44 protein-coding genes (2 of these 44 only partly in view) are annotated in these 57,671 nt (G+C 59.1%); 26 read left to right on the forward strand and 18 right to left on the reverse strand.

What is annotated here, in order from left to right:
- The 9 genes from B8783_RS17490 to B8783_RS17530 all read left to right on the forward strand — a co-directional run.
- A protein-coding gene (locus B8783_RS17490; RefSeq protein ID WP_169711845.1) for a TonB-dependent receptor crosses the window boundary here: on the forward strand, positions 1-543 show its final stretch. It extends 1,638 nt beyond the left edge of the window; only the last 543 of its 2,181 coding nucleotides appear in the window; the start codon falls outside the window, past its left edge; its stop codon occupies positions 541-543.
- A 15-nt stretch (positions 544-558) separates the two neighbouring features.
- A complete protein-coding gene (locus tag B8783_RS17495) occupies positions 559-1,836 on the forward strand; it encodes a TRAP transporter large permease (protein WP_084421591.1) in 1,278 nt (425 codons plus the stop codon).
- Entirely contained in the window at positions 1,833-2,834 is a 1,002-nt protein-coding gene (locus tag B8783_RS17500) for a TRAP transporter substrate-binding protein (protein ID WP_084421592.1), read from the forward strand. The genes B8783_RS17495 and B8783_RS17500 overlap by 4 nt, the downstream gene beginning before the upstream one ends.
- Entirely contained in the window at positions 2,831-3,346 is a 516-nt protein-coding gene (locus B8783_RS17505) for a TRAP transporter small permease (RefSeq protein ID WP_084421594.1), read from the forward strand. The genes B8783_RS17500 and B8783_RS17505 overlap by 4 nt, the downstream gene beginning before the upstream one ends.
- Positions 3,346-4,224: a bile acid:sodium symporter family protein gene (locus tag B8783_RS17510; protein WP_084421596.1), complete on the forward strand. Its 879-nt coding sequence runs from the start codon at positions 3,346-3,348 to the stop codon at positions 4,222-4,224. Before B8783_RS17505 ends, B8783_RS17510 begins: the two co-directional genes overlap by 1 nt.
- On the forward strand, positions 4,208-5,797 hold the full coding sequence (locus B8783_RS17515) for a class I adenylate-forming enzyme family protein (RefSeq protein ID WP_084421598.1): 1,590 nt from the start codon (positions 4,208-4,210) through the stop codon (positions 5,795-5,797). Before B8783_RS17510 ends, B8783_RS17515 begins: the two co-directional genes overlap by 17 nt.
- Positions 5,794-6,543 (forward strand): enoyl-CoA hydratase/isomerase family protein, encoded by a 750-nt coding sequence (locus tag B8783_RS17520; protein ID WP_084421600.1) that lies wholly within the window; start codon positions 5,794-5,796, stop codon positions 6,541-6,543. Before B8783_RS17515 ends, B8783_RS17520 begins: the two co-directional genes overlap by 4 nt.
- A 13-nt stretch (positions 6,544-6,556) precedes the next feature.
- The gene (locus B8783_RS17525) at positions 6,557-7,741 is read left to right on the forward strand and encodes a glycine C-acetyltransferase (RefSeq protein ID WP_084421602.1); all 1,185 of its coding nucleotides are present in this window, start codon (positions 6,557-6,559) and stop codon (positions 7,739-7,741) included.
- Between the two features lie 558 nt (positions 7,742-8,299).
- Positions 8,300-10,015 (forward strand): thiamine pyrophosphate-dependent enzyme, encoded by a 1,716-nt coding sequence (locus B8783_RS17530; RefSeq protein ID WP_084421604.1) that lies wholly within the window; start codon positions 8,300-8,302, stop codon positions 10,013-10,015.
- Positions 10,016-10,023: 8 nt separating this feature from the next.
- Here B8783_RS17530 and B8783_RS17535 read toward each other — a convergent pair whose 3' ends face one another.
- From B8783_RS17535 to B8783_RS17545, 3 genes are read right to left on the reverse strand one after another with little or no spacing between them, the layout of a single operon-like run.
- Complete coding sequence (locus B8783_RS17535) at positions 10,024-11,772, reverse strand: CocE/NonD family hydrolase (protein WP_084421606.1); 1,749 nt, start codon at positions 11,770-11,772, stop codon at positions 10,024-10,026.
- An 8-nt stretch (positions 11,773-11,780) separates the two neighbouring features.
- Positions 11,781-14,897 (reverse strand): glycosyl hydrolase, encoded by a 3,117-nt coding sequence (locus B8783_RS17540; RefSeq protein ID WP_169711846.1) that lies wholly within the window; start codon positions 14,895-14,897, stop codon positions 11,781-11,783.
- A gap of 31 nt (positions 14,898-14,928) precedes the next feature.
- On the reverse strand, positions 14,929-16,719 hold the full coding sequence (locus B8783_RS17545) for a long-chain-acyl-CoA synthetase (RefSeq protein WP_084421609.1): 1,791 nt from the start codon (positions 16,717-16,719) through the stop codon (positions 14,929-14,931).
- 312 nt (positions 16,720-17,031) lie between these two features.
- Here B8783_RS17545 and B8783_RS17550 point away from each other — a divergent pair, with 312 nt between their 5' ends.
- The 3 genes from B8783_RS17550 (at position 17,032) to B8783_RS17560 (ending at position 21,263) form a co-directional block, all read left to right on the forward strand.
- Positions 17,032-18,429 carry an MFS transporter gene (locus B8783_RS17550; RefSeq protein WP_084421611.1) on the forward strand — a complete coding sequence of 466 codons (1,398 nt, stop codon included), beginning with the start codon at positions 17,032-17,034 and terminating at the stop codon, positions 18,427-18,429.
- An 11-nt stretch (positions 18,430-18,440) separates the two neighbouring features.
- A complete protein-coding gene (locus B8783_RS17555) occupies positions 18,441-20,537 on the forward strand; it encodes a beta-glucosidase (RefSeq protein ID WP_084421613.1) in 2,097 nt (698 codons plus the stop codon).
- An 84-nt stretch (positions 20,538-20,621) separates the two neighbouring features.
- Complete coding sequence (locus B8783_RS17560; protein WP_084421615.1) at positions 20,622-21,263, forward strand: TetR/AcrR family transcriptional regulator; 642 nt, start codon at positions 20,622-20,624, stop codon at positions 21,261-21,263.
- A gap of 43 nt (positions 21,264-21,306) precedes the next feature.
- Here the strand turns inward: B8783_RS17560 and B8783_RS17565 are convergent, their stop codons facing one another.
- The gene (locus B8783_RS17565) at positions 21,307-21,576 is read right to left on the reverse strand and encodes a hypothetical protein (protein WP_139792412.1); all 270 of its coding nucleotides are present in this window, start codon (positions 21,574-21,576) and stop codon (positions 21,307-21,309) included.
- Positions 21,577-21,666: 90 nt separating this feature from the next.
- Positions 21,667-23,382: a glycoside hydrolase family 43 protein gene (locus B8783_RS17570; RefSeq protein WP_199288167.1), complete on the reverse strand. Its 1,716-nt coding sequence runs from the start codon at positions 23,380-23,382 to the stop codon at positions 21,667-21,669.
- A 302-nt stretch (positions 23,383-23,684) separates the two neighbouring features.
- Here B8783_RS17570 and B8783_RS17575 point away from each other — a divergent pair, with 302 nt between their 5' ends.
- From B8783_RS17575 to B8783_RS17590, 4 genes are all read left to right on the forward strand, one after another.
- Positions 23,685-25,496, forward strand: a complete 1,812-nt coding sequence (locus B8783_RS17575) for a carboxylesterase/lipase family protein (protein ID WP_084421619.1) — start codon at positions 23,685-23,687, stop codon at positions 25,494-25,496.
- A 12-nt stretch (positions 25,497-25,508) separates the two neighbouring features.
- A complete protein-coding gene (locus B8783_RS17580) occupies positions 25,509-28,169 on the forward strand; it encodes a TonB-dependent receptor plug domain-containing protein (protein WP_084421621.1) in 2,661 nt (886 codons plus the stop codon).
- Between the two features lie 66 nt (positions 28,170-28,235).
- Positions 28,236-29,738 carry a flavin-containing monooxygenase gene (locus B8783_RS17585; protein ID WP_084421623.1) on the forward strand — a complete coding sequence of 501 codons (1,503 nt, stop codon included), beginning with the start codon at positions 28,236-28,238 and terminating at the stop codon, positions 29,736-29,738.
- Positions 29,735-30,583, forward strand: a complete 849-nt coding sequence (locus B8783_RS17590) for an SDR family NAD(P)-dependent oxidoreductase (RefSeq protein WP_084421625.1) — start codon at positions 29,735-29,737, stop codon at positions 30,581-30,583. Before B8783_RS17585 ends, B8783_RS17590 begins: the two co-directional genes overlap by 4 nt.
- Before the next feature lie 407 nt (positions 30,584-30,990).
- Here the strand turns inward: B8783_RS17590 and B8783_RS17595 are convergent, their stop codons facing one another.
- The 3 genes from B8783_RS17595 to B8783_RS17605 are packed head-to-tail and all read right to left on the reverse strand — an operon-like array spanning position 30,991 to position 34,307.
- Positions 30,991-32,226 (reverse strand): acetyl-CoA hydrolase/transferase family protein, encoded by a 1,236-nt coding sequence (locus B8783_RS17595; protein ID WP_084421626.1) that lies wholly within the window; start codon positions 32,224-32,226, stop codon positions 30,991-30,993.
- A gap of 5 nt (positions 32,227-32,231) precedes the next feature.
- Positions 32,232-33,428, reverse strand: a complete 1,197-nt coding sequence (locus B8783_RS17600) for an acetyl-CoA C-acetyltransferase (RefSeq protein WP_084421628.1) — start codon at positions 33,426-33,428, stop codon at positions 32,232-32,234.
- A 39-nt stretch (positions 33,429-33,467) separates the two neighbouring features.
- The gene (locus B8783_RS17605; RefSeq protein ID WP_169711847.1) at positions 33,468-34,307 is read right to left on the reverse strand and encodes an IclR family transcriptional regulator; all 840 of its coding nucleotides are present in this window, start codon (positions 34,305-34,307) and stop codon (positions 33,468-33,470) included.
- Positions 34,308-34,482: 175 nt separating this feature from the next.
- Here B8783_RS17605 and B8783_RS17610 point away from each other — a divergent pair, with 175 nt between their 5' ends.
- From B8783_RS17610 to B8783_RS17625, 4 genes are all read left to right on the forward strand, one after another.
- Positions 34,483-35,637: an acyl-CoA dehydrogenase family protein gene (locus B8783_RS17610; RefSeq protein ID WP_084421632.1), complete on the forward strand. Its 1,155-nt coding sequence runs from the start codon at positions 34,483-34,485 to the stop codon at positions 35,635-35,637.
- Between the two features lie 95 nt (positions 35,638-35,732).
- Complete coding sequence (locus tag B8783_RS17615) at positions 35,733-36,896, forward strand: acyl-CoA dehydrogenase family protein (protein ID WP_084421634.1); 1,164 nt, start codon at positions 35,733-35,735, stop codon at positions 36,894-36,896.
- Positions 36,897-36,906: 10 nt separating this feature from the next.
- A complete protein-coding gene (locus tag B8783_RS17620) occupies positions 36,907-37,713 on the forward strand; it encodes an HpcH/HpaI aldolase/citrate lyase family protein (protein ID WP_084422178.1) in 807 nt (268 codons plus the stop codon).
- Positions 37,710-38,546, forward strand: coding sequence for an FAS1-like dehydratase domain-containing protein (locus B8783_RS17625; RefSeq protein WP_084421636.1), 837 nt, complete (start codon positions 37,710-37,712; stop codon positions 38,544-38,546). Before B8783_RS17620 ends, B8783_RS17625 begins: the two co-directional genes overlap by 4 nt.
- Before the next feature lie 33 nt (positions 38,547-38,579).
- Here B8783_RS17625 and B8783_RS17630 read toward each other — a convergent pair whose 3' ends face one another.
- Entirely contained in the window at positions 38,580-39,308 is a 729-nt protein-coding gene (locus tag B8783_RS17630; RefSeq protein WP_084421638.1) for an SDR family NAD(P)-dependent oxidoreductase, read from the reverse strand.
- Positions 39,309-39,377: 69 nt separating this feature from the next.
- On the reverse strand, positions 39,378-40,082 hold the full coding sequence (locus tag B8783_RS17635; protein WP_084421640.1) for an SDR family NAD(P)-dependent oxidoreductase: 705 nt from the start codon (positions 40,080-40,082) through the stop codon (positions 39,378-39,380).
- A 346-nt stretch (positions 40,083-40,428) separates the two neighbouring features.
- On the opposite strand from B8783_RS17635, the gene B8783_RS17640 reads away from it, so the two are divergent.
- The 5 genes from B8783_RS17640 to B8783_RS17660 all read left to right on the forward strand — a co-directional run bounded on the left by B8783_RS17640 (position 40,429) and on the right by B8783_RS17660 (position 46,412).
- The gene (locus B8783_RS17640; RefSeq protein ID WP_084421642.1) at positions 40,429-41,661 is read left to right on the forward strand and encodes a cytochrome P450; all 1,233 of its coding nucleotides are present in this window, start codon (positions 40,429-40,431) and stop codon (positions 41,659-41,661) included.
- Positions 41,662-41,748: 87 nt separating this feature from the next.
- Complete coding sequence (locus B8783_RS17645) at positions 41,749-42,765, forward strand: NADP-dependent oxidoreductase (RefSeq protein WP_084421644.1); 1,017 nt, start codon at positions 41,749-41,751, stop codon at positions 42,763-42,765.
- Positions 42,762-44,762 carry an oxidoreductase gene (locus B8783_RS17650; protein WP_084421646.1) on the forward strand — a complete coding sequence of 667 codons (2,001 nt, stop codon included), beginning with the start codon at positions 42,762-42,764 and terminating at the stop codon, positions 44,760-44,762. Before B8783_RS17645 ends, B8783_RS17650 begins: the two co-directional genes overlap by 4 nt.
- Before the next feature lie 56 nt (positions 44,763-44,818).
- Positions 44,819-45,196 carry a limonene-1,2-epoxide hydrolase family protein gene (locus B8783_RS17655; protein ID WP_084421648.1) on the forward strand — a complete coding sequence of 126 codons (378 nt, stop codon included), beginning with the start codon at positions 44,819-44,821 and terminating at the stop codon, positions 45,194-45,196.
- Positions 45,197-45,209: 13 nt separating this feature from the next.
- Positions 45,210-46,412 carry an oxidoreductase gene (locus B8783_RS17660; protein ID WP_407646328.1) on the forward strand — a complete coding sequence of 401 codons (1,203 nt, stop codon included), beginning with the start codon at positions 45,210-45,212 and terminating at the stop codon, positions 46,410-46,412.
- Between the two features lie 9 nt (positions 46,413-46,421).
- On the opposite strand, the gene B8783_RS17665 is transcribed toward B8783_RS17660, so the two are convergent.
- The 6 genes from B8783_RS17665 to B8783_RS17690 all read right to left on the reverse strand — a co-directional run bounded on the left by B8783_RS17665 (position 46,422) and on the right by B8783_RS17690 (position 55,148).
- Entirely contained in the window at positions 46,422-47,684 is a 1,263-nt protein-coding gene (locus B8783_RS17665) for an MFS transporter (RefSeq protein WP_169711848.1), read from the reverse strand.
- Positions 47,677-49,134, reverse strand: a complete 1,458-nt coding sequence (locus B8783_RS17670; protein ID WP_084421654.1) for a phosphotransferase family protein — start codon at positions 49,132-49,134, stop codon at positions 47,677-47,679. The genes B8783_RS17665 and B8783_RS17670 overlap by 8 nt, the downstream gene beginning before the upstream one ends.
- Before the next feature lie 74 nt (positions 49,135-49,208).
- Complete coding sequence (locus tag B8783_RS17675; protein WP_169711849.1) at positions 49,209-49,934, reverse strand: SDR family NAD(P)-dependent oxidoreductase; 726 nt, start codon at positions 49,932-49,934, stop codon at positions 49,209-49,211.
- Positions 49,935-49,991: 57 nt separating this feature from the next.
- A complete protein-coding gene (locus B8783_RS17680; RefSeq protein WP_084421659.1) occupies positions 49,992-51,053 on the reverse strand; it encodes a DUF7064 domain-containing protein in 1,062 nt (353 codons plus the stop codon).
- A 128-nt stretch (positions 51,054-51,181) separates the two neighbouring features.
- Entirely contained in the window at positions 51,182-53,626 is a 2,445-nt protein-coding gene (locus B8783_RS17685) for a TonB-dependent receptor (protein WP_084421661.1), read from the reverse strand.
- 238 nt (positions 53,627-53,864) lie between these two features.
- Positions 53,865-55,148, reverse strand: a complete 1,284-nt coding sequence (locus B8783_RS17690; protein ID WP_084421663.1) for a cytochrome P450 — start codon at positions 55,146-55,148, stop codon at positions 53,865-53,867.
- Between the two features lie 305 nt (positions 55,149-55,453).
- Here B8783_RS17690 and B8783_RS17695 point away from each other — a divergent pair, with 305 nt between their 5' ends.
- Positions 55,454-56,188 (forward strand): helix-turn-helix transcriptional regulator, encoded by a 735-nt coding sequence (locus B8783_RS17695; protein ID WP_084421664.1) that lies wholly within the window; start codon positions 55,454-55,456, stop codon positions 56,186-56,188.
- A 53-nt stretch (positions 56,189-56,241) separates the two neighbouring features.
- Here the strand turns inward: B8783_RS17695 and B8783_RS17700 are convergent, their stop codons facing one another.
- The gene (locus B8783_RS17700) at positions 56,242-57,147 is read right to left on the reverse strand and encodes a thioesterase family protein (RefSeq protein WP_084421666.1); all 906 of its coding nucleotides are present in this window, start codon (positions 57,145-57,147) and stop codon (positions 56,242-56,244) included.
- Between the two features lie 9 nt (positions 57,148-57,156).
- Positions 57,157-57,671, reverse strand: partial view of a hypothetical protein gene (locus B8783_RS17705; RefSeq protein ID WP_084421668.1) — the 3' end only. Its footprint extends 796 nt past the window's final position; the window shows 515 of its 1,311 coding nt (coding positions 797-1,311); its start codon lies beyond the right edge, outside the window; it ends in the stop codon at positions 57,157-57,159.

The following is a 57,671-nucleotide window of genomic DNA, read 5'->3' on the forward strand; positions in this document are numbered from 1 at the left end:
CAGCTTATCAATGTCGGAGGTGTCCCGACCTTCACAACGTCGAACGCCGCTGAAGCCGAGAGCTGGGGAATTGAGCTGGAGGGCAACTGGATGCCGATCGAGGACCTCGTCCTGACGGCGTCCTACGGCTATCTGAACGGCGAATATTCCGATTTCGAGAACGCCACATCCGCCGGCGCGGACTATAGCGGCAATACACTGCCGGAGGCACCGGAGCATTCGGCCTCTCTGGCTGGTAACTATCGCCATCCGCTGACATCGGCGCTCGATTTCACCCTGCACGGTGACGCCAATTATCGCAGCGAAGTCTTCTTCAGTGCGTCAAACGAGCCGGACTACACGCAGGATGCCGTCACGCTGGTGAATGCGCGAATCGGTGTGGCGGCAGCCGACGACAGTTGGAGCGTCACACTCTGGGGGCGGAACCTCACGGATGAAACATATGCGGTCGGCCGCAGCGCCGGCGTTATCATTCCAGGCCAGCAGATCCAGTCGCTCGGTGCGCCTCGCACGGTTGGTATCGAGCTTCGCGGCAAGTTCTAGGCCGTCGATATCAAGATGAACCGCCTGTCCGCCCTTGCTGCCTTAATTGCCACGTCCTGTCTGGCAGTCGGGCTGGCCTATATCATGGGGGCGGCAGGCATTATCAGCTTTTACGCCATGGGTATGGGGGAGTTCCTGCAGGCTTTGCCGCGCAGGGCCTTCTCCCAGCTCGACGTCTTCGCATTGATGGCTATGCCGCTCTTTATCCTGGTCGGTGAGCTGATGAACCGGGGTGGCATCACGCGGTCGCTGATCAGTCTTGCTTCGCTCTTTGTCGGGTCGGCGCGCGGCGGTCTCGGGCATGTTAACGTTGCCAGCAGTGTCTTCTTCGCCGGGGTTTCCGGCTCTGCCATGGCGGATGCAGCTGCCCTGTCCTCGACCCTGGTTCCGGCGATGAAGGAAGAGGGATACTCCGGCGTTTATGCTGGGGCGATCACGGCCGCATCCTCGATCATCGGGCCGCTGATTCCGCCCAGCATCATCATGATCTTCTATGGTGCGATCATGAATGTGGACATCGCCGCGCTGTTTGCTGCGGCCATTGTGCCGGGCTTGCTGCTGAGCGTGGCCTTGCTGGTCGCCAACGGCATCTTTGCGCACATTCATAACCACCCGGCCATGGGAAGCCGCCCGCCTGTCGCCAGCACCTTGCTGAAAGCCGGCCCGGCTTTGGCCCTGCCGGTCGTCATTCTTTGCGGAATTGTCTTTGGTATCGTCACGCCGACAGAGGCCGCCGCAATCGCCGTGGTCGTTTCTCTCGGTGTCATCGGTCTGGCGCGGGCCCTTAGCTGGTCCATGTTGAGATCTTCGGTAGAGAGCGCCGCTATTTTTACGGGCGCTATTTTCGCGATCATGTTCGCCGCAGCGAGCCTCAACTATCTGGCCGGCGTGATCGGTGCGCCCGAGACAATCTCGACCTGGCTTATCGACAGCAATTTCGGGCTTGTTCAATATCTCGGCGTATTGACTGGGATCTTCATTCTCGTCGGCATGCTGCTCGACACACAGATCGCTTTGGTTCTGCTGGCGCCCATTCTCGTGCCTGCGGCTTATCCGCTAGGCGCCGACCCGGTGCACCTGGGTGTTGTGGTGTGCTTCACCATCACGCTTGGCCTGATCACCCCGCCTCTCGGGGGTGTCGTACTTGTCGTGTCAGCCGCCACCCGCGAATCCTACTGGCAGCTGATGCGGGCGCTGCTGCCCTTCATCCTGATCGAGTTCGCGGTGCTTGGGCTGTTGCTTTACGTCCCGGAGCTGACTTTGGCTCTGCCACAGGCGCTGGGGCTATTATGATGCTAGGGATCGATCGACGCATGTTCCTGATGGGGGCGGGCGGTAGTTTTCTGGCGGCCTGTTCTGGAGAACAATCGGCTGGGCGCCTGCGCACCTGCCTTGCCGGCGGCGCCAATCCTGATGCGAATGGCGTATGGATCTGGATGGAGGCTTGCCTCAACCTGCTGCGCCAGAACGGAATGGACTTTCTTCTCAGCACGAACGCGGCGCTTGGGCGCGAGGAAGACCGGAGTGAGCTGGTGGGGCTCGGTCTGTTGCACCTCAATGATGCTGGCATTTCCGAGGTGACGGCCTTCAGTGACATCTATTTGACGGCGCAGCTCCCCTTTCTCTTTGACGACCTCGCCCATTTCGACCGCCTCATATCTGATCCTGAGTTCCTGCAGGACGTGAACGAAGAATTGGGGCGCGCTGGCCTTGTGCTGATCGATGCGGCCTTCCTGGGCGGAATGAGCGGAATTTTTACGACCCGCCAACCGGTCCACAGCCTGGAAGATATGCGGCGCCTTCGCCTCCGCGCCATGGATCGCCGCGACCTCGTGCTGATCCGGGCCTTTGGGGCCGAAGGGGTACAAGTCGCTTGGGAGGAAACGGCCCAGGCTCTTCAAACCGGTATAGCAGACGGGTATCTGAACCCGCCGCTCGCCCCGGTTCTGTTCGGTCATGGCACGTATCTGCGATACTTCACCGACCTCCGGATTGCCCCCGCGCACCGTCTAATCGTGGCCTCTGCGCGCTGGCTTGAGCGCCTGACATCGAACGAACGTGCTCTGCTTGAAAAAGCCTTCCGGGCCGGGCACCGGGCGAACCGGGCGTGGACAGTTGAGCGGCAGTCGAATGATCTTGAATCGCTGGCCAGCATGGGCATCGAGGCGATCGTGCCGGGCGCGGAAGATCGGGAGCAATTCAAGACCCGTGCCCGTGCGGCCTATCCGGAATATGCGCCTGCTGGCCTGATCCGCAAGGCGGAAGCGCTTGCAGGAAAGGTCGCGGAATGAGTGAGACCATCCCCGTTTTTAGCCACCGTCTGCAACGTGTAAGCGCATGGGTGAACACTGCTGCGCTCGTGCTGGCCTCCGTTCTGCTTTGCCTGATGGTCGGACTGGTCGTCGTGCAGGTTGTTGCCCGATACATTTTTCAGGATGCCCCGGCCTGGACAGAGGAAGCGGCCCGCTACTGCATGGTCTGGAGCGCGCTTCTCGCCGCGAGCTGCGCCTTCTACCAGGGCGTTGATCCTGCACTGATCAAGGTCGGGCAGAACGCGTCAATGGCGCAAAAGCGCGGAGCGCGAATTGCACGTTTCTTGTTTGTCAGCATGTTTGCAGGCACGCTTCTTTTTCATTCGGCAGGTATGCTTCAGCGGGCCTCGCTGCGTCATACCGAGGCGCTGGGGCTCAATCTCGCTCTGGTCATGATGGTCGTGCCGGTGTTTTGCTTGCTGATCCTGTTTCATGCCGCGGTCCAGCTCGTGTCCGGCGCCGTTATCGGAGAGGAGGCTTCGCCAATCTGATGGCCATTATATCCGACTTCATCCTTCCGGGGGCCCTTGCCCTGATCATGCTCGGCATGGGGCTTTCCCTTAAAACAGAAGACTTCGTGCGGTTTATCTCGCGGCCCGCGCCGGTCCTGGGCGGCCTCATCAGCCTGCTTCTGCTGTTGCCGGGAATAGCTTATGTGATTGCATATCTGTTTGGCATGCCACCGGTTCTGGCGGTCGGTCTCGTTCTGGTCGGCGCCTGCCCTGGCGGAACATTTTCCAACCTGCTCACCTATTATGCGCGCGGAAACCTTGCGCTCTCGGTAAGCCTGACAGCGCTGGCAAGCTTCTTCGTGATCTTCACCATGCCTGTGATCGTCGAGTTCGCCCTGTCGCGTTTTCTGGGCGAGGCTCGCACCATTGTCCTGCCTGTCGGCGAGACGATGCTGCGCATTATGCTTCTGACCATTTTACCTGTCGTGATTGGCATGGGTATCAGCCGGATCAGGCCTCGTCTCGCGCAGCGTTTTGCTGACCCGGTCAAGAATTTCGCCGGCGTCCTGATCGTGGCGGTGTTCGTGTCCATCATCGTCTCGGAACGCGAGACGTTCTTTGCCGCCCTGAAGGTGACTGCGGTGCCTGTCATCCTGCTCAACCTGGTTTCCGTTCTACTGGGGACGGTGATTGGTTTTGTGGCGCGCGCCCGCGCGCCCGAACGCCGGGCTGTGACCCTCGAACACGCCATCAAGCAGGAAGGGCTTGGCATCTTTATCGCCCTTACCCTGCTGAACACGCCGGAAATGGTGCTGCCGCTGATGTTGAACTCCCTCGTGGGACTGTTCGTCGGCAGCACGATTGTCGGCTTTGCCCGATTCCAAGGAAGTGAACCAAGTAATGAATCCTCCACCTAAGCTCCCGCCGCGGCTGAGCCGTATCAGTGATTACCCTGCCCACTATGCAGCTCAGACGCCGCATGCTGAGGCCCTCTCCGGGACTGGCGGCGAATATACCTATGCGTCTTTTGCCGAACAGGTGGATGCGATCGCGGCCGCGCTACTGGCTCGTGGGATAAGACCGGGTGATGTCGTCGCAACTCTTTCCCCGCCGCGGGCCGAGTTCTTCATTCTCTTCCTGGCGACGGCAAGGATTGGGGCGATCTGGCTCGGTCTGAACCCTCGCGCGACCCAGCGTGAACTTGCTCATATTCTGGACGACTCTGATCCGAAACTTGTCTTCAGTATTGAAGGTATGGGCGAACGCGATTTCTGCGCAGACCTGTCCGATCTGGGAATCGGTCAGGAAAGCCTCGTTATTATTGACCAGGCTGAAGCCTTCGGCCGCTTCCTCGCGCAAGGCCGCGCGACCAGCAGCGACACACTGTCCGAGGCCATCGATGCCGTCACGCCAGAGAGCCCAGCTCTGATCGTGTACACGTCCGGCAGCACCGGCAAGCCAAAGGGGGCGATGCTGTCCCAAGGCGGCATGGTCGGCAGTTTTTTCACGCAGTACCTCGTGGCAGGCGTCGAAAATGTCCGGATACTGAACAATCTTCCGATCAACCATATTGGGAGTGTCGGCGATGTGTCGTCTCACGCCTTGATCGCTGGTGGCTTGATCCATTTCATGGACCGGTTCGATCCGGCGGGATCGCTTGAGGCGATTGAGAGCAGGAAGCTGACCGTCTGGGGGCAGGTGCCTGTCCAGCTCCAGCAATCGCTGGAAAGCGAAGCTTTTGGCCGACATGATCTCAGCTCCCTCGAACTCATCTTCTGGAGCGGCGGCGTGGCACCGGTTCCCCTCGTCGAACGTCTTCAGACGCTCGCCCCGCGTCTTCTTAATGCCTACGGGATGACAGAGGCGACCAGCAATGTCTGCTATACGAGACCTGACGCCAGTGCGCGCGAATTGTCCGAAACGGTCGGCCAGGCTGCTCCTGATTGTGAGATCCGGATTGTCGACGAGGCAGGAGAAGTACTGGGCGCGGATCGCGACGGCGAGATACAAGTGCGCAGCGACCGATTGATGCTGGGATACCTCAACCGTCCCGAAGCGACGGCAGGGACAATCGACGAGGAGGGCTTCCTTCATACGGGAGATGTCGGCAAGTGGGGCGAAGACGGCCTCTTGCGGCTCACAGGGCGCAAGACCGACATGTTCAAGTCAGGTGGCTACAATGTCTATCCGCGAGAGATCGAGCAGGTCCTGGAGGCGATTCCGGGCGTGAGCGTCGCGGCGGTCGTTGCGGCGCCTCATCCGGTGTTCGGTGAGTCCGGCGTGGCTTATGTACAGCCTGATCGGGGCGGCGCCCTGACGCAAGAGCGCCTACGTGAGGCCTGTGGACGGCAACTTGCCAATTACAAGATTCCCAAAAGGTTCAGGATACGCCAGGCATTGCCGCTGCTCGCGATCGGCAAGGTCGATAAGGTCGCCCTGAAAAACGATGCCGAGAAGGCCTTCACCCATAGCGACAAGGTGCAGTCATGAGTGCCGTGCTCCACGAAATCGATGGTCCGCTCGCCCGCGTGACACTCAACCGCCCTGACGTGCTGAATGCGATCAACAATGAGCTGCTTGAAGGGCTTGCTGATACGCTCGACCACGTCAACAGCCTGCCGGATGTCAGGGTCGTCCTTCTGTCCGGGACGGGACGAGCCTTCTGTGCCGGTGATGATTTGACGGAACTCAATTCCGGAGCGGAAATCGAGGTCGAACCGGCCTATCTCGTCGCTCGGTTGCAGGACATTAGCCGGTCAATGATGTTCAGCGACAAAATCTACCTCGTCTGTGTTCAGGGATGGGCGATTGGTGGAGGTCTGTCCTGGGTCCTCAATGCCGATCTCGCGATTGTTGAACGCACGGCAGGCGGGTTCTTCCCGGAAATCGGTCTTGGCCTGTTCATGAGCGGGGCCGTCACGACGCTCTTGCCTGAGCGGATCGGTCATCCCAAGGCCATGCGACTCTTCACGTCCGGGGAAAAGGTCACAGGCGAAGATATGGAGCGTATGGGGCTCGCTTCCCATCTGGCGGAAACCGGTAAAGCGGCGGCCATGGTCGAGACCGTAGCGTCGGACCTGCTCGCCCTGTCGCCGGATCTGCTGAAGGCGGTGAAGCGCGTCTACACTGATACGGGTCGGTCGGTGATCGAAGCGGCGCTCAAGGAAGAAACTGCCACGCTCACGCGCGCGCTCGAGGCGGTTGAGAAAGTGCGCATCGCTCCCCAAAACTCCTGATCGGGTGACACCCATGACCGAAACATTCCTTGAAAGCCTGAGCGCTCAGCTGGACGACATCCGCTCGGATGGTTTCTTCAAGCGCGAATTGATGATTACCGGCCCGCAGGGCGCGGCGGTTCGGGTCCAGACGGGCCAGAGTCTGATCAATCTGTGTTCAAATAACTATCTTGGTCTTGCGCAACACCCTGAGATCCGGGAGGCCGCGAAGCAGGGGTTGGATGACTGGGGATACGGCATGGCATCCGTCCGCTTTATTTGCGGAACGCAGACCATCCACAAACAGTTGGAAGAGTCGATCACACACTTCCTGGGTACGGAAGACACGATCCTTTATCCGTCCTGCTATGACGCGAATGGCGGGCTGTTCGAGACGTTGCTGGACGACCGGGATGCGATCATATCGGATGAGCTAAACCATGCGTCGATCATTGATGGGATCCGGCTCTGCAAGGCCCGCCGCTTTCGTTATCGCAACAATGACATGGATGACCTGGAAGCTCAGCTTAAGGCTGCAAAGCGGCGCGGCGCGAGGTTTATCATGATCACCACAGATGGCGTCTTTTCCATGGACGGACTACTCGCGAATCTGAAAGAGATCTGTGACCTCGCCGAGCAATATGGCGCACTGGTCCATGTCGATGACAGCCATGCCACCGGCATTGTCGGTCCGACCGGACGAGGAACGGCGGACGCGTGTGGATGCATGCACCGTGTCGACATCGTCACCGGAACGCTCGGTAAGGCGCTTGGAGGCGCAAGCGGTGGCTTTACCTCGGGACGCAAGCAGGTGGTTGAGTTGCTGCGACAGCGGTCTCGCCCCTATCTTTTTTCCAATACGGTCAGCCCGGCTCTGGTTGCCGGCGCCATCAAGGCTGTAGAGATAGCCGACGCTGGCGCGGGCCTTCGTGCCAAGCTGACCCGGAACATGCAGTTGTTTCGCGACGGTCTGACGGACGCCGGATTCGATCTGATCCCGGGCAGCCATCCAATCATTCCAGTCATGCTCTATGATGCCAAGCGTGCTGTTCGGCTGGCCCATGCGCTCGTAGAGCGCGGCGTTTATGTTGTGCCCTTCTCTTACCCGGTTGTGCCACGAGGCAAGGCCCGTATTCGCTGTCAGATAACGGCGGCTCATGAGACTGCAGAGCTGGAGAGGACAATCGACCAATTTGCTTCGGCACAAGCTGAGCTTTAGCCGATGCGCCAGGAGCGTAGATAGCAAGCCATTGTTGTGCTTCGAATTATCAACGCAACAAAAGCTCGCCAATGGCGGGCTGTTTCAGCAACACAAAGATCTGGTCTTCATATCCAAGGGATGCGTGGCGGCGTCGTCAGACAGGAGCAAACGTGCCCCTGATCTGGGGGTGTCCGGCTTATGCACATCCATGTTTTCTAGTGCGGGTGATCGCTCCCGGGCCGTCAGATTCTGGCGCTGATTGGAAAGAACTGGTTCTCGCCACGAAGCTAGCAGCGGAAAACGGACTTGCGGGAAGATCGCTAGAGCGCTGATCTTCCTTTGGGTCTTGAGGGAACGGTCTGACATGTGGCTGGTTTAATGGTGCGAGACGTCAGGATATGGCAGTTAAATAGCGGTTTTTCTGGTGATGTCTTACATCGGCTTTGTAAGGTCAGTTAGCCAAGGCAGCCGGGAGCGTTATCCGAGCCTCAACCCGGGGGCGCATCACGATTGGCCGTCCATCGGCACCGCCGCCTTCAATCCTTGACCGGCAGCGAATTATTCAGAGGAAAAGGTATGGCAAAAACTGTAGCTCACATCGTCGTTGACGCTCTTGAAAAAGCAGGTGCCAAGCGGGTTTATGGTATCCCCGGCGATACAATCAATCACTTCACGGATGCGGTCGCCAAATCCGATCTGCGTTGGATCTCCGTCCGGCACGAGGAAGCCGGCGCGTTTGCCGCTGGCGGTGAATCCTACATGACGGGCGAACTATCCGTCTGCGCCGGGACATGCGGACCGGGATCGCTCCACTTTGTGAACGGGATCTATGAGAGCCACCGCAACGGTGCGCCGGTTCTCCTGATCGCGTCCGACGTTGCGCGCACCGAAAGCGGCTTTAACTTCCCGCAGGAAGTCGATCAGAAGAAGATCTACGAGCAGCACTCGCATTTTTGCGAATACATTTCCCATCCCTCGCAGGCCCGCCGCATCATCACCAAGGCCGCGCAGACTGCGCTGACCAAGAAGGGTGTGGCGGTCGTCATCGTGAACGGTGACATGTTCACCGAAAAGGACGACGACGCGATGGACTGGCAGGTCTATCGGCCGCAACCCATCTGCCGTCCGAACGATGCCGAGATGGCCGAGCTTGCAAAGCTGGTCGATGCAGCGGGCAAAGTCTCTGTCTATGCGGGTATCGGTGCGCGAGATGCGCGCGAGGAAATCATCGCCTTTTGCGAAAAGGTCAAAGCGCCGATGGTGCACACGACCAGAGCCAAGGAATTTCTTGAGCCGGACAATCCCTACAATGTTGGTGTGAATGGTATTCTCGGTAACCAGGCCGGTGTTGAAGCCCTGGAGGATGCTGATCTGGTTATCACGCTGGGCTGTGACTTTGCCTACACCCAGTTTTATCCCGAAGCGAAGAAGATCGCGCAGATCGATATTGATCCTACCCATCTGGGGCGGCGGTCCGCCATCCACTGCGGTTTTGTCGGAGATGCGAAGACAACCATGGCCGCGTTGCTGCCGCTGGTTGAGGCGAAATCTGATGAGCGCCACCTGAAAGCCCAGCTCAAGCAGTGGGACAAGGACCTGCAGGGTTATCTGGACGAGGGCAAGGAAAAGGATCCCTCGCTGATCCATCCGCAATTTGTGGCGAATATGCTAGACAAGAAGGCGGCCGACGACGCCATTTTCGTGTCCGACGCCGGGACCTCCATGGTCTGGATGTTGAGGCACCTGAAGGCCAACGGGAAGCGGCGTTTCCTCAATACCCTGCTGCACGGCACCATGGCGAGCGGCATGCCGCAGGCGATGGGCGCAAAGCTCGCCTATCCAGACTGTCAGGTCATCGCCATGTGCGGCGACGGCAGTTTGACCATGCTAATGGGCGATCTGCTGACCCTGGTGCAGGAAGATATCGCACTGAAGCTCGTGGTCTTCCACAACGATACATTCGGTTTTGTCGAGATGGAGCAGCGCGTTGAAGGTCTGGTCGATCATTTCACCACTCTGAAGAACCCTGACTTTGCCAAACTGGCGGAAGCGTGCGGGTTTGCTGGATGGCGGGTGGAAACTGCCGATGATCTGGACCAGGCGATGGACGCCTGGCTTCGTCATGACGGGCCGGCTTTGCTGGATGTGAAGGTCAACCAGATGGAACTGGTCATGCCGCCCAAGATCAAGGCCTCTCAGGTAGCCGGAACGGCGCTCTTCGGGGTCAAGGCGGTGCTCGATGGCCGGACCAAGGAAGTCGTTGATCTTCTGCGCAACAACTTCTTGCGATAAGCAGACCTCTATTCTCTTTCCATTGTCGGCAGGTTGACCGATCCGCCAGAGAGCGTTTGGCGGGCGGTGGACGGAGCAGCGATTTCGCTCCAGACGCCGGACTTGTTCGGATGCGCCGGGAAAGCGGGAAAGTTCGATGACGAAACATCAAGCCGCAACCGTGAGCCCGGCGATAGTGTCCAGTCAATCGGAACAAGGTCGAAGACGAGGGCGCTGCCAGCGGCTGTCGAAGAGGGGCGGTAGGTCTGTATGTCGTCGCGAATGTTGAGCACGCGGCCATCCTCGAACACCTCCGAGATTTTCACTGTGAACGCCGTTTCCGGCGCGTCGGTCTCGACGTCGAGCGAAACCTCAATGCTGCCCGCGATGTGAAGCCCGGTGTCGAAGGGCTCGCTCAGGAAGGCAAGGATATCATCCCGCTCGCATGCCGTGCTCCCCTGGTCGGCGATGGCGGGTGGGGCGATGTTCGGATTGAGCAGAAAGGCCCCGCCATTGGTTTCAACCGGGGTCGCCGGGTCGTAGGTGTATTGCGCCGCGGCCTCCGGTGATGGGGGCGCGGTTTCAACGAGGTCGCCCCCACACGTCGAGGATTGGTTGAGCTTAGTCAGGTGGAGTTGTAACGGCTGTCGTTTGGCAGGCGGCCAGGAGTCGGCAGTCTGCCACCGGTCAGCGCCGTTTTCATAATAGATGACGGGATGTTGCAGCGCTTCGGGGAGGGGAGTGCCCTGCAGGTGGTGATCGAGCCAGGCGAGGGTGGTCTCAAATGTCTGAAACCGCTTGTCGGTGTAGTTCAACTCATTTGTCAGACCCCCATGCTGTCCAGGCTGGATCAGGAGTAGGCTGCCCGTGCGGTTCGGTAGGTCGTCCACCCGGTTCAGTGTGCCTTCCAGGAAGAAGTCATGCCAACGGGCAATCCAGAGCACGGGCACGTCGACAGAAAGGTAGGACTGGTCGATCTGGCGGTAGAAGTCCTGCTGCCAGTAGGGATCCGTCCTGTCGGGGTGGGCGATATAGTCGGCATAGGAAGGCCAGGCGCCCTTGAAGAGGTCTTTTGGGGCATCGCTTGCCGGACGGACGGGGACGACGGTTTCCAGCCACTGTTCGGTGGCGTTTTCCTTGTCCTGAAGCGGGTGGAAGATTTCCGCAGACCAGAGCCCGGCAATGCCCTGCGTGAAATGGCCCCCGCGATAGACCATGTCATAGAAGCCGCCATGCGAGGTGGTCGGCACGATCGTCTTCACTTCGGGGGGCAGGCGGTCGGCAACGGCCCACTGGACGAGGCCGAGATAGGATCCGCCAACGAGCGCAATCTTGCCGTTCTGGAAGACCTGCTCTGTCAGCCATGCGAGCGTATCTGCGCCGTCATCGGCCTCGTGCTTCAACGGGTACCACTCACCTTCGGATTCGCCCTGTCCGCGAACGTCCTGATGTACGCAGGCATAGCCGTATCGAACATAGTAGTGGCACGTGAGATATTTTTGGAACTGGTAGGCATCGCGCACGAGAAGCGTCGGCCACGGCCCTTCGCCCTTAGGCGTGTAGATATGGGTCGACAGTTTCGTGCCGTCCCGCATGGTGACCCACTTGGTTTCGACCGAGAAATCCGTATTTTGAAAGGCCGGGCGCGGGCCGATCAACTCCTTTGTGAATTGGTCGACCGCCATGCGGCCCAGCGTCTGCCGGAAGGCGAAGCCTATGACGGCAAGAAGGACGACAAGCGCCAGCACGCCGACCAGAATTTTTTGCCAGAGTTTCATGTCTCGTCTTACTCGCTGTCAGTTGCAAGTGGCGGCGTTTGAGCCGGGGCCAGCAGCTCCAGCTGGACGGGGCCGAAGAGCCCCATTGGCGCCAGCTCCTCCTGTTGAGGCAGGACTTGCTTGAGGAGTGGATCGCCCGCCAGCGCCTTGCCGACCAGTTCATTACGCCTTGGCTGCTTGATGGTTATTGCAAGCGTGTTGCGGCCCGGCTGCAGGGCGTCGCCGAGATTGATCGTCATGGGGGCAAGGCCGGCCGGCGGAAAGTCCTCGCCGTTCACACGGAGCTGAACCACGCCCTCGACACGGCCAAGAGAAAGCTGCGCCGGGCAGGGGCAGGGCGCGTCCGTTTCAAGCTCAAACGCGGTCGAGTAGACGAGCGGTTGGTCGGCATGTCTGAACCCATCGACGGTTCGAAGGTCTGGCAGCGAGGTCCGATCGTCCAGCGTGAGCTCGCCCGATCTGATCGTCCATGGCCCGTTGATCTTTATGGAATTGGTGATCGCGTCTGGCGCGGCGCCGATGCCGGAGATCGCCTCATCAGAGAAGATCAGGAAGCGGGACTGAAGGCCTGACAGGTCGACCTCAAACGCGCCTGTCTCTATTGGGGTAGCGTCCCATGCCTCGCCCGCCGCGGCGTCGAACCAGTAGGCATGGGCATGCTGGCGCGCAGGCACGGCAAGGGCGGTGTGCCGGTCGCGCGACTGGTTGACGAGGAAGTGAATTTCCGTCCCGGCGGCGAGATATCGGGCGTAATGCCGGATTGTCTCGTTCTGGTCGAGGCGCAGCGCCGGAGCCAGCCAGTCGATGAACTCCTCAGACGTGTCTGGCCTGCCATTTGAGGCGAACGCCGCAGCCGTTTGAGCAATCCAGGCGTCGTTCCCCTCAAAGTCCAGGAAGCCGGGCTGGCGCCTCGGCGGGGCACCCGAGATGGTGATCCGGTCTGCCATGTCTTCTGACCGTGTTAGGGCTTCTAGGGTCGCGCGTTCGATCCAGGGGGCGTCCGCAATCAGGATTCGGGCTTTATCGTTGGTAGACGGATCAAAACGGGCGATGCCATCATCATTGATCCAGGACCAGGTTATGCCAGCCTCATTCAGCTTTTCAGTCAGTGGGCGGATCTGTTCCAGCCAGCGCAGGCGCGGGTCGATCCGGTCTTCCGGGGCGCGCTCGGGCAGTTTGCTGAAGGGGATCGAAATCGGCTCGTCACGCTTCGCCTGTGCTTCGCCGGGCAGGGCACCCATGAACAGGAACTCTTCCGAAAAGACGTCAGAATCCTCGATCTGATGCGGGAAGCCGAGAAACGGGTAATAGATGAAGAGATCAGAACGCTGATGGCCCGCTTTCAGGAGCGACTGGGCGCGGGTGAGATAGGCATTGAGCTCAGGCAGTACCTCCCAGACGGGAGAGGCAGGGCCGTAATTGCCCGAGAAGTTGCTGTCATTCTCCGGCCCGGAGAAAGGATACCAGCCGAGATCACCGAATTCTTCGCTGTAGGCGTCATCCTGCGGCACATAAGGGATGCCGTGATAGATAATCTGGTTCACGCCGCTCAGGAAAAGCTTGTCGGCGGCGGCCTTGATCTGCTCCGGAGACACGGCATAGGCGAGCTTGTACCACACGAAGGACTCGGCGGAGACGATCGGCCGGTCATAGAGTTCCGCGCCCGATGTGGCGAGTTTGAGGGCGTATTCCGAGCCGCCCGCGAAGAGCTGCTCGGTCTCAGGCATCGTGTTCTGTCCCATGGCTGCCAGGACATCGAAATCAGACCCATAGGTCTGTGCCTTGGAGACGAGGCCGCGCGCTTCGGCCCAGTCCGCACTGGCATTGGCGAAGCGTTCGACGATGAGGTCCGAGACCGTTTTCTGGTAGTCGTGGCGGATCCGCTCGTCGGTCTCGTCCAGACTGAAGGAGGGGGCCGGTTGCTGGCGGCCGACTTCGGTCAGGAAGAAATTGTCGCGGGCCGGGATGAAGATCGCCGGGAGGTGTGGTGTGAGATCGTAGCCGCGCCGCTTTTTGAACTCTTCAAGGATGTCGGCCGCGCCGAGTCTATCCAGCTTGAACTCGAGACTGTCATTGAAGACGCCCATGAATGGATCGCCATAGAATTCTTCCAGGCCGGTTCGGGGGCCATAGGCGTAGCCATAATGCCCGGCGACGATGTCCGCATCGAGATGATCGATGACGTAGCCGCTGCGGTCTGAAGCGATGAGAGTCGGCGCCTCGCCCGCTGGCTGGGTATAGATAGCGATGATCGACCAGTTGCCCTTGGGCGCGTCCCAATTGAGCCGGTCGCCATCGACGAAGCTTGAGAGATCAACGACAGAGTCAGGAGCGAGCTGCACGGTGTCGGTAACATCCAGCGGGTTGGAGGCGTGCTTTCCGGCAACTGGCGTGGCGGCCAGAACGGCCAGAATCTGTCTTTCTTCCGGGACGAAATTGGAGAGGTCCGCCCCGAAGAAAATTTCGCCGACAGCCATCGAAGTGTCGTTGTAGTTCGGTTCTGGCGCTGGCAGCTCAATCGTTATCGCACGGCCGCCTTTGACGCGCTTTTCGGCGTAACGGATTTCCTTCATGCCTTCGGTCACCGGAACTTCCGGGCCCCCGGCCGGCCAGCCGCTGAGGTGGTTCAGGTAGACCTGCATATCCAACCTCTTGGCGCAGGACATGACGCCGCTCAGCGTGGCGTAATAGTCTTCGCTGTCGAAACTGTTGATGCGCGCCTGCCAGGTCTCATCCTCGATGATGGCGAGGCCTGCATTGAAAGGCTGGATTTCAACGCCGCCAAAGCCGGCATTATGCAGGTCTGCCAGCTGCGCGCAGGCCGTCTCTGCGTCGACGTCACCGCCGGGCCACCACCACCGCGTCCACGGCCGGGCCTTTTCATTTAGCAGAGCATCGTCAGCCAAGGAGGAAAGGGTTTGAGGATTATAGAGTTGCGGGGATGCTTGCGGCCGCACGGTTTCGTCCAGATAGGCCGTTAGCGAAGACGGCGCTGGATCGGCTTCTGGTGGGGCCATCGCGGCCTTGATACGCTGCTGCGCGAGCAAATAGCCAGCTCCACCTGCGCAGACTCCAAGCCCGAGGACAATCGAGAAACCGATACCGGTCCATTTCAGGATGCGCATGAGTTCTTCCTCCTCGGTGACGTGTCCGCGCTCAGAGCCGGATGGTACCGGCCTCGATCTGCTCAAGGTCTGCGGATGTGATGGGCCTGTAGGTTTTGCCGGACGGATCGATGATCCAGACATCCTCCTCGCCCGGCGACGGCAAATAGGATTGGCGGACAAGATCGACTTTGCGGAACTTCATTGTGCTGGTGATTTCCTGATCAGGAAGCACGCGCAGGAAAACGGGTCTCGCATAGCCGGGCAGTGAGGCCGTGACGTGCCGGTACAGTTCGCGCATGTCCGGGGCTTCAGACACTGAAATGGCGGCCATGCCGGCGCGGCCCTCCGCATGCGGGATCGCCACGCCGAACACGTTTGACATGGTGACGATATCGCTTCTGGACAGGACGTCTTCCACTTCGCTGGTCGACACGTTTTCGGACTTCCAGCGAAACGTATCGCCCAGCCGGTCGACAAAATAGAAATAGCCGTCCTCGTCCTGCCTCAACAGGTCGCCGGACCGGAACCAGGCATCGCCCGGCTCGAAAACGTTTCTGAGAATTTTCTTCTCCGTGGCGGTCTTGTCGCTGTAGCCATCGAAGCGCCAGCGCGAATCCCCTTCCTGTATCTTGCCTGCCGCTTCACCCGGAACGCCTGTAGGCGCCTCCCGGCAGAGCCCGCCGGCGGTTCTGTGCACGTCTCCTGTCGCAGGATCGACATCGATCAGCCGCACGGGCATTCGATCTTTGATGATTGGGGGGATTCTTCCGACCGCACCGGGGCGCGAATCGAGGTTGATCAGCGAGATATTGCCTTCGGTTGAGCCGTAGAACTCTATAATTTTCTGCACGCCGGTGCGCGCTGCAAACTCAGTCCAGATATTGCGCCGCATGCCGTTGCCGAAGGCGCACCGCAGCTTGTGACCGCGTTCAAGCGGGGAGGGTGGATTGTTCATGAGATACCGGCCAAGCTCTCCCACATAGACAAACATCGTGGCGTCGAGCTCATGCACATCCTGCCAGAACTGGCTGGCGGAGAACTTTCTACGCAGGATTACGGCGGCGCCGCTCAGAAGGGCCGTACCAGCCCCGCAGAGGCCGGTCGTGCCATGGTATAGCGGCAGCGTTTCGTAAATCCGGTCGCCTGGCCCGGCCCGGGTTGCATCAATGAAGCCGGACATCATGGTGAGGCAGCGGGCATGGCTCATCCGTGCAGCTTTGGGCAGGCCGGTTGTCCCCGACGTGTAGATCAGAAGCGCAACGTCCTTGCCCTTAAGCCCCGCGCGGATCGACCGAGGCGGGCGGCGAGCCGAAAGCGTCGCCAAGCCGTGTTCGGAGAGGTCACTGGTGCCGAGAACGCTGAGTTTGGTGTCGGTCAGCTCGCCCTGAATGTCTTCGACCGCGTTGCTCAGCGCGGCGCCGCTGATAATGGCTTTTGCCTCAGCCGTCTTAAGACAATGAAGCAGCCCGTCGCCTTTCAGATTGTTGTTGATCAGAGCGACGGTGACGCCGACTTTGGACAAGCCAAACCAGATCGCGATCACGTCTGGATGATTGTCCAGGAAAAGCGCGGCGGTATCGCCCGGCTTCAGACCGGAGGCCATCGCCCAGGCAGCAAAGCGGTTCGCGCGTGCTTCGAGGTCAGAATATGTCGTCCTTTGCCCTTCGAAGAGAAAGGCGAGTTCGTCGGAATGCCTGTCAACGCTGGCTTCCAGCATGTCGGGGACAAGGATGTCGGCATCCGGTTGAAAGGGCCGCGTGCGCTGATCGATCTTTCGCAGCCCGGACAGATAGATGAAGTCGCTTTTCAACCGGTTCCACAGGCTAAGTTTTTCAGCCATCAGCGGTCCTCACGAGTGTTTAGACGTTTTAGGCCAGTTTTTGACCCGGTTTTGAGATTAAAAGAGAAAGCGGCAGACGGGATCCTGTAAGTATCAGAAATTACTTGCATTTATCATGTCCTCCGCCATCTTCTATTAATTCCAATTGGAATGTTTCCTGCTGTCTAAGTCGAAAAATACCAGTTTGTCCAGCGCAATGGGGTTGATTTAAATTCCAGTTGGAAACATTTTGCCTCGCAATCAAACTGGCACTGCCATTCTGTGCCGATAACAAACCGGGAGGACGACAATGGCGGCATCGGGTGCCCAGCAATGAGCATGCTTGATCAGCATGGATACGCTGCCAGGTCTGCCCCGCAGCTCGGCTTCCGTAGGCGGCTTGGCTTTGGAGTCGGCGACTTCGGGATCAACGTTTTCTGGAACATGACGAATTTGTTCGCCATGTTCTATTATACTGACGTCGTCGGCATATCGAACACAACGGCCGGTCTGATCATCTTTGGCGCCATGCTCTGGGACACGGTTACCGATCCGGTGATCGGCGTCGTCGCTGAGCGGACGAGAACCCCTGTCGGTCGCTTCCGTCCTTATCTCTTCATCGCTGCAATCCCGCTCGGAATATCCTTTGCGCTCATGTTTAGCGTGCCGATGGCAGCGACGGGGGCTGCGGCGACCTTCGCATTTGCCACCCAACTGATCTTCCGGACATTCTACACGCTGGTGGGCGTGCCCTACAGCTCGCTCTCGGCGCGGATGACCCAGGATTCGGACGAGCGGGGCGCGCTTGCCGTGCACCGGATGATGTTTGCCACCATTGCCGGCATCGTGATTGCTGCCTTCACACGCGATGGCGCCGCCCTGCTGGGGAGCGGCGACCTGCATGCCGGATTCCGGAGCGTCTCTGTGCTCTATGCCTTCATCGGTGTTGCGGCCATTCTCCTCTGCGCCTTCTCTACCCATGAGCCATCACCGGACGAGCCGGGCGGCGAGCTCAGGCCGGGCCCGAGCATTCGCGATATTCTACGCATGCTGAGGCACAACTCAGCCTTCTGGACCGCCTTCGCCATCATCCTGGTCGGAATGTGCGGCGCGACGATCTCCAGCAAGGCGGTTCTCTACTATCTCAAATACAATCTCGGCGCTGAGGAGCTGACGGGCGTGACCCTGCTGTCGGTTGCCGTGACGATCATGCTAGCGGTGCCGTTCTGGGGCGCGCTTTCAAAGCGCATCGGTAAGCGCCAGGTCTGGGCTTGCGGCTGCGCGATCGCCGCCATCGCCACCTCGGCCCTCTGGTTCAATCCGTTCGAGTCGCCCGTTTCGGTCATCCTGATCCTGACATTTGGCGCTATTGGATCGTCGGCGAACTATTTCAGCACTTGGTCCACGCTTCCCGATACGGTCGAGTTCGGGGAGTGGAAGACGGGGGTCAGGTCCGAATCCACGATTTTCGGCGCCGTCGCGTTCGCCCAGAAGCTCGCGCTCGGCTTTGCGACCCTGATTGCCGGCCTCCTGCTCGATGGCTTCGGCTATGTCGCAAATACCGAGCAAACGCCGCTCGCGCTGACCGGCCTCAAGGTCATGATTTCGATCATCCCGTTCTGCACCGCCATCATCTGTCTGGCCCTGGTGCTCACCTATCGCCTCGATCAGCAGTTCCACGCTAGGATTGTCCGTGAAATTGCCCGGCGTCGAGAAACAGACCCCAGTTGAAAGTAAGCAAGATGCGTAACCAACATTCCGACTTTAACGCCGCCCTGGATGACCAGCTTGAGAAGGAGCTGGACGACATCATAGGTCAGCTGACGCTGGAGGAAAAAGTCTGGATGATGTCCGGACACGACTTCTTCAAATACTTCTTCGGCGAGGACAATCGCCAGTTCGGTCAGCGCACCTATCAGGCCGGGAGTGGCTGCGAGAGGCTCGGAATCGACCCCCTCCTGTTCAGCGATGGTCCGAGAGGCGTCCGAAGCAAGCGTCCGACCAGTACGTTTCCGGTGAGCATGGCGCGCGGAGCAACATGGGATACCGATCTCGAGCGCCGGATTGGCGATGTTATGGGGATCGAAGCGAGGGCTATCGGCGTGACGCTTTCCGGCGCCATCTGCATCAACCTGCTTCGCCATCCCGGCTGGGGCCGTGCGCAGGAGACGTATGGCGAAGACCCGCACCTGCTCGGTGAAATGGGCGCCGCGCTCTGCGAAGGCATACAGGCGCACAATGTGATCGCAACTGTAAAACACTATGCCCTCAACAGCATCGAGAACTCTCGTTTCCGCGTGAACGTCAAAGCCAGCGAACGCGTGATGCGTGAAGTCTATCTGCCGCACTTCAAGCGGGTTCTGGATGCCGGGTGCGCGTCGGTGATGAGTGCCTACAACAAGGTGAATGGCGACTATTGCGGTCACAGTCGGCACCTATTGAGGGATATCCTGAAGGATGACTGGGGATTCAAGGGGTTCGTCCATTCTGACTGGGTGAAAGGCGCCTATGGCGCGGACGCCGCAGAGGCAGGGCTGGATGTTGAAAATCCCGAACCAATCTATTTCGGCAAGAACCTCGTCGCCGCCGTCAATGAAGGCCAGGTGTCTCAATGGGCGATTGATGATGCGGTCCGGCGTATCCTGCGGACCCAGTTTACGTTCAGCCGGGCGGAAGACGATCGCGCCTATGACGAGGAAGACATCGCTTGCGACGCGCACCGGCAGCTGGCGCAGGAAGTCGCCGAGAAGAGCTTCGTCCTGTTGAAGAATGACAGTCTGCTTCCGCTTGATGCCTCTAAATCCATGACGATCGCCTGTTTCGGACCGCTCATGGATATGGAAAATTTGGGCGACCACGGCTCCAGCAGGACGGTACCGCCATACGTCGTCACGCTCCTTGAGGGGCTGAAGGCCCGTGCCGGCGATCCCGTTGAGATCATTTATGACGACGGGACCGACCCCGCGGGCGCAAAGGCACTGGCCGCCAAGGCGGATGCTTGCATCGTCGCGGCTGGCTTTACCTGGGAAGACGAAGGCGAGTTCATCCCCGGCAATGAAGCCATGGAAGGCCTCGATAGCGAAAAAAAGATGGACTCGCGCGGCGGCGACCGGGATCAGCTCCGCCTGCTGGACCGCGATGAGGACCTGATTGACCTGGTCTGCTCGGCTAATCCAAACACGCTGGTTGCGATCATGGCGGGAAGCGCCGTGACCATGGAAAGCTGGAAGCACAAGCCCGCCGCCATCATGATGGTTTGGTATCCCGGTATGGAAGGAGGCACAGCCTTCGCGCGCGTCGTATTCGGAGATGTATCGCCGAGCGGCAAACTCCCGTTCACGATACCGCAGGATGAGCGCGATCTTCCATTCTTCGACCCGAATGCCGACGAGATCGAATACGGTCTCTATCACGGCTACACGCATCTAGCGAAATCCGGGGCGAGCGCCGCTTTCGCCTTTGGGTATGGCCTTGGTTATTCGACTTTTGCCTATGGCGCGCCGCGAAAAGTGGTGTCGCAGGGCAAGACCTGCTTCGAAGCCGAGGTAACTAATGTGGGTGAGCGTTCAAGCGAAGAGGTTGTGCAATTCTACGTCGGCTTCGCAAGCAGTCAGATTGACCGGCCAGCTTTCCTTTTGAAAGGCTTCAGCAGGGTGTCGCTGAGTCCGGGGGAAACAACAACAGTACGGTTTGACCTGAGCCAGAGCGATCTGGCCTATTTCGACGAAACCCGTTGCGAGTGGGCCGTCGAGGCAATTGACTACACAGCGCACATTGGCGCTGACAGTGTCCATGCGCTCGAGCAGGGTGTATCGTTCGGGGCAGGCGAGATTGTCTAGCGGGCTCGCTCGCTATAGCTGTTAGACGAAGTTGATATTATCGGTGGAAACCAGTCCGCCGAAACGCGACGTGCACAGGACCAGATGGCAAAATCCAAGGCATCACCAACACCCAAGCCTCGAAAACCGGTTCAGGCACGGGCGGCTGAAACGCGCGCCCGGATTCTCGATGTGGCTTATGAGGTCTTCGCTGAGAAAGGGTATGACACCGCCAACACGCGGGACATTGCCGCGGCGGCTGGCGTGACCCACACAACTATCCGCTATCATTTCGGGTCAAAGGATGAACTCTGGCGCGAGACGGTGCGGCAGATGTTCAAGCGCGCCGAGCAGGAACTGAACTTCGAGCCGGAAGAGCTGAACCTGCCGGCCAGGGAGCGGCTCAAACTCTTCTTGCGCAAGTACATCTACTACTGTGCCCGCAACACCAATCATGCGCGGATCATGATTGCCGAATCTGTGCGCGGAGGGGAGCGGCTGGACTGGATGGCGGAGAATTTCATCCGCCCCAGTCATGAGACCATCAACAAGGTGTCCAGCGAGCTTCCGCCTAAACGCCTGCCGGGCGTTTCTCCGGTTTCCTTGCTCTATATTGTCGTTGCCATGTGTCAGCTTCCGTTCGTTCTCTCGAAGGAAGTGAAGACGCTTTACGACATAGAGATGACGTCGACAGAGGCCATTGAGGCACATATAGACGCCGTTACAGCCCTGCTTTTCGACGAATAATTCAGCTTTCAAGCTATGCGTGCTCCGGCGCCGACATGCTCCGCTATCCGTCGGAATTGATCGCCTTAAACGCCTCTTCCGCCTCCGCGATTCTTGCGTCAGTGATTCCACCGTCGGAATATGGCTGAAGCTGACGGAGGCTCATGGCTTTAAACTGATCGAAGGCCGCGTGGTCCGTCAGCGTCGGAAAGATGCGATCGAGTACCTCTTTTGCCTGTGGATCCGATACAATTGCCGCAATCGGAGAGTTGCCAGAGAAATGCTCTTGTGTGGCTTCCACCGCGCTTTTGTCAGCGGCTCCCGTGTCGGCCATGGATGGCATGCTCGCAAAGACGAGAGCGCCGAGAATGAGACTTAGTCGTGAATGCATGATGTTGTTCCTCTATATGTTGGAATGGTCTGATCAGCGCGGGTCCGCCTCGGCATAAAGGCCGAAGGTTGCGCCAACGAAGCCGCCTGCGACCCGGGTTGAGAGCATCTTGCCGTCGAGCCCGGTTTCGAGCTCTGTCCACTCAGGGCTGCCAGGCGCGCGGAAGGCAAAATCGTATTTGTCCTTTTGCGCTGTGATCTTCAGCTCAGCTGTTTTGCCTGAGAAAGGCGCGGCCGCGATGATCTCTCCCTCAGCCGGGAAGTCGGCCCCTTCGCGCTTGCGCAGGACGATTTCAGGTGTTCCGTCGTCAGAGAGCGTCAGGCCGAGCGCGTAGAAATAATCGTCGCTCTGAAGGATGGCGAGGCCGGCCTCGTCACCGGGATTTTCGGGGCTGAACGTGACCTGCGTGGTGGCGACAGCGTTCTGATGCTGCTGGCGGCGGCCGAGATAGGAAGGCTGGGTGCCGGAGCCAAGCTCGGCAGGGCGCGCTTCAAGCTGAAGGGCGCCGTCTTCAAGCGTCCACCAGTCGGATGCCGGCACGCGAAGGGTCACCCAGTGGAAGGGAAGCGTTTCGCCGTCAAAATCTTCCCGGAGCGTGAAATTGCCGGACATGGGATAGTGTTCGCCAATGGAGCCGAGTGGCGCCGGCCGGGTATCCATCCGGTAGCGGACCTCTTCCTCGCCTTCGAGAATGATCGGCCAGCCATCCTTCCACTCGACCGGCATCAGGAAGGTCTCCCGGCCTGTATTGTAGAAGTCGCCTTCGTATGGCCGCACGCCGAGGAAGGTCGCCCACCAGTCGCCATTGGCATCCTGGACAAGGTCTGCATGGCCGACAGACGTGATCGGGTTGGGCCGGTCTTCTGGCAGGTGGCGCTGGGTGAGGATGGGATTGTTCTCGTAAGGCTCGTACGGCCCTGTCAGCTCTTTGGAGCGGAGGACGACCTGCGAATGACCCACCGCGGTGCCGCCTTCGGCGGCGCTAAGATAATACCAGTCGCCGATATGATAGATGTGGGGGCCTTCGATCCAGATCGGTTTGTCCTCGGGGCGCACACCGCCATCGATCAGCACGATGGGTTCGGAGATGGACTGGAAGGTTTCCGGGTCGACCTGCCTGAACCAGATGGCGCGGTGGCCGTCATAGGTGGAGCCGCCGGGCGGTGCATCATTGTTCATGACCCAGACCGACCCGTCCTCCTCAAAGAAGAGCGATGGGTCTATGCCGCCGACGTCGGGCATCCAGATCGGGTCTGACCATGGGCCGGCAGGGTCAGTGGTGGTGACGACGAAGTTCCCGCCGCAGAGGACGCAGGTCGTGGCGACGTAGAATGTGCCGTCATGATACTTGATGGTCGGCGCGAAGACGCCGAGCGAAAGGCCGAGCCTGTCAAAGTTGAGCATACCCGGCCGATCGATGACGTTGCCGATCTGCTCCCAGTGAATGAGGTCCTTGCTGTGAAAGACGGGGATGCCGGGGAAGTACGAAAAGGTTGAATTGACGAGGTAGTAACCGTCCGGACCACGGGCGACGCTTGGGTCGGGATAGAAACCGGCGATCACTGGATTGAGATAGCCCCCGGCCGGCGGGCCGCCGCTAAAAGCTGGATCATCGCCGGTATATTCGAACCAGTCGAATGACGCCGTGAGCGGTGTAGGCTTATCGGTCATTTTATCTTCGGACGAAGCAGACAGGCAGGCTGCAAGGGCAAGCGGAGCGATAGCCGCGATGATCACTTTCGGGTCCATTCAACACTTCCCTCCCTGAGAAGACCGGCACTTTTATCTTGCCTCGGCGAATAAATAAATTCCGTTTGGAATGTTTTCTTGTCTAGAATGCAGAACAGGGGCTTGTCCAGCCCTGTGAGTCTCATCCTGAACTCCGTTTGCGGTGCCATTTTTATAGGGACGGCAATTTCATCTTGCCAAAAAGAATTCCATATGGAATTTAATTCCAATCGGAATGTAAAAGCATGCGCCGATAGTGTGCGGATTCCGGTGGGAGAGAAGCAGCGTTCGCCTCAGGGGCGGCCGGGAAGGGATCAGCACGCATGGCAAGCAATTTGAAATGGATGGTTCTGGCAGGACTATTCCTGGGCGCAGCGGCATGTTCGTCAGGTCGCCCTGACTATGCAGTTCCAGAACTCGCTGACGAGACACGACTGTCGATTGCTCAAGGCACCCTGATCGGGACGAAGAATGAAGAGACGGGCGCGCGCGCCTGGTACGGCATTCCCTTCGCGGCGCCGCCAGTCGACGATCTCAGATGGAGAGCCCCCCGCGCGCCGGCTGCCTGGGACGGCATCCTTGAGGCCAATAACAAGTACTCAGCGTGTCTCCAGTATAATGAACGTCCGATCCTTCCTGGGAAAAAGGGTGACCTCGTCGGGAGTGAGGACTGCCTTTACCTGACGGTCTGGGCACCTGGCGAGACGCCTGCCGAGCCGCTGCCTGTCATGGTCTGGGTCCATGGCGGCGCGAACACGACCGGCTATGCTGGCTTCGACGATTTTGGCCGTCTTGCCGAGCAGAACGATGTCATCGTGGTGGCGCTGGACTACCGGCTCGGGCCCATGGGCTGGTTTGCGAATGAGGCGATCCGCGAGTCCGCGCTTGAGCCGCTCGACGCGTCCATGAACTTCGCGCTTCTGGACATTATCCGCGGGCTGGACTGGGTCGGCGAGAATGTTGAGGCTTTCGGGGGCGACCCTGATCGCATCACGCTGTTTGGTGAATCTGCCGGCGGTTTCAATACCGCCGCACTGATGATGTCGCCTCTGGCAAAGGGGAAATTCCACCGCGCGATTGTGCAGAGTGCAGGGTTCAACGTCTTTTCGATGCAAGAGGCGGAAACCGGCCCGGAGGACCCCGGCCTCAGGCGCGGCACGTCATCGGCAGAAGCGATCGAACAGCTTAAGACGACCGGTGCCCTGCCAGCCGATCTCTCACCCTCAGACCCTGATTTTGCGGAACGCCTCAGAGCGCTCCCGGCGGAAACGATCTTCGAGGCTTACCGCGCGGTACACAAGGCCAATGCGCTGGGCGGCGAAATCGGTCAGATCGACAACACGGCGGACGGCGTTCTGATCCCGGAAGCGTTCGCCCAGCCCGGTAATGCCGAGCGCTTTCTTGCAACCGATGTACCCCTCATCATCGGCACAAACCGGGATGAAGCGCTCGTCGCTGGCCTCGGGAACGAGCTGTTTACAGCCAAGTCTTTCGGTCTGATCCCGAAGCCGAGGGACAAGGATGCTTATGCCGCCCATGGCGTCTATCCGAGCATGCTCTGGCAGGTGCTGGGTGTGCAGGAACCCGCAGAGGCCCGGTCTGCAGAACTGGACTCGCCTGTCTTCACCTATCGCTTCGACTGGGATGAGGAAGGCAGTCACTTCTTTACTGACATTTCCACTCTCGTGGGCGCCGTCCACGGATTGGAAGTCAGCTTTCTGAGCGGAGAATTCTCAGTCCCCGACGCCGATGACGAGTTGTTCTTCAAGGAGGCGACCAAGGCATCGCGAACCCAACTCGCGAGCGAAATGATGTCCTATTGGGCCGAATTTGCGCGCACCGGTCATCCGGGAGGCGGCACAAACCAGGATCTGCCGGAGTGGCAGGCCTATGGAGACGAAACGTCTGCCGGCGAAAGCCTCATCTTCGACACGCCTGCCGATGGCGGGGTGCGACGGATGCGCCTCGAAGACGATGTCGAAAACCTTCTCGACGATTTCCGCATCGACACGCGCCTCTCAAGCGATGAGCAGCGCTGCGCGACGGCCGAGCTGATGGTCGAAATCGCCAAGAGCCAGGGTGTCGCGCTCGATCCGTTTCAAAAAACAAAAAACACATTCTGCAAAAAACCATAGGGAGGAACCAAAATGGGAAAGAATGCACGGCTGCTTGGCCGGATCACATCAGTATCGGTATACGCGCTTTGTGCCGGAGGCATCGCCTTCGCACAGGATGCGGATCCGGGCGCAGAGACGCCTGAAACGGTCGATGAAACGCGAACGCTTGAAACGGTTGAGGTAAAGGCCCTCACCGGTACGCTGATCAGGGGTGTCGCACCGACAGGAACAAACACGCTCTCTATCGACGAAGACCTGATCGAGAATATCGCGCCAGCCTCATCAAATGACTTGCTGGCCAATGTTCCGCAGGTCACCAACGCCTTCAATACGGCGCCAACTCCGGGCGCGACGATTGCCAATCCGTACAACCGGCCCAATCTCAGGAACCTAGGAGCGTCCGGCGGAGCGACGACGCTCGTCTTGCTCAACGGACAGCGCATGGTCGGCAGCGGTGTGCTGCAAACCTCGCCTGATCCATCCACCATCGCCCCAAGCGTTCTCGGCAATGTCGAGATCGTGCTTGATGGCGGCTCGTCCATCTACGGGTCTGATGCTATCGGCGGGGTGATCAACTTCATTCCCCGCAGCGAAGTCGATGGTATTGAACTCTCGGTGCGTCAGGGCTTTGGGGATGAGTTCGACTCCACGAATGCGTCTGTCCTCGCGGGCAAGAGCTGGGATGGCGGCAATATCTATGCCGCCTACAATTACAACCAGCATGACGACATCTTCGGGCGTGACCGGGACTATGTTTTCCAGGATCACACAGCGCGCGGCGGGACCGACTACCGCAGTGTGAACTGCTCGCCCGGGACAGTCATCGCGAATGACATTCCTTTCGCCCTGCCCACCTTCGCGGTCGGAGCAAACCTGTGCGATGAAACGGATGTCCTGACGATCTATCCGGAGCAGACAGACCATCGCCTCTTTGGCAAATTCACCCAGGACCTCAGTGACAGGCTGACATTCGAATTATCCGCCTACTCCTCCGACAGGGAAACAGTCCATCAGGGGCAGGGTGCCGGCGTCGGTACGGGCGTTCGCGGACAAGGCACGATCACGGCGGCCAACCCATACTTCCAGAGCATCTTCGGCGAGCAATCGCAGACCGTCACATTCTCTTATGAGGATGTTTTCGGGCCAGCACTGGAGAGCAGCGTGGACCTGTCGGCCTGGATGGTGACCCCGCAGCTTACCTGGGATTTCAGCGAGACCTGGCAGTTGAAACTGTCTGCCAATTACGGCCAAAGCGACAATGTGGTTCGTACAAACCAGATCAACGCCCTTGCCGAAGCTGCGGCGCTCGCCGGAACGACGCCGGAAACGGCGCTCAACCCCTATAATGTCAGCGCGACCAATCCGGCTGTTCTGGCCGCCATCGGCGACTTCCAGGTCTATGGAGACAGCGAGCAGGAGCTGCTGCAACTGAAAAGCGTTGCGGACGGCACGCTGTTCAGCCTTCCGTCAGGCGATGTGAAACTGGCCGTTGGTGCAGAGTTCATCGAAGAAAAGATCGATGCGTCGCAAGGGCAGGGTCCTCGTCAGGCCCTCGAGCTTTTCTCCGCCGGTTCCTCGCGCGACATCACATCGGTGTTCGGCGAGGTCCTGTTTCCGGTTTTCGACAACGAGACTCTTGGCAGCCTCAATGCCTCTGTCTCGGCCCGCTATGACAGCTATAGCGATGTGGGCGATACGACGAATCCGAAGATCGGCTTTACCTACAAGCCGACAGCCGACGTCGCCGTTCGCGGCAGCTGGGGAACCTCGTTCCACGCCCCGTCGCTTGCCGACACCGGAAATTCGGTTGATACGCGGATACAGGTCTTTCCGATCAGCCCCTTCTTGGCGCCCGGCGCTGCCCCCACCGACTATTTCCGCCCGACGGTTGCCATCGCAGGTGGTAATCCGGACCTGAAGCCCGAAGAAGCGGAGACCTATTCGCTTGGCATGGACTGGACGCCGATGAGTGGCGCGCTCGAGGGTCTTATGGTCTCGCTGACCTATTTCAATGTCGAGTTCACCGACCAGATCGCAGTCCTTCCGGTCCTCGAGCCAGGCTTCTTCTCGATAGCGGCCTATGAGCCTTTCTATACGATCAATCCGACAGTGGCCGATGCGCTCGCTGTGGGAGAAGGGCTTCGTGTTGAAAACGCGCCGAGCCTTGAGGCCCTGTTCTTTGCGACATCGCCCTATCTGCTCGTCGACGTGCGGCGCAGAAATCTGGGCTCAGTCAAGACCGACGGGCTCGATTTTGGTGTCAGCTACACGAAAGACACCGATATTGGCGAACTTCATGGCGGCGTGTGGGGCACATATACGCTAAGCCGCGACATACAGGCTGCGCCAGGAACCGCGAGCGTCGATGCGCTCCAATTCGGCGTCAGCAGACTGCAGCTGGTTGCAGATCTCGGCTGGTCAATGGGCGACTTCGAAGCCTCCCTCCGGGCGAACCACAGCGCAGGCTTTGACGCTTCGGAAACCGGCGATGTGGGCAGCTTCACGACGGTCGATCTGACCGCACGCTGGACCTTGCCTGGCAATGACAGCTGGCGCGGCGATACCGTGCTCAGCCTCGGCGTCGACAATCTGCTCGACGAAGACCCGCCATATTTCGACGATGTCGACGGTTATGCCAATGGCTCGACCCTTGGGCGGGTCATCTCTGTCGGGTTGAAGCAAACATTTTGATGAGGTGCGGGGCGCTCATATGGGCGCCCCCGCCAGCTTGTGCACAAGCGGAAGGAGAAAAACAGGATGCCGTTTGATCGCACGTACGAGGACGTTCTTGATGTCCTCATCCTTGGGGCCGGCCTGTCGGGGATCGGCTGCGCTGCCTATCTGAGCCGGGAGCTACCTGCCAAGACCTGGCGTATCCTGGAGATGCGCGATGACCTTGGAGGCACGTGGGACCTCTTCCGCTATCCCGGCATCCGGTCTGATTCCGACCTCCACACCTTTTCCTATGATTTCAAACCCTGGATGAGTGACAACTCCATCGCGGACGGTCCGGAAATCAAGGCCTACATCGCCGAAACGGCGGCAGACTATGGCATTCAGGACAGGATCCACTTTGGCCGCAAAGTCGTCTCCTGCGACTGGTCGTCGGATGAGGGTTTATGGACCATCAAGACCGAAGCGACCGACGGAAGCGGCACGGAAACATGGCGCGCGCGCTGGATTTTCTCGGCGACCGGCTATTATGATTATGCGCAAGGCTACAGACCGGACTTTCCGGGCGAAGCGCGCTTTCAGGGGCCGATCATCCATCCTCAGGACTGGCCGGAAGACCTCGATCATTCCGGCAAGACAATCGCCGTTATCGGGTCTGGTGCAACCGCCGTCACGCTGCTGCCTTCGCTGGCCGCAGACGCCGCTCATGTTGTGCAGATCCAACGCACGCCGACCTATGTCGTCCCGGTGCCGAAGCAGGATCCGCTGGCGAAATTCCTGCGGCCGTTCCTCCCAAAAAAATGGCGCCACGCGATACTTCGGCGGAAGAACATTATCCGCCAGCACATCTTCTTCACGCTGTGTCAGCGATACCCGAAGATGATGCGCGGCTTCATCCGCAAGGCCAATGCGAAGCGCCTGCCCGAAGACTATGCCGTCGACCGGCATTTCAATCCGCCCTACGACCCCTGGGACCAGAGGCTCTGCGCCGTACCGGACGGGGATCTGTTCCGCTGTCTGCGCGACGGTCGCTGCTCCATTGTGACGGGCCAGATCCAGACCTTTGACGAGACCGGCGTGGAAATGGCCGATGGCACACGCGTCGACGCCGACATCATCGTGACCGCGACCGGGCTGACCCTCAAACTCATGGGCGGGGTCGAGTACCGCGTGGACGCCAAGCCTGTCGACTGGGCAGACCATATCGTCTTCAAGGGCATGATGCTGGACGGTATCCCGAACTTCGTCATGGCGATGGGGTACACCAACTCGTCCTGGACGCTGAAAGTCGGCCTCATCTGCCAGTATTTCTGCCGGCTGCTGTCAGAAATGGATCGGCAGGGGATGGGCGTCTGCGTGCCTTTGCGCCCTGACAAGGACATGGAGCTGCGCCCGCTTCTCGATTTCAAGGCCGGCTACGTCCAGCGCTCGGTCGACACGCTTCCGCGTCAGGGCGATGAATTTCCGTGGCAGATGACCTTCGACTATGACGAGGACAAGAAGATGATGCGCAAGGGCCGCGTCGTCGAGCCGGAACTGCGCCTCTCGCCCCTCCCTCAGCCTCAAACAATGGATGATCAATCGTGAGCGGCATCTTCAAATCGCGTGTCGCTGTCGTCACAGGGGCAGGTAGCGGCATTGGCCGGGCGCTGGCTGTTGAGCTTGCCAAGCGGGGCGCGCGCCTCGCACTGAGTGACATTAACGAGGCCGGTGTCGCCGAGACCGCCGATTTGGTCGCCGATGCCGGCGGCGAGGTCGATCATGCGGTCCTTGACGTCTCGGACCGCGCCGCCTTCGCCAGATATGCCGATGCGGTCCTTGAGCGCTTTGGCGGCGTAAACCAGCTCTTCAACAATGCCGGCGTCGCCCCGCCGAATACCACCTTCCAGAACACACCCGCAGACGTCTTCGACCGGATCATGGCGATCAATCTGGACGGCGTGCTGACCGGCACCCGGCTCTTTCTGCCGCATATTATCGCCAGTGGTGACGGGCATGTGGTCAACATTTCCAGTCTCAACGGCTTCATGGCGCAGCCGCACATGTCGCCCTATGTGACCAGCAAGTTCGCCGTGCGTGGATTTTCCGAATGTCTGCGGATGGAGATGCTGCACGAGGGCCTGCCTGTAGAGGTCACGGTCGTCCTGCCGGGAGGTGTCGCGACCCGGATTGCCTCGAACCGGGCGGCCGAAATTGAAAAGCTGCCACCGGAAAAACGGGAAGCGGCGCGCGAGCGCTTCAAGGTCTATCAGGAGAAACTTCTGACGATGCCCGCTGAGACGGCCGCTCAGGAAATCCTGTCGGGCATGGAGCGGGGCAAGCGCCGCATTGTGCTCACCAGCAAGGCAAAGAACCTCGACCGCCTCGTCCGCCTGCTGCCCGAAGGCTACGTCAAAATCGTCGTCCGCCAGATGAAAAAGATGTTCAGCTGAGCGCGGATTGTAAGTGCACTCCACTCCAAATTCGCGCCATTGCTCCTCATCGCAATCTTCAGAAACCTCAGGGCAGCTGATTATTGCGAGCGCCTCTGACCAGTCCACCGATGACCATTTGGCTGACGACGGGGCAATAGTATTCCAAAAAGTGACTTCCCAGCTCCGGAAGCTCGAAGATCCTGACGCTGTCAATGCGCGTAGGATAGGGGGCCTATTGGAACAGGACTAGCAGTGCGCTCGTCACCAAACGGCTGACCAGCAGATAGGGTGCCTTCACCATCGTGTCGTAGAGGGGCCTGGAGAAGTTGAGATTTATTGCGATGGTCCCGGTATGGACCCCATGGCCGTATACGAGAGCCTGAAAATCGGGGTGCAGAACCGTTTTGCACCAGCCCTTCCTGGCGTTACTGCAGGCTGCCTTGATGGTCCGGGTGGGCAATCGCCTTCATTCTTTCACGTCGTTCATGAAGGGTAGCATTTCTGAGGTCTGCGATACCGTACTCAGTCACCACAAAGTGAACATCTGAGCGAGGTGTTGTGACGGGACCGGAAAGCTCGGCGACGATGCGGCTACGTCCCCGGTTGGTAGAGGGCAGGGCAATGATCGACTTGCCGCCGGTCGAGGCTGCCGCGCCGCGCATGAAGTTCGCCGCGCCGCCGACGGCCCCGACGTAACGGCCTCCCGCGAGTTCGGCGTTGACCTCTCCAGAAAGGCCCACTTCAATCGCCGAGTTGATGGCAATGAAGTTGTCGATCTGGCTGAGCACGTTCGCGGCATGAGTATAGCTGGCTGGCTTCATCAGGAGGTGGCGGTTGCCATTTGCCCACGCCATCAGCTTGGTATCACCAGAGAGAACGCCAGCGACGGTAGATCCTGTATCTATCGTCTTCTTCAGGTTGGTAATGACGCCCGCCTCGCTCAGCTCTGCCACGCCTTCCGGAACGAGACCTGAATGGATGCCGAGGTCGCGGTGATCCTTCAGACTGGCAAGAATGGCCGCTGGAAGGGAGCCCAACCCGATCTGCAATGTTGAGCCATCCTCGATTAGACTGGCAACGTTGCGGGCAATGGCGGCATCTACTTCACCGCGCTTCTGTGCAGGGGGCGTAAGACAATGCGCATCGGTGCGCACGATGAGGTCAACATCGCTGCGGTGAAGATCCCGGCCTTGGCCGGTGCAAGGTGTGGCGGGACTGATTTCTGCAATGACGAGGCGCGCATGTGGAAGAAGGTCTGCCGTATAGTCCGCGCCGGCACCGAAGCTAAAATGATCGGCGTCAGCACCGGCGGCAAGCCGGAGAAGGATGACAGGGGCGCCTCGCGACCGCTCGACAAGTGCCTCAGCGAGTCTCGTATAGTGCAAGGGCAGGATGTCTAGCTGATCTTCCAGCGAGCGGTTCGAGCCCGCGCCGCAATAGGAAATGTAATCCACGCAATCGGTGTTCTCCGGCGATACACTTTCGCCGAAGCTGATGCCTGCAAAGACGCCGAAGCGTCCAACGCCATGGCGTGCCTGCATGAGCGACCGTGTCAGGCTGTCGGGTTCGGCTGACGCCTGTCCCCAGATAACGAGGTCGTCCTTGCGGACCAGGGAGGGCCAGTCCAGCGCTTCGAGTTCGATCTCGCGTCCCGCGCGCATGCCGATCAGGCCCGCTCGAATATGGCCGCCATGCCCTGGCCGCCGCCAATGCACATGGTTTCAAGGCCATAGCGCACATCGCGGCGCTTCATTTCGTGCAGGAGTGTGGTCATGATCCGCACGCCTGTCGCACCGATCGGGTGACCAAGCGAGATCCCGGATCCGTTGACGTTGAGGATGGACTGGTCATCCCAGTCCAGTGCCTTGAGGCAAGCAAGGACCTGGGCCGCGAAGGCTTCGTTGATCTCGACCAGTCCCATATCGTTCATGTCGAGACCCGTCCTTTTCAGGACTTTCTTCGTTGCGCCAACCGGCCCAAGTCCCATGTGCGATGGTTCGCAGCCGACGGCCGACCAGCCGGTGAGGAAGGCGATCGGTGTGAGGCCGAGTTCATCCAGCCTGTCCTCGGACACGATCAGGCAGGCAGCTGCAGCGTCATTCTGCTGGGCGGCATTGCCCGCGGTCACCGTGCCATCCTTCATGAGGACGCGGAGCTTGCTCAGGCTCTCGCGCGTCGTCTCGGGCCGGATGCCCTCGTCCTTGCTAAAGTAGACCGGATCGCCCTTGCGTTGCGGCACCTCGACGGTGACGACTTCCTCATCGAACTTGCCCTCCTGCCAGGCGGCTGCAGCGCGCTGTTGGCTCTGCGCGGCGTAGGCGTCAGCTGCTTCCCGCGAAATATCATAGTCGCGAGCGAGGTTCTCTGCGGTTTCGATCATCCCCGAAATGTAGCCGAACCGCTCGGACGGCTGGGATCGCTCGCGCCCACGGTCGAGCCGGTCATAGAAGCGCGTGGTCCCGGACCTCGCACCCCAACGCATATCGGTCGTATAATACTCGATGTTCGACATGCTCTCTACACCGCCCGCCAGAACGACATCGCAGGCGCCCGACTCAATCATCATTGCGCCGGTTACAATGGCCTGCAGGCCGCCGCCGCAGCGCCGGTCGAGCTGCATGCCCGGCACGCTGACAGGTAGCCCCGATTCAAGGGCAATCCAGCGGCCGACGCAGGGGGTCTCGCTGTTCGCGTAGGACTGGGCGAAAACAAAGTCTTCGATGAGGGTAGGGTCGATCCCGGATCGTTTCAGCACTTCCTTTGTGACGGTTGCACCTAGCGTCTCAACCGGGACGCTTCGGAGCGTCTTGCCGAAAGCGCCGACTGGGCTGCGGACGGGGCTGACGATGGCTGCGCGTGGCATAGGTATACTCCTGAAGTGAAAGAGGCCGGCGGGGCGTTCCTAGCGGTTGCCGGACAGGGACTGGGCGAGGTGCACCAGGCGGGGGCCGATATCCTGCTCGATCCTGTCGCGGTCGAGGTCGAAGGCTGGTCCGCCGCAGTTCAGGGCGAGCCAGGTATCATGGTCGGCGTCGTAGACCGGTGCGGCGACCCCTCGGACATTCCGGCGCCATTCGCCTTCGACGACGCAGAAGCCTTTAAGCCGGAGATCTTGGATGTCAGATCGGACGCGGGTTTCCAGATCTTGCCAGTCAGAGCCATAGAAAACCGACCAGCGGTCGAACAGCGTTTGAAGTTGCGCGTCCGTCTGTGTGGAGAGATAGGCTCGACCCGCCGCGCTCTTGGCCATCGACATACGCGAACCGATTTCTGGCATCAGGTCTGATGAGGTGAGGGCGATGCTGGCGGCGATGTAGATCATCGTATCGCTGTCTGGCCACGAGATACCGACAGTGCCGCCTGCCAGATTGGCGATTTCCTGCATCGGGCGCTGAGCCATCTGCCGGATACGGAATCCGCCGAGAACCGGTCTTGCGAGGGAGAGCAGGTTCGGGGTCGGCATATATTGCCGGTTCCGGGTCCGGTCTAAATACCCAAGCTCTGTCAGCGTATGGGTGATGCGGCTCACCGTTGCTTTTGCAATGCCGGTTCGCTCCGACAGTTCGCTGTTGCCGATCGCGCCTTCATCCGGCCGAAAGGACTGCAGGAGCTTTAGCGTGCGGGCGACAGACCAGATGAACTTGCGGTCTTCTCCGTAAGACTCCTCAAGCTCTGACAGTTCCGGCGTGGGCAGCAGCTCGGAGACTGCAGCGTCACGGGCTTTCAGGGCGGGTCTCGGCATGGCGTTCTCGTCTTCCTGATCTCGGAGATCCACTGGGCGTGTGACCTGTTTCATTAGTACATTCGTTCCGAAAATTGAAGTCTTGAAAACAAAAAATGAAATGTTAGTTTCGCACAGCGGAATTATAGTCGGGGCGATCGCAGATCGTCTCCGCCCGATCTGAGGAATAAAAGATATGAATGTTGGCATTGAGAAAGACGTCTTCGACCAACTGCTGGAAACGGTGAGGCGGTTCACTCAGGAACGCCTCATCCCGGCCGAGCCGGTTGTGGAGGAAACCGACAACATCCCGGAGGATATCGTCCAAGAGGTTCGCGATCTCGGCCTCTTCGGGATTTCGATTCCAGAAGAATACGGCGGCATCGGCCTCAACATGGAGCAGGAAACTCTGGTCATTGAGGCGCTTTGCAACGCGTCTCTCGCTTTCCGCTCATTGATCGGCACCACGGTCGGGATTGGGTCGCAAGGGCTCGTCATGGATGGGACAGAGGAACAGAAACAGGCATTCTTGCCGCGCCTCGCCACGGGTGAAATCATTTCTTCGTTCGCCCTAACCGAGCCTGACCACGGCTCTGACGCTGCCCACATCCAGACTACGGCCCGGCGCGACGGCGACGACTTCGTCATTAATGGGACCAAGCGCTACATCACCAATGCGAGCCGTGCGGGCATGTTCACACTTCTGGCACGCACCGACCCCGACAAGGAGGGGGCGAGCGGGGTGACGGCTTTCCTGATGCCTGCCGATACGCCGGGCATCTCATTTGGCAAAGCGGACAAGAAAATGGGGCAGCGGGGAACGCGGACCTGCGACGTTATGCTGGATGATGTGCGCCTGCCTTCATCGGCCATTATTGGTGGGCCGGACAATCTCGGTAAGGGCTTTTACACTGCGATGAAGGTGCTCGACCGGGGCAGGATCCACCTCTCTGCCGTGGCTGTCGGCACGTCTCAGCGAATGATCAACATCGCCACAGAATATGCCCGCGAACGCAAGCAGTTCGGTGTGCCTATTGGCCAGCACCAGCTTGTCCAGGCGCTTCTGGCGGACAGCCAGACTGATCTACTTGCCGCCCGTCATCTTTGTAGGGCTGCGGCGCGTAAATATGATGCTGAGGGAAGGGCTGTCCCGGAAGCCTCCTGCTCGAAACTGTTCTCGAGTGAGGCGGCTGGACGGATTGCGGATCGCTGCGTTCAGGTTCATGGCGGGGCCGGCTATATCGCCGACTATCAGATTGAGCGGTTATATCGCGATGTGCGTTTGCTAAGAATCTATGAGGGCACCTCACAGATTCAGCAGATCATCATTGCCCGGGCGATGTTGAAATAGCCTGCAATCCGGACAGAGTGTGGGCGGTAAGGCCGGTTGGTTTGTCTGGCGCACGACAGGAAATTGTGCCGAGGCCCAAAAGGGAGAAATGATCAGTGAAAACCTGCGCCCCAGATACGCATGACGAATTGCGCGACGCCCTGCGTTCGCTCTGCGCCGAGTTCCCGGCTGAATACCACCGCAGGCACGGTGCCGCTGAGACCTATCCTGAAGAATTCATCGATGCGTTGACATCGGCCGGCTGGCTCGCCGCGATGATCCCGGAAGAGTTCGGCGGATCGGGGCTTGGCCTTGCCGAAGCATCCATCGTCATGGAAGAGATCAATCGCGGCGGCGGGAATGCGGGTCACTGCCACGGCCAGATGTACAATATGGGCACGGTGCTCCGGCACGGTTCGCCGACACAGAAGGCGAAATACCTGCCCCGGATCGCATCGGGCGAGCTGAGGCTGCAGTCGATGGCTGTGACCGAGCCAACGACCGGCACCGACACAACAAAGCTCAAAACGACCGCGGTGAAAAAGGGCGACCGCTATGTTGTGAACGGCCAGAAGGTCTGGATCAGCCGCATCCAGCATTCGGACCTGATGATCCTTCTTGCTCGCACCACCCCGTTGGCCGAGGTCCAGCGCAAGTCGCAGGGCCTTTCAGTCTTCATTGTCGACCTCAAGGACGCACTTGGCTCGGGTATGGAGATCAAGAAGATCCGCAACATGGTCGGCCACGAGACAAATGAGGTTTTCTTCGATGACCTCGAAATTCCGGAGGAGAACCTGATCGGCGAGGAGGGCAAGGGCTTTCGCTACATTCTCGATGGGCTGAATGCGGAGCGCACGCTGATCGCCGCCGAATGTATTGGCGATGGCTACTGGTTCATCGATCGAGCGGTGGATTATGCCGGACAGCGCATCGTCTTCGACCGGCCCATCGGCCAGAATCAGGGCGTGCAGTTCCCGGTTGCGCGCGCTTTCGTGAATGTCGAGGCGGCCAATCTGATGCGCTTCGAAGCCTGCCGGCGTTATGACGCCAATGAAGACTGCGGGGCGCAGGCCAATATGGCCAAGCTTCTGGCGGCCGATGCCAGCTGGCAGGCCGCCAATGAATGCATGCAGGTCCATGGCGGGTTCGGATTTGCCGAGGAATATGATATCGAACGGAAATTCCGCGAGACGCGGCTCTATCAGGTGGCGCCCATCTCGACCAATCTCATCTTGTCCTATGTCGCAGAGCATGTCCTTGGCATGCCCCGGTCTTTCTGACCCCCTGGCGATGATGCGTACATTTTCCTTCCCTCTTTTCGTGCCCGCAACCCGGCCAGATCGTTTCGCCAAGGCGGCAAGCTCTGGCACCGACACGGTGATCGTGGACCTGGAAGATGCGGTGGCGGAAGATGCGAAGGACGCTGCACGCGACGAGGCGGCGCAAGCGCTGGGAGATATCTCGGGCGCTGATGTTTGGCTGCGCGTCAATGGAAGCGACACCGATTGGCATGATGCGGATATCGAGCTGGCTGTCGCTGCCCACGTAAACGGCATCGTTCTGCCCAAGTGCGAGAGCGTCGACCAGTTGAAACATGTGCGCGCGGCGCTCAGTGTGGACCAGTCCATCATCGCGCTGATCGAAAGCGCCAGAGGGGTCCGGGCTGCATATGAGATTGCCGAAGTCAGCGACCGGCTGATGTTCGGATCGATCGACTATGCGCTTGATGTCGGCTGCCAGCTTACGCAGGAGGCCTCCCTTTTTGCGCGCTCGAAACTGGTCATCGCATCGCGCGCGGCCCGGATCCCTCCGCCGCTCGATGGGGTCACTACCAGTCTGGAAGATGAAGGGCTGGTCCGCAGCGACGCGGCCCATGCAAGTGGTCTCGGATTTGGCGGGAAGCTTTTGATCCACCCCAACCAGATTCAGCCGGCCCGCACCGGATTTGCGCCCTCTGCTGAAGAAATAGAGTGGGCCAGAAACATCTTGTCCGGCGGCGACGGCGGCGAGGCGCGGTCCGTTGGCGGCGAAATGATTGACGCTCCGGTGGTCGAGCGCGCCCGGCGGCTTCTCCTCCGGTATGAGGAAACGGCATGAGCGTGATCGATATTGGCGGCCTGCAGGAATGGGTTGGCAAGACCGAGACGCGGACCGACGAGGTTCGCGAAACGGCGCTGGTCCAGTTTCGCGGAACGCTTGAACGGGGCCTCGTCGATGACGCGGTCGAACAGGTTCCGCCGGGCTTCCACTGGACATTGTTTCCACCCGTCACGCGGCTTGGCGAACTCGGGGAGGACGGGCACCCCAGGTCGCAAGGCCTTTTGCCTGCCATGCCGCTAAGCGCGCGGATGTGGGCCGGCGGCACAGTCGTGTTTCGCGCGCCATTGAGCGTGGGTGATGTGGTCACCCGGCAGACGAAGGTGACGTCTATTGAAGAGAAATCCGGCAGCGCGGGGCCTCTCCTTTTCGTGGCGCTGGCGCATGAGTATTGCGTGGGCCAACAGACGGTCGTGTCGGAAATCCAGAACCTCGTCTATCGCAACCCTGCGGCGCCAAAACCCCCGCCCCCCGCCGACCCGGCGCGTTCGGAGACCACATTCGAGACCGATCCGCGCCAATTGTTTCGATATTCGGCGCTGACCTTCAACACCCACCGTATCCATTATGATCAGGCTTATGCCCGCAATGTTGAAGGCTACCAGGATCTTGTCGTGCACGGGCCGTTGCAGGCGACGCTAATGGTCAATTTCCTGGCCGGCGCTCTTGGTCATGCGAGGATCGGTCTGCGTTACAGGGGCCTGGCCCCTCTCTATGTGGGAGAACGGGGATCTCTCTGCCGGAATGGAGAAACATCGGGCGATGTGTGGATTGAGCGATCTGCTGGCCAGGCGACCATGAAGGGCCAATACGGACACGCGGACGACTTCTGAAAGGCGCAAGGGCCTGGGTTCAGACTTGCGTTGTCAGGCAGGCTCATTCTCGACAACGACCGGCTCGCCCGCAATCGTATCATCCTCGATGATCCGCTTTACCTCGGCTGCGATATCGTCCGGCTGAAGCAGCTTGATGGACTTCAGCAAGTCTGCAAGCCACGGCGCATCCTTGGGTACGATCGCCGTGTCAGTCACGGCGGGACAGAGGGGAACGACGCGTATGCCCAGGGAATCCTTCAGGGGTTCGCAGGCACGCGAGAAGGAGAGAATGGCAGCCTTTGAGGAAGAATAGGCAGGGTCCGCCGGCATCGGTTCGAAAGCGGCCACCGAAGAGGTGTTGATGATAACGCCGCCCACGCCGCGCTTTCGCAGGTTGCCAATGGCGATCCGGGTTCCGATCACCATAGCGACAAAATTGATCTGGAGAGCGGCCACCATGCGAGAGAGTTCCGCGTCCGGGAAATCCGGGACGGCCCCCATTATGCCGGCATTGTTGTGGATGATGTCGAGCCCGCCGGCCTTGGTTTCGGCCTGCTCGTAAAGCTTGATCGCCTCGTCGGGTGAGGAGAGGTTGGCGGGAATAATGATCGGCTCGGCACCGAGTGTTCTGATTTCTTTGGCGAGCGGTTCGAGCTGCTTTCGATCAATGTCCGAAATAACCAATTTTGCGACGCCTTCGCGCGCAAGCATCAGCGCGGTTGCGCGACCAATGCCTCCTGTTGCTCCGGTCACCAAGGCGTTCTTGTTTCCGATTTGCATTGTTGTTTTCCTCTAAAGGTCAGTTTGGCGAGATATCAGGGCTGGTCCGGCGGTCCTCCCGATACCTAGCTAGGCGAGCGCTGAGTCTGGAAGGAGCGAGCGCAGGGATTGCGCTGCAGGATCAGGGAAAACGTCGTCTTCGCCGTCAGCGAGGGCCTTCAGAACAGCGCCGGTAAGGAGGCTGGGGGGCGACAGGAGCGCTCGGTCGGTTTCTGGTAAGTGCATGTCGGTGTCATAACCGCCAGCATAAACGGCCAGCACGCGAACTCCCTTGGGCGCCAGTTCGTGACGCACTCCTTCCGTCATGAAACGTGCGGCCGCCTTCGACGCATTGTAAGTGCCGACAAGCGGCATGTAAGTGAGCGCGGCGATGGAAAGAATGTTCACGATCGCGCCACCCCGATCAATCAGGCCCGGAGAAAAGGCACGGATCATCTCCAAAGTGCCGAAATAGTTCACCTCGAGTTCCGATCTGGCCTGCTGGAGATCGGGCGAGGAGAGAAACGACGCGTAATAGAGTACGCCCGCATTGTTGACGAGGATATCGATATCCGGCGCGTGGGAAACCGCGGCCCTGATCGTCTTGGGATCTGTCGTGTCGATAAGAATGGGCTCGACACGCGGATCGACTGAACGCAGCTTCTCGGCCGCCGCGTCATTGCGGACGCTCGCATAGATTTTTTCCGCACCAGCTTCAAGAAATGCATCGACAAAGGCTCGTCCGATGCCTCGCGAGGCCCCGGTTATCAAGGGGCGGCTTCCTGCTGCCTGCATTGTCTATTCCTCCCTTTCGGTGTGAGCCGCGCCGCCTTATTGGTGGTCATGGCGAGATCGTTCAACTCACCTCAATTTTAAAATTAGTCCTTGCATCACTTTTCTGGTGAACTCAAGACTTTTTTGACGAGACGGTATCGAATAAAATTCGAAAGTTCTCGCCATAGAATGACAAAAAATACAATAAAAACACGATATAATCCTGATTTTCATCCGGGGTAACAGTCGTGGCGCTTGCGCTTGACCAATATTGTAGCGCGTTATACGCTTCGGCGAATAAATACGTGCTGCGCTATAGGCTGATCACTTGTGTCAGCGTCTTTATAATACTTTGGGAGGAATTGAAATGAGCGAACAAAAAACCTGTCCCGTCGACGGCGTGATGGAAATAGATCCGAACTCGGAAGAATTCGGGCTGGGGTTTAAGGAAATATACTCTCAGCTACACGCGTCTGGATGCCCGTACGCCCATTCGAGCGCTGGGGATTTCTATGCACTTGCAAAGCATGAAGACATTACGAAGGCGTGCCTGAAGCCGAAGGTCTGGACCAGCACCAAAGGGCCAGCGCTTCAGTATCAGGATCCTGACCAGCCAGGCGTTCTCGTCAGTGTCGATCCGCCTGAGCATACCTTCGAAGCGAAACTGGTCGGCAAAACGTTTTCGAAAGCCTATTTCGAGTCTTTCATTCCCGGTATCAAGGCGTTCCTGAACGAGCGGATAGATAGCTTCATTGAAAAGGGCCACTGCGACATTCACAAGGAAATCTCGGAGCCGCTTCCGCTCTGGGTGATCTTTTCGATGTTCGGCAAATCAATCGACGAAGAGGGCATCAAAGCCTATCGCGAAGGTTTCGTCGGCTCTATTGGCCAGATGCTTAATCCGAATCCAGTCCGTCCCACCAGCGAAAATCCGTATGCGGATAGTTTCCTGTACGATCATCTTCAGGATACAAAGAAGAAGCTGGCCGCGGGAAAGATAGACGCTGGCGACAATCTTCTGACCCGGTTCATCACCAATGAGGTCGATGGCGTGAGGCTGTCAGACGAAAAAATCATGGCCTTCTGCGGCTTCCTGCTGGCAGCAGGCAGCGGAACGACAACCATCCTGCTCTCGAACCTTCTCTACAGGTTGCTGATTTCTCCGGAACAGTTCCAGAAGGTGAAGGACGATCCGGAGCTCATTCCGCTGGCGATCGAGGAATGCCTTCGCGTGGATTCGCCGCTTCATGGCCTGTTCCGGACCAATACCGAACAGGTCGAGGTCGGCCCTCTCAACATCGAGCCCGATACGAAAGTTCTGATGATGTGGGGCGCAGGCAATCATGACCCGGACGTCTTCCCAAATCCGACGGAGTTTGATCTCGATCGCGACATGTCCGAAGTCCGCAAGCACCTGTCTTTCGGATTCGGGATCCATATCTGCCGTGGGGCTCCTCTGTCACGGATCGAGGCGCGCCTTTTCCTCGAGACCGTCATGGAGCGTCTGCCCAATCTGAGGCTGGATGGGGAAATCGAGAGAGATACCCGTATCCCGATCTTCCAGGGTATCCGCAAACTCCCGATCGCTTGGGACACCTGATCCGTGCACGCGACCGCCCCGTTGGAAGCATGTCGATGGCGTGTTTCTGAACGAATGATCGGAATCCAGTAGACAGGAAAATACGCTATGCCTGAGACAACCCGAGCCATTGTGCTCGCCCGCCGGCCCGGCAACGGTATTTCGGAAGATGATTTCAAAATCGTGACGCGCGATCTTCCAGAGCCTGCCGACGAACAGGTTCTGGTCCGGAATGTCGTCCTGAGTGTCGATCCATACATGCGTCTCGGAATGAGCGACCGGATGGGGACGCCAGCGCCGCAGCAAGTCGGCGAGTTGATGAGCGGGGGTGCCGTTGGTGTTGTCACGCGCTCCAGAAGCCAAGCTCTACCGGAAGGCACCATGGTGTCCAGCATGAATGGCTGGCGCGAGGCTTATGTGGCCGACGCTTCCTCCGTGCAGCCTGTGGCCTCCGATGGCGGCCGGCCAAGTCTCTATCTGGGCATACTCGGGCTGACCGGCATCACGGCCTATGCAGGCGTCGAAAGACTGCTGGAGCCTCAGGCCGGCGAGACGGTGTTTGTCTCTGGGGCCGCCGGGGCGGTTGGTTCCGTGGTCGTTCAGCTCGCCAAGCGGCGCGGCTGCAAGGTTCTGGGCACTGCCGGCAGCGCGGAGAAGATCAGCTGGCTGAGGGACACGCTCGGCGCCGATGCGGTCGCAAACTACAAGAAGGATGACCTCAACGACTTTCTGACTCAAAACGCGCCGGAGGGCATCGATCACTATTTCGATAATGTCGGCGGCGAGACGCTTGACGCGGCGATCCTCGCGCTGAAGCCACGTGGCCGGATCGTGGTGTGCGGCGCAATCTCCCAGTACAACACAGACAATTACTGCGCTGGCCCGTCGGAATTCTTCAAGATATCCGCAAAGGAACTCAGGCTCTTTGGCCTGAACGTGTCCATGTGGTTTCCGATGGCAGGCGAAATCATCCCGCAGCTCGCCCAGATGCTCGAAGCCGGAGAACTCGTCTGGGAAGAGACCGCGGTCGAGGGGCTCGAAAATATGCCGGAGGCGTTCGTGTCGCTGTTCCGGGGTGCCAATCTTGGAAAGATGATCGTCACGCTTGACGGGAGCAAGGGATGACGAGCGCAGCGGGAGGGAATGGCGTGAAGCTCACCCATTTGATGACGCCAGTCCGCATCGGCAAACTGGAGATCAAGAACCGTGTGGTGCGGTCTGCCCACACCACGGCGATTGGCGGCGGTACGCTCAGCGAAGACCTGATCGCCTACCATGAAGCCCGGGCAAAAGGCGGGGTAGGCCTTTCGGTTATCGAAGCGCTCGCGGTCCACCCGACGTCGCTCGCGCCGCTCAACATGATCGATCCCACGCTTGGCGATCAGTACAAGCGGATGGTGGACAGGATGCGCCCGCATGGCATGCGGGTGTTTCAGCAGCTGTTTCACGCGGGCCGCCATGGGCGAACGCTGGATGGCTCGCCCCCCTGGGCGCCTTCTGACCGGCCTGGCGTCGAGACGGCGCAGGCGCCTCTTCCGATGACGAAGACGATGATCGACACCATTGTCGGGGCCTATGCCGACGCCTCCGAAAAGTTGAAAAGCTGGGGCTGCGACGGCGTTGAATTTCATGCGGGGCACGGATTCCTGCCTCAGCAATTTCTCTCCACCTTCGCCAATGACCGCGAGGATGACTATGGCGGCTCGCTGGAGAACCGGGCCCGGTTCACCATGGAAGCGCTGGCGGCCATGCGCAGCGCCGTGGGGCCGGACTTTGTGGTTGGCATCCGGCTGTCACCGGACATGCTGGCGGGCGGCGTTGGTGTCGAAGACAACCTGGCGGTTGCGCAGATGGCGGAGGCAGCAGGGCTCGTCGATTATATCAGCATTTCCTCGGGGACCTTCCAGACGATGGACAAGACCATCGGCGGGATGCATGAGCCTGTCGGTTTCGAAATGCCGGTCACGACGCCGATCACCGAAAAGATTTCCGTGCCGACCATAATTGTTGGCCGTTACCGCACGCTGGAGGAAGCCGATCAGGCGATCCGCTCCGGTGACGGCGATCTCGTCGCCATGGTCCGCGCAACCATTGCCGAACCGGACCTTGTGAAAAAGACACTGGATGGCCATCCAGAGCGCGTGCGCCCCTGCATCGGCTGCAATCAGGGGTGTATCGGACAATTGCTTGTGGCGCCGAACCGGATGGGCTGCGCGGTGAATCCTGCTGTCGGGTTTGAGCTAAAGCGCGGGGATGACCGGCTGGAGCCGGTGAGCGATCCCAAAAAAATACTTGTTATCGGCGGTGGCCCGGCAGGCATGGAGGCCGCCCGTGTCGCTGCGCTGAAGGGACATGAAGTGGTGCTCGCCGAAGCTGAGGCGGATCTTGGCGGGGCTGCCAAGCTTGCTGCAAGGGCGCCGACACGCGGCGGTCTCGGCGACATTCTGGTCTGGTTGCAGGATGAAGTGTACCGTCTCGGCGTCGATGTCAGGACCAGCACGTATATGGACCTTGGCGATGTCGAAGCCATCGAGCCTGACCTGGTTGTGCTTGCAACGGGCTCCATGCCACGGCTTGACGGCATACAATTGTCCAATCCGGGAGAGCCAATCGACGGCATCGACCACGCCAAGGTGATTTCATCGGCTGAGCTCTTTCAGCAACCCTTACGGGACTGGGGAGCGTCCGCTGTCGTCATCGACGATACTGGCCACTATGAGGCAATTGCCTGTGCGGAGACGCTGGCAACCGCGGGCGTAAAGGTGAACTTCATCACACGTCACGCCGCTTTCGCACCGCTCGTCGAGGCTGCCCTGATGACCGATCCGGCACTACGGCGCCTCACCAGCCTGGGCGTCGGCGTTCATACACGCACCCGTGTCCTTTCGATTGATGATGAAGGGGTGGTCGCGGCACCGACCTTCCTTGAGTCAGACACAAACCACACGCAGCGATTGCCGGCCAATACGGTCGTCTTCGTGTCGCGAAACCGGCCCAATCGGGACATGGCGGAGGAGCTTCGCGAGAAGGGAATTTCGGTTCAGCTGGTGGGCGACGCCAACATGCCGCGCTTCCTGCCTGATGCCATTCGCGAGGGCAATCTTGCCGGTGCGGCGGCCTGACTGGCGTTGACTGATGGGGTTGCCGCGCGGACCAATTTCGAAAGGCGGAGACGGGCATGAGCAAGTGCGACATGACGATGAACTTCATATCCGCGTGGAATCGCAAGGATGTCGAGGCCATCATGGCGGCGGCTTCCGAGGACATCGTCTACCACAACATACCGATGGAACCTGTTACCGGGAAGGCCGCCTTCAGGGAGGCGCTTCAACCCTTCATCTCGCGCTCCAGCCACGTCGACTGGAAGGTGCTGGACATTGCTGAAAGCGATAGCGGTGCTGTCCTGACCGAAAGGGTGGACGCGTTCGTGTTCACTGACGGAACAGAGCTGTCCATCCGGGTGATGGGCGTCTTCGAATGGAATGAGAGCGAGCATCTATCAGGCTGGCGGGACTATTTCGACCTCGCGGAATTTCAGAGGCAGATGCCGGGCTGAAGATGATCTTCCGGTGACGGCACGACTACACCAATCGCGACAGGCCATAAGCGGGAGCATCAAGTTGGAAAAGCTCGACCCACTATTTCAGCCATTGCAGGTGAGGGATCTGGAAATCCGGGGCCGTCTGACCATGGCGCCGATGACGCGGAATTACTCGCCGGACGGCGTTCCACCCGACTTCGCCGTAGAGTTTTACGGGCGCAGGGCCGATCACGATCTCGGACTTGTGGTGACGGAAGGAATTGCCATCGACCACCCTTCTGCTATCGGAGAGTCGGGGACTGGTGGCTGGGACATTCCGGACCTGCATGGCGACGCAGCTCTTGGCGAATGGGCCAGAATTGTCAGACGGGTCAAATCCTCGGGCGCCGCCATATTTCCGCAGTTGTGGCATCAGGGAGGGCTTCGGGTCGACTATACCGGAAGACATAAGGAGGCCCGTTCGATAAGCCCATCCGGCATCTGGGGCCCGGATGATCCCGGTAATTTTTTTGCGCAAGACTATCTCGATCGCGCACGGGCATCTTCACATCCCGCCACGGATGAAGAGCTGGCGGATATTGTCGCCGCATATGGCCGCAGCGCCAAAAATGCGATCGAAGCCGGCTTTGACGGCATCGCCATACACGGAGCGCATGGCTACCTGCTGGATACGTTTTTCTGGCCCTTGACCAATCGAAGGACCGATCGGTGGGGCGGGGCGTCGCTGCGCGAGCGTGCCGCCTTTCCGGCGGCGGTGGTTCGCGAGATCAGGCAGCAGATTGGCGACAAGCCGATCATGTTCCGTTTCTCGCAGTGGAAGCTGCACGACTACGAAGCAAAGCTTGTCACCTCTCCGGCCGAGCTGGAAGCGCTTCTCGGCCCCCTTTTGGAGGCAGGCGTCGACATTTTCGATGCAAGCACACGAAAGTTCGCCACGCCCGCCTTCGAGGGCAGCACTTTGAGTTTGGCGGCTTGGACGAAAACAGTAACCGGCAGCCTCACCATGGCCGTTGGTGGCGTTGGCCTGGCCAAGGATCTGCTGAACCGATCCGGAGCAGAGGTCGTTAGCGTCGACAATATTGATGATGCTCGCGCCATGTTGCGCAACGGCGAATGCGATCTTGTTGGTGTCGGGCGCAGCCTTTTGAGCAATCCCGATTTCGGCAGTCGGGTAAGGTCAGGCGAACCGCTGCGGCCCTACACGCTGGAAGCGGCGCTCACCAAGGTCTAGTAGGTCCGGTCAGTCTGGCAGCGCGAAACTGCGCGGCCGGCCCAGCGTGGCGGCAAGGCCAGCCGATATCACCAGCAGTCCGATCATGAAGACGAGTGCCTGATCATAGCTCCCGGTCGTATCGTACACATTGCCGACGATTGGCGGAAAGATCGCCCAGCCGATGACATGGCCCGCATAGATCATCCCATAGATCGATCCATAGCTCCGCATGCCGAAATAGCGCGCGCCCAGAAAGGCGATCATGTCGATTTCAGCACCGGCCGCAAACGCGCAAAACCCGATCGCGATGGCCGCCATCGAAGCGCTGCCGTCAAAATCGTAAAGGATCACGCAGCTCACAATCGGACAAAGAAAGGCAATCGCCGCCACGAAGGGCGGACTGATCCGATCGAGCAGCACGCCCGTGAACAGGCGGCTGACCAGCGAGCAGGGCCCGATAATTCCTGCAATGGCGGCGGCCTGCGTTGCGCTGAACCCGGCATCTGTCAGCATCGGCTGAAAGTGCTGATACAAGGCGTTGAACACGCCCGCGATCAGCAGGAGCATCAGAATGATCTGCCAGAACTGACGCGTCATCAGTGTGCTTTTGAGGGATAGACCAGGCAGTTCGACGGGATCGATCCGGTTGCTCTTGCTGGCCTGGCGGTCGAGGTCCCCAGCGTCGCGCAGGAATGCGTAGGCGAGCGGGAGGACCGCAACTAACGTCAAGAGCGCAAGAGCGCGATAGGCTGTTCGCCACCCTTCCAGTTCAATGATCCAGGCCGTCAGGAACGGAAAGACGGTTGAGGAAACACTCATGCCGGCCAGCGCCAGGGCAAGCGCGAGCCCACGGTTTTTCTCAAAACGGCTGGCGATACTCATCGTCCAGATCAGCGGGCTGATGAATAGCATCAGGATCGCCATCGCGGTCCAGTTGATGTACCAGCTGAGAACCGAGGGGCCGGAAAAGCTGAGAAGCAGCAGGCCGAGAGCGTAGGCAGGCGCGCCCCAGATGCCGATACTTCGTGCACCGAACCTGTCGACAGCTCGTCCCATGAGCGGTGTCAGGAATATCGACCCAAGGGCGCCGATGGCTATGCCCGACGTCAGTTCGCCCCGCGACCAGCCGAATTCTGCCGAAAGGGGGCCAATGAATGTGCCCAGCGTGACGGCATGAACGGCGGCGAACCCGCATCCGACGGCAGATGCGAGGACAACGCCCCAACCCTTGCGCCATTCGTTTGCCGCAGTCGGGGGTGTCGATGAGATCGTGGCTGCGCGATCAGTCATTGCTGACCGGGTTTCCAGCATGTGTGGGCTGATCGCTTTGAGTATTGTTCGGCGTTGTCTGCGATTGCAGCGCGACGGCCACTTCTTCAAGGAACATTCGATAGAAGCAGAGCCCCTGGGCGGTTGCCTTCAGCGCCGGATAGTGCGCGTCGACAAAACCGCGGAACGCCGTCGCGCAGGTCGTGGAATTCCTCACCGCCCGCCAGACACGAAAATAATGAGCATTTTCTTCCCGATATTCAATTCCGCCCGCTGCCGTATAAGCCTCCATGAACGCGTCCCACATTCCGATGTCTTCGATGAAGGGTCGGCAGTAGCTGAGGTCCTCGCTGGCATCGCCAAGGTGGGCGAACTCCCAGTCCAGGATGGCATTGAGTTTTCCATTTTCGACCAGCGTATTGTGAAACCCCACATCGCCGTGGACGATCGATATACGGCCGATTTCAGACGGAATATTATCCAGCAACCACTCATAGGCCGCCGCGAGCGTTGGCGATGGAAAGACGCGATTGCGCCGCCACCGGTCTTGCCATTCAAGCACATAATCGCGGACAGTGGCTTTCGGATCCGAACCGCTAGGTGAAAGGCCGACACTGGAAGGTGATATCTGATGCAACCTGGCCAGCGACTGCGCCAGCGATTCTGTAATCGACTGGCTTGCGCGCGCATCGCCCGACCAGTCTTCGGTGCCCGATCGTCCCGCGATGCAAGCGGAGATCATTGAAGGCTGGCCAAGGATACCCGTTCGGTCGAGGGCGAGGGCAGGGGCCACCGGAAAGCCGGTCTTTTCGAGGCCACGAAGCAGACTGAACTCGTCGACAACCCGCGTTTCTCCGGGGCCATATGGAAGATCGCGCCGTACGACGAGCCTGCTTTCCCGGCCTTCAGGATATCTTGCATCGAAGAACAGCGTGTCCTTGGAAAATCCTCCAGATGCACGTTGGACGCGTTCGACATCGTGACCCGGTCCGAGCGCGCTGTTGAGAAGCTGTGCGGCGAGCTCAGTGTCGACGACAACTTCGCAATCGTTGAGCTGCCTGATCGCAAGTCCTGCGGTCGACGAGGATATTTCGGCCTGGCGCTGGAGCATATCGCCGTCTGCACGGACTGCGTCCTGGACGACAACTGCGGAGATCGAGAGCTCTCCGGCTTCGATACCGTTCTGGAGCGCCTCCTGTCTCGCACTCAGCTCATCGCCCTCGACCAGGTTCGAATTGGTGAGAACTGGCTGATCCAGGGGGCCGACAATGTCGCGATAGGCCGCCGAAGTTGGGCCGCAGATCCGGTCTCCGTGCAAGAATTGCGCGCTCAGATGCGATAGAATCTGTTGCATCATCGAGCCAGAATGCAGGGCGTCGTCGTCCTCGAGGTTAGGCAGAATTCGAAGCTGCAGCTCTGCGCTCAGGTTGGCGAGGATATCGCCTATGATCTTCTGCTCGCTCTCTTGCATAAACTACTCCGCTCTCTGCGTTTCTGGATATTTCTGTTGGTGCCTGCAGCTCGCCGCGTTCGTGCCCGGGGAACCTATTCGACGAGGTCGCGGAACTGCTCGTACAGTCTCAGTGGGTTGCTGCGGAAAGACGACGCGACCTGCTGCGAGGATGGGTCTGGAAAGATGTCGAGCGTGTCCTGCTCGATGGCATCCATGATCGCATGCGAGATCACCTCCGGCGCGGTCCTGCCGTCCTGCTCGTGTTCTCGCGCCATTTCTGTTGATATGGGCCCCGGAAAGGCTGCAAAGACTTTCGTATTCTGCTGTTGCAGCTCAAGACGCAGAGACTGCGTCAGCGACCAGACAGCTGCCTTTGTTGCGCAGTAGCTGCTTGCAAATGGGACAGGTGCCAAGGCGCCTATCGACAGGATATTGACGATGGCGCTTTCGGGCTTTCGCCCGAGATTGGCCGCGCAGGCGCGAACAAGGCCGAGCAGTCCCCAGTAATTGGTTTCCATTTCCAGTCTCGCCTCCGACAGGTCGTCTGCCCGCAGGGATGATTTGTTGGCAAGAAAAGCGGCATTGTTGATCAGGATGTTTGCATCCGAACACTGCGATGCGGCCGCGCTCACTGTGGGAGGAGCAGTGAGGTCGATTTCGACTGGAACAACATGACTGTTGTTAAGCGTCAGGCTCGTCTCGTCGCGCGCGGCCGCATACACCTTCTTGGCTCCTGCAGAAAGAGCTGCCTCAACAAGCGTTTTCCCCAACCCCCTGTTGGCGCCCGTAATCAATACTGTTGAGCCGGTGATCTTCACGATTCAGGTATCCTTGTCTGGTGGGAAATGTCGGTACGCCAGAGTGCAAAGTCGCGATCAGACCTTGTCGCGTGATCGCTTGTCGAAGTTATGGATGAAATGGTTAAACTGGACGTCTTGGGCGTCGCCATAAGCAATTTTTCCGTCGACCTCCCAACGGGTCTGGCTGAAATAGACGTTCATATTCTGCCAGGTCTGCCATGGCATACGCGCCTCCACGGTGCCGGTGATGTCGAACGTCCGGTCCAGCCCATCTACCAGCGTCAGATCATAGGATGTCGGCGAGACGCCATCATCTTCGCGATGAGTGAGTTTGCTCATGGTCTTGACGGGCACGACCTCCCCCTCCTTGAAAATGTATCCCCAGCGCAAAGTGTTTTCCGGCGTGATTTGCGGATAGGCTGCTGCCCAGCTCGGATTGCGTCGCGGATCGTCGAAACCGCAGCAGTGAAACGCGAAATCGTCGTCAGCAACGCCGACGATCCAGCTCAGAGGCGGCATGATGCGTGAGGTTTCGCGGCGCTCTTCGCCCCATGAGTGGTCACGCGAGAAATAGCCATCGATCTCATGCGTCTCGCCAAACAGGTTCAGCGAACCGGTGACTTTCATGGCCTGCGTGAAATGACCTCCGCCCGGCCGGCCTGCCGGCGGCATGATGGCTTCATTCAGGATGGAAAACGAGACATTGCGCGCCTCGTCACGATACTCGATGGCGATGCGTTTGAGCGGTTCGATGACCTTGAACCGAAGATCCATGTCGTCTGCAACCGTAAACGCCTCAATGTCATCCTCCGGAAACGGAAGATAATGGTAATGGTTCACGTACTCGCATGACAGCGTGGATGCCCGGATACCGGTCCAGATGTAGACGCTGGCGCTGCACATGCGAAGCACCGGGTGAAACCACATATAGATCTCACCATTGAGTTGCTTCTCAGGGATGTTGAAGCCCCAGTAGGTCGTCTCGGTTGCTGAATAGTGGCCGGATGAAGCGGGCGAGTGGAGGAATTCGTCTTCAGGCTGGCAAGGCGACAGCCGCTGCCCGTGCAGGTCAGGCATCCGGTCGACGTCGCCAATGGAAACGGTATCCGAGCGCTGATTTTTACCAGTGTTTGCCATGGTTTGTAGCTTTCAAATCTGTCCGGTCTTGGGGGCGGTTCATCTGGTGCTGAGGCCTGGAGAGCTTCTGTCACCGGTCAATCAGGAAGCGGCGGCTCTGCCCCGAAGGCATGGCCGCCGCTTGCGATTTAGAACCGCTTCTGAAGCTGGATCGCGACGCTGCGACCGCGATCGATCGTCGCCATGACAAGTTCGGCATTGCCGTCCTGCGCGTTGTTTGTCCCGGGTTTGTTGGTCGCGACCAGCCCAACATACTCATTGGTGAGGTTCCGGCCGATCAGAGCCAGATCCCAGCTTTCATCGCGCGCCATCAGGCGCACGCGCGCATTCAGTTTTGTGAAGCTGTCCTGGACGGCATTCGGCGACCCACCGGCCCCCAGGGAATATTCATCAGAGTACTTCGCATCCACGTCGATGCCGAGGGCTAGGTTTGCGCTGATCGGTTTCTCCCAGGATGCCCCGGCCATGACGACCCACTCGGGTGCGTTGGGAAGCGGTGAGTCGGTCCGGTCCTGCAGCCCGCCGACGCAACCCTGTTCAGGGGTCTGTGTCGGATAGCAACCTGCATCCTTATAGTCCGAGAAGTAACCATCATTGTAGTTGACGATGCCGTTGACGGACAGCTCGTCGGTTAACTGTGCAGTGGCCTGAAGATCGACGCCCTGCGTGATGGCTGAGCCGGCATTCTGGATGAAGAAGCTTGTGGTCGCCGAGTCGAACTGGCTGAGCTGCAAGTCGTCGAACTCGTAACGGTAGATGGACGCAATAACGTTCGCCCGGCCATTGGCAAGGCGCGTCTTGATGCCGACCTCACCGCCGCTCGATGTCTCTTTTTCAAAGACCACGTCCTGGGCGAAGACGGAGTTGAGAAGAACAGCCGGGTTGGAAATGCCGCCGGGTTTATAGCCGGTTTTGTAGGTCACGTAGACCGTGGTGTCGGTATTCGGCTGATAGCTGAGCGTTGCCTCCGGAGAGACATTTTCTTCGTCAAATTCGTTGCGGACGGTGGTCGTCGGCGGGACGAAGATTCCGAGGCTGTTGTAGAAGGGGTCGACATAGCTGTTCCGGCTGCTGTTCTTGCCCTCCACTTTCGTAAAGCGGGCGCCCGCATCGAGTGTGAGTTTTGATGAGATATCCCATGTCACCTGGCCGAACACCGAATAGGTATCGGTCTCTCCCTCGTGTTGTGGCCAGTACCCAAGCGCCGTCGGAAGGACGTCGTCTGCACCGTCGGGCAGCACGGTTTCGTTGATTGGAGGCAGGTACCCGAAGATGAGGCCCCGACCCACCGTGTCTGCATAGCGTTCCTGATGGTCCGCATAGGCGCCGACGATGTAGTTCAGCGGGCCGTCAAATTCAGTGGTCAGCCGGATTTCCTGGCTGATCTGCTCATCTGAAACGCCGTTTCCTCCTGGAAAATACATGTATTGAGCGTTGCTGGCATTACCGAGACCACGGACGCTTGCATCATAGTAGCCTGTCACTGACGAGATCGAGAAAAGGCCGGCATCGTACTCAAGTTGCAGGCTCCCGAGTTTGCTTTCGGTTTCGCTGTAAGGAATGCCGTTTCGGGCAAACGGAAAATACTTGGCGAGGTTGGCATTCATTGCCGAAACCGTCGTGCGCCCGTTCAGCTTACAATCGCCACTCGGTTCCGGCAGGTTGTATGTGTGCGATGCCCCGTCCGAGCAATACATTGCTTCATAGGTCGCACCGAGACCGTCGGTCTCCACATTGGCTGCCTGGAACTTCAGAAGCGCCGAAAAATCGCTGTTTGGCTCATACAGAACAGATATACGGCCTGCATAGCTTTCTCTCCCGCCAAGCCGGTCATCGAGCGCGCCAGGCTGCAGGGCAAAAGTCGGTTCGATTTCGACAGGATTGACGATTGGAGCCGCTACGTTCTTGAGCCAGCCCTCGCTTTGGTTGAAGCGGCCGGCGAGCCTTATCGATAGCGTATCGCTGAGCGGGATGGAGACAGCGCCCTCTGTATACTTGTCTTCTGCCTCGAACTCGTAACCGCCCTTGACGTATCCACCGAACTCGAAGTCCGGACGTGCCGTGGTGAAGGAAATGACGCCGGCAGACGCGTTCTTGCCAAAATACAGCGCTTGCGGGCCGGGCAGGGCCTGAATGCTCGCCAGGTCGAAAAACGCGCCCGAGGCTGCCGTGCCGCGGGAGATCGGAATCTCGTCTATGACCACCGCTACCGACTGGTCGACCCCGGCATCGGCCGCATTGGCCCCGCCGATACCGCGAATATTGAATGAGCCTTGGGCCCCCGTGCTTGAGGATGTCGCTGTCACATTGGGTAGCATGGCGGTAAGGCTGCGAACGTCCGAGGCGGGATTTTTGGCGAGTTCCTCCGACGTCACCGCCTGAACGGTAAGCGGCGCGCTCATCAGCGTTTCCGGGCGCTTGCGGGCTGTCACCAGGATCGTATCGGCGGTAAGCACCGCGTCCTCCGTGGCGGCCGGTTTGTCATCCGGTTCGTTCTGGGCAAATGCCGGAACAGATACGGCGACCAGCGCCGTTGATATCATCAGTGATCTTGTGAAGTTTAGATAGCGCATTTCTATTTCCTCCCTTGTCACCAATCGGTTCTGTGATCGATCGGTATTTTTTTTTGGTTCGGTTGATCTTGACGCAACGGGTCAGGTCCGCCTGATCGCGGTCGGGCGCACCTGAAGTCAGTCTGGCGCCAACCGTGCATTCATTTATCCAGTCGAGCGGCTCGCCGCTTTTTGAGATTCCAGTCTTCCCTCCCGAGTCTTGTCTTGTATGCCGTTTCCGGCATGCCAGCCTCTTGCTTCAGCGCTGTCCTGCTCGGGGAGCGTCGAAGCTGATGTGGAGGCTTCTGAATCCGCGATGCAGCAAGCTTTCCAGATATTCCAATGAGTTGCGTCCCGGCGTCAGCCGCAGGTTCGGCAGACGCGTGAGCAGCAGTTCGAACGCGATGCGCATTTCCTTCTTGGCGAGAAGCGCGCCGATACAGCTGTGTATGCCAGCGCCAAAGGACAGGTGCTGACTCGCATTGCTGCGATCGAACTGGCAAGCATCACCATTCTCGAAGACCGCTTCATCGCGGTTCGCTGAGTCGTAGCTTAGAAAGAGTACATCGCCTTGCTTCAGGGAGACCCCGCCAAGTGTCGTGTCCTCATTTACGATTCGCCACATACCCTTCGTTGAGGCTTCGAGACGAAGAATTTCTTCTACTGCGTTGTCGAGCAGGTCTGGTGTCTCAATGAACTTCGCCTGTGCTCCCGGCTCACTGAGAATATAGACCAGTCCTCCGCCGAGCGCGTTGGTGGTGGTCTCGTGACCCGCGATCATAAGCTGGCGAAGGATTGAGAGCATTTCCGAATTGGTGAGGCCCCGGTCTTCATCAAATTTGGCGTTCACAAGTATCGTGAGAATGTCATCCTCGGGGGATTGGCGCCGCTTTTCGAGCAGATCGACGAGGTAATGCTGCATTTCTACACTGGCGCGGGCGCTCTCGATGGCCGCATCGCGCCCCTGCATGCGGCTTATGGCGGCGATCGCTGCGTCCGCCCATCCCTTGATTTTCTTATGATCTTGCCGTGGAACGCCAATAGCGTCGGCGATCACATAGATCGGAAGCTGAATCGAGAAGTCTTTCAGGAAGTCGGCTTCGCCCTTTTGCTCGAACTGATCAATCAGGTCATTGGCTATCTGCTCAATGGCGGCGTCCCAGCCAGCCACCCTGCGCATCGAGAAGGCCGGGCTGACAATGGAACGATACTTGCGCTGGGCAGGTGGGTCCTCCGTCAGCATGGTATCGACCGGCTCGTAGCCTTGCGCTTCGATTTCCGCGATCTCAGGGTCTTTTGATAGTGTTTGTCCCATCAAGGCGCCGAAACGGTTTGAGTAGGTCTTCCAGTCAGGCAGTACGTCTTCCCGGATCAGCTTATAGGTGCTGACGACAAAGACTCGCTTGCCTGGTATTGGGCTCTTCGGCAGCTGATAGACCGGAGCTTCGTTCCTGAGTGCTTGATAGAACTTGAAGGGAGACTGAATGATCTCCCGGTCCATGAAGTCGTGACTTTTTAGGAGGCTGGGCTTCGATTCTGCCATGTTGCTTACCTACCGGTTTGCTTGGGTCCGATTGCAATGTATAACCCGTTATAATATTGGTGACCCTGTTAAAGGTGACAGGTGGGTCATTAGACTTCGCAACCACCGGAAGAGCCACTTTATGACCATTGATCAGTTGACAGATTTTCGCCTCAGCTGCAGCCTCGGGACGATAAAGTGCCTATAAAGCGCGAAGCTGAATAAAGGTAATGCACTGAGCAACGCGCCCGTCGTCGCAACGATAGAAGGACAGTTATGACGTAACATTTGAACGGCCGCCTCGGAGATGCAAAAGCACACCTTGGATGGACGACACCTTTTGGGAGGAAGAGTTGGAGTGCGTTGAGTATTTAAAACAATCGAATTTCGTAGATTCGAAAGAGGAATTGCGTGAAGTTACGGGTTCCGTCCTGGAGAGGCTGGGATTCAGCGACTTCATGCTGACAGAAAAAAAGGATGTTCCGCAGCTTGGATTCGGAAAGTTCGATTCAACGCACATGGAAGCCTATATAAAAGAGCGGATGTACTTGGTGGATCCGGTTCACCAGAAGCTGTCCACCAGCTGGCTTCCCGTGTTCTGGGAGTGCAAAGACTATCTCGACAGGGAGCCTTGTGCACAACTCTTCGAGAAATCGAGAGCGGTCGGCTATGAAGCCGGTGTGTCCGTTATCATCCGTGGACCGATTGCCCGGACCTACACATTCACCTGCATGGCAAGCTCGCAAGACAGGTCGACATTCCAACAGAATGACGAGAATTACGGTTGTGTCCTCACCATCGCAAATGCGTTGTGTCAGGCTTACACGCGGCTTGGTCGTACAAGCGCGACGGCGATCTCGCTTACGCCTCGCGAAAGGCAATGTCTGATCCTTGCCATGAAAGGCAAGACGGCTTGGGAATCGGCAAAGATCATGAATATTCGAGAGCGCACGGTGACCTTCCATGTTCAGAACGCCATGATGAAGATGGGGACGCCGTCCAAACATCTCGCCTGGATCAAGGCAGCTGATCTCGGGCTTTTGGAGGAGGTCGCAGCCTAGACGGCCTTCGCTTCAAAGACGGTCTCATCCTAGGACGTTGCCGGTCTCCCAGTTTACGGACGCCTACGATTTGACAGCGCTGCGACATTGACTGTCCCGATCGGGCCGGTTTCATCGTGGAGCCAGCATTCGCCGATGGCCACACCTTGTGTCGAGTTATGTTTCATCAAGTCGATGCCGATCCACTCCGAGACAGGCAGGCGATGCAGATAAACGGTGAAATCGCAATTGATGAAATCAATCGAGCTCTCACCACTATTTGACAAGGGGCTGGTGAAGTCCGCGGCCGTTGCCACCCGTGTAAATGGCGTGAGCGGGGCGCTCTCCACAATCGGCATGATTTCCCGCGCCCAGACCTGCCGGGCATTGAAAGACGACACCGATCCAAGGGGGTAGGCGTCGTCTGGTGGGGCGTCGCGCAAGCTTTTACCAGTTTCCGGCTCAATGCGCCTTCCTGATGGCCGTATGCCTTCGGGAACGGGCCGCAGATCCCATACGTGGGAAAAGCTCTCATCGGCAGGCAAATCGTCTGGTACGTGGCGCCGCCAACCAGGGGTTTGCCACGTCGGGGAGGGAGGCTGACTTGTCTGCTTGAGAAAGAGACAGGAGGCGCGCGCGACAGTCTGATCATTGCCGACAAGCTCGGCCTCAGCCAGCCTGAGGCGCCCGCCATCGCGGACCAGTCGCGACAAAACGGTCAGGGGTCCGCGGGGCGGCAGACGCAACAGGTCGACGCAAAACCGGCTCGGTATCCATCCCTCCCGGCCAAATTCCCGTTCGAGGGAAAACCCAAGCAATCCGCCCGCGAAACGCCCGGCAATGCTGTCGCTGGACCAGTATCCGACGCACGCGTCGGTTGGATGAAAAGTGCCATTCTGCTCACTGAAGAAGAACGCGCCAGCCTGCCGATATTCCGCCGTCGCCCCGCCGGCTGAAGGGAGGTGACTGTCATCCACCATGGTTCGTGCTCAGTTGGTCTGCGCGACCAATTGGGCATTTTCCGACAAGACATCAGGAATGATTTCGCTGACATTGCTGAACGAGAATTCGTTGAGCATGACGGTCAGGATATGCTGCTGAGCGCGGGCCAGAAATGTATTCTGAAGCCTTGGGTCGTGGCGGCCGCTCATCTCTGCATAGTTCGGAAGGTTCGCTTCGACGATGGTCGGCGCATCGCACATCCAGAGTAGCCCCTCCACACTGATCGTCAGCCGATAGGAGAGTTCGAAGTCATCGACGGAGACTTTAGGGCCGCCACCTGCATGATAGTAGTGGACGAAGTCCTCCATCAATTCGCGCCGGTGCGCATCGATCATGTCGAGCTCAGCGGCACAGATCATGCCCCAGAAAGCGCGCGCCAAATTCATCTGACAGACATTGCCCCAGTCCAGCAGGCCGACCTGGAGTTCTCCGGCCGCGTCACGCCAGAACCAGGCATTGTCGATGTTGATGTTCCAGTGGCAAAGGGCGACCAGATCGTCCT

The sequence above is a fragment of the Henriciella litoralis genome (assembly GCF_002088935.1).
Lineage (GTDB): Bacteria > Pseudomonadota > Alphaproteobacteria > Caulobacterales > Hyphomonadaceae > Henriciella > Henriciella litoralis.

What these genes read in the sequence shown, in the direction of transcription:
- B8783_RS17495 (WP_084421591.1), top strand. Translation starts at nt 559, where the DNA reads ATGAACCGCCTGTCCGCCCTTGCTGCCTTAATTGCCACGTCCTGTCTG.
- B8783_RS17500 (WP_084421592.1), top strand. Translation starts at nt 1,833, where the DNA reads ATGATGCTAGGGATCGATCGACGCATGTTCCTGATGGGGGCGGGCGGT.
- B8783_RS17505 (WP_084421594.1), top strand. Translation starts at nt 2,831, where the DNA reads ATGAGTGAGACCATCCCCGTTTTTAGCCACCGTCTGCAACGTGTAAGC.
- B8783_RS17510 (WP_084421596.1), top strand. Translation starts at nt 3,346, where the DNA reads ATGGCCATTATATCCGACTTCATCCTTCCGGGGGCCCTTGCCCTGATC.
- B8783_RS17515 (WP_084421598.1), top strand. Translation starts at nt 4,208, where the DNA reads ATGAATCCTCCACCTAAGCTCCCGCCGCGGCTGAGCCGTATCAGTGAT.
- B8783_RS17520 (WP_084421600.1), top strand. Translation starts at nt 5,794, where the DNA reads ATGAGTGCCGTGCTCCACGAAATCGATGGTCCGCTCGCCCGCGTGACA.
- B8783_RS17525 (WP_084421602.1), top strand. Translation starts at nt 6,557, where the DNA reads ATGACCGAAACATTCCTTGAAAGCCTGAGCGCTCAGCTGGACGACATC.
- B8783_RS17530 (WP_084421604.1), top strand. Translation starts at nt 8,300, where the DNA reads ATGGCAAAAACTGTAGCTCACATCGTCGTTGACGCTCTTGAAAAAGCA.
- B8783_RS17535 (WP_084421606.1), bottom strand. Translation starts at nt 11,772, where the DNA reads ATGAAACTCTGGCAAAAAATTCTGGTCGGCGTGCTGGCGCTTGTCGTC.
- B8783_RS17540 (WP_169711846.1), bottom strand. Translation starts at nt 14,897, where the DNA reads ATGCGCATCCTGAAATGGACCGGTATCGGTTTCTCGATTGTCCTCGGG.
- B8783_RS17545 (WP_084421609.1), bottom strand. Translation starts at nt 16,719, where the DNA reads ATGGCTGAAAAACTTAGCCTGTGGAACCGGTTGAAAAGCGACTTCATC.
- B8783_RS17550 (WP_084421611.1), top strand. Translation starts at nt 17,032, where the DNA reads ATGAGCATGCTTGATCAGCATGGATACGCTGCCAGGTCTGCCCCGCAG.
- B8783_RS17555 (WP_084421613.1), top strand. Translation starts at nt 18,441, where the DNA reads ATGCGTAACCAACATTCCGACTTTAACGCCGCCCTGGATGACCAGCTT.
- B8783_RS17560 (WP_084421615.1), top strand. Translation starts at nt 20,622, where the DNA reads ATGGCAAAATCCAAGGCATCACCAACACCCAAGCCTCGAAAACCGGTT.
- B8783_RS17565 (WP_139792412.1), bottom strand. Translation starts at nt 21,576, where the DNA reads ATGGCCGACACGGGAGCCGCTGACAAAAGCGCGGTGGAAGCCACACAA.
- B8783_RS17570 (WP_199288167.1), bottom strand. Translation starts at nt 23,382, where the DNA reads ATGGACCCGAAAGTGATCATCGCGGCTATCGCTCCGCTTGCCCTTGCA.
- B8783_RS17575 (WP_084421619.1), top strand. Translation starts at nt 23,685, where the DNA reads ATGGCAAGCAATTTGAAATGGATGGTTCTGGCAGGACTATTCCTGGGC.
- B8783_RS17580 (WP_084421621.1), top strand. Translation starts at nt 25,509, where the DNA reads ATGGGAAAGAATGCACGGCTGCTTGGCCGGATCACATCAGTATCGGTA.
- B8783_RS17585 (WP_084421623.1), top strand. Translation starts at nt 28,236, where the DNA reads ATGCCGTTTGATCGCACGTACGAGGACGTTCTTGATGTCCTCATCCTT.
- B8783_RS17595 (WP_084421626.1), bottom strand. Translation starts at nt 32,226, where the DNA reads ATGCGCGCGGGACGCGAGATCGAACTCGAAGCGCTGGACTGGCCCTCC.
- B8783_RS17600 (WP_084421628.1), bottom strand. Translation starts at nt 33,428, where the DNA reads ATGCCACGCGCAGCCATCGTCAGCCCCGTCCGCAGCCCAGTCGGCGCT.
- B8783_RS17605 (WP_169711847.1), bottom strand. Translation starts at nt 34,307, where the DNA reads ATGCCGAGACCCGCCCTGAAAGCCCGTGACGCTGCAGTCTCCGAGCTG.
- B8783_RS17610 (WP_084421632.1), top strand. Translation starts at nt 34,483, where the DNA reads ATGAATGTTGGCATTGAGAAAGACGTCTTCGACCAACTGCTGGAAACG.
- B8783_RS17620 (WP_084422178.1), top strand. Translation starts at nt 36,907, where the DNA reads ATGATGCGTACATTTTCCTTCCCTCTTTTCGTGCCCGCAACCCGGCCA.
- B8783_RS17625 (WP_084421636.1), top strand. Translation starts at nt 37,710, where the DNA reads ATGAGCGTGATCGATATTGGCGGCCTGCAGGAATGGGTTGGCAAGACC.
- B8783_RS17630 (WP_084421638.1), bottom strand. Translation starts at nt 39,308, where the DNA reads ATGCAAATCGGAAACAAGAACGCCTTGGTGACCGGAGCAACAGGAGGC.
- B8783_RS17635 (WP_084421640.1), bottom strand. Translation starts at nt 40,082, where the DNA reads ATGCAGGCAGCAGGAAGCCGCCCCTTGATAACCGGGGCCTCGCGAGGC.
- B8783_RS17640 (WP_084421642.1), top strand. Translation starts at nt 40,429, where the DNA reads ATGAGCGAACAAAAAACCTGTCCCGTCGACGGCGTGATGGAAATAGAT.
- B8783_RS17645 (WP_084421644.1), top strand. Translation starts at nt 41,749, where the DNA reads ATGCCTGAGACAACCCGAGCCATTGTGCTCGCCCGCCGGCCCGGCAAC.
- B8783_RS17650 (WP_084421646.1), top strand. Translation starts at nt 42,762, where the DNA reads ATGACGAGCGCAGCGGGAGGGAATGGCGTGAAGCTCACCCATTTGATG.
- B8783_RS17655 (WP_084421648.1), top strand. Translation starts at nt 44,819, where the DNA reads ATGAGCAAGTGCGACATGACGATGAACTTCATATCCGCGTGGAATCGC.
- B8783_RS17665 (WP_169711848.1), bottom strand. Translation starts at nt 47,684, where the DNA reads ATGACTGATCGCGCAGCCACGATCTCATCGACACCCCCGACTGCGGCA.
- B8783_RS17670 (WP_084421654.1), bottom strand. Translation starts at nt 49,134, where the DNA reads ATGCAAGAGAGCGAGCAGAAGATCATAGGCGATATCCTCGCCAACCTG.
- B8783_RS17680 (WP_084421659.1), bottom strand. Translation starts at nt 51,053, where the DNA reads ATGGCAAACACTGGTAAAAATCAGCGCTCGGATACCGTTTCCATTGGC.
- B8783_RS17685 (WP_084421661.1), bottom strand. Translation starts at nt 53,626, where the DNA reads ATGCGCTATCTAAACTTCACAAGATCACTGATGATATCAACGGCGCTG.
- B8783_RS17690 (WP_084421663.1), bottom strand. Translation starts at nt 55,148, where the DNA reads ATGGCAGAATCGAAGCCCAGCCTCCTAAAAAGTCACGACTTCATGGAC.
- B8783_RS17695 (WP_084421664.1), top strand. Translation starts at nt 55,454, where the DNA reads ATGGACGACACCTTTTGGGAGGAAGAGTTGGAGTGCGTTGAGTATTTA.
- B8783_RS17700 (WP_084421666.1), bottom strand. Translation starts at nt 57,147, where the DNA reads ATGGTGGATGACAGTCACCTCCCTTCAGCCGGCGGGGCGACGGCGGAA.